Origin of the sequence: Pseudoalteromonas luteoviolacea (assembly GCF_018100925.1) — a bacterium.
GTDB lineage: Bacteria > Pseudomonadota > Gammaproteobacteria > Enterobacterales > Alteromonadaceae > Pseudoalteromonas > Pseudoalteromonas obscura.
This window is the reverse complement of sequence record NZ_JAGJEH010000011.1, coordinates 57,672-115,342: the sequence shown is the minus strand read 5'-3', so window position 1 is coordinate 115,342 and position 57,671 is coordinate 57,672. Positions and strand designations below refer to the sequence as shown.

Below are 57,671 nucleotides of genomic sequence, written 5' to 3'. Positions count from 1 at the left end.
TATATCTCATCAGCTGTTTTGCCTCTCCGACTTAGTTGGATAGGCTTGAACACGAGTTAAGTATAAAGGGACTACCAAAGATGAATTTAACAACAATAACGATGAAAAAGCCGGCTGTAACGGCGGTTTTGATCGCGATTGTCGCTTTAATGGGGATTTTTTCTGTAGTGAAATTGCCCATTCAATTGCTTCCTGATATTGAACGCCCTCAATTATCAATACAAACGGCGTGGCGTACGGCGTCGCCAAAAGAAATGGAATCAGAAATTGTCGTACCAATCGAGCGGGTATTGGAAGGCATGTCTGGGTTAGAAGAGTTGAATGTCAGCACCAGTACCGGGGTTGCCAGAATGAACCTGACTTTCTCCATTGGCACAGACATGCAAAAAGTGATGGTTGATGTGATTGGTCGAATGAATCGACTCGATCCCCTGCCGCGCGATGCAACCCAACCTCAGATCCGACTGGGTGGCGGTGCGCCAGCATTGACATTTTTCTTTCTTCAGTCTTTACCGGGCAACCCTAAACCGATCAGTGAATATCGCGTCTTTATTGATGATGTCATTCGACCCGTATTGATGGCCATTCCGGGTGTAGGTAATGTCGAAGTGCGCAGCGGTGCAGGTAGCGATCAAGAATTACAAATTACCATAGACCCTCATCGCGCCGCTCAGCTGGGTTTGAGCATCCCTGAGTTAGCTCGATTACTCGGCCGTGCAAACGACGTATCGGGTGGGCTTGTCGATCTTGGAAGACGTCAATATACGCTGCGCATGACGGGCCGTTACGATCCCAGTACACTGCCAGATCAAATTATTGATTGGCATGAAGGTCAAGCGATTAAACTCGGTGATATTGCCACAATAGAGGTTGCAGATGGCAGGCGTACCAATCTTGCGGTACAAAATGGTAACCCGGCGATCAGTATTCGAATTGATCGCGAACCCGGCGCAAATGTCCTAACGACACTCAATTTAGTGAAAGCAGCGGTTGATGAGCTTCGCCAAGGTGTTTTAAAAGAAAACCAATTGACCATGGAGCAGTCTTTCGACTCTTCAGTATTTATTTATCGTTCAATCAATTTACTGTCCAGTAACCTTGGGTTTGGCGTGCTATTGTCCATCGGTATTTTATGGCTGTTTTTACGAAAGCTTAGAGCAACCATGATCATTGCAGTGGCGATCCCGTTGTCATTGCTGGCCACTTTCACAGTGCTAAAGCTGATGGACCGCAGTTTTAATGTGATTTCATTGGCAGGCTTAGCATTTGCTGTGGGTATGGTTGTAGATGCATCGATAGTGGTGTTGGAAAATATTATCCGGTTGCGAGAGCAAGGCAAAGACCGTTTTACAGCTGCTGTACAAGGTGCAACGCAAGTATGGCCAGCACTGTTAGCCTCTACAGCTACTACTGTCGCCATATTTATACCTGTGCTGTTCTTAGAAGATGTGGAGGGGCAGCTGTTTGGTGATTTGGCTTTAACCATCGCGATTGCAGTGTGTTTTTCTTTATTGGTTGCGCTGACAATCACGCCGCTGTTGATGAATCGTTACGTCTCAGATAAAGATCTCTCAAGTGCTGACCATTTACACGCGCTGTGGAATCGTATCACTGGTTGGGTTATGAACTTAACGTCTAGCCCGATGCGAAGAGCGATATTAACCGTTGTGTTGATCGGTGTGCCTGCTTCGGTTTCTTGGCTCGCATTACCAAAAATTGACTATTTACCGCCGGTCAAACAAGACAGTGTAGATGCTTTTTTAATGTTCCCACCTGCGACGAATATCACGACGCTAGAGCGAGATGTTGTCAACGTTATGATAGAGCGTTTACAGCCTTATTTAAATGGTGAACGAGAGCCTGCTTTGAAAGACTATTACATCATGGTCTTCCCTGATGGCGGCGGTAATATGGGGGTGATCGGCCAAGATTTATCTCAGGTTAACGAAATTAAATCCTTAATCAGAAATGAGATTTTGGCCGATTTACCTGATTTGGTTGGTTTTCCTAATCAACGGAGCTTGTTTGGCCGATTAGGCGGAAGCCGCAGTGTGCCGATCCATATTCAAATCAAAGACCCACAAGAACTCGATAGAGTTGCGAGGATAGCCACTGACTTAGTAAAAGAAGCAATGCCAAAAGCGAGAGTTCGCGTACATCCAAGAAGGCAAAGTGCAGAGCCAGAAATACGTGTTACGCCTATGGATGCGCGTCTAGCTGAGCAAGGCTGGAACCGCACAGATCTTGGCTTGTTGGTGAGTACGCTCGGTAATGGAGCCTATGTTGGGGAATACTTTGATGGTGAAAAACGACTCGATATTATAGTTAAAACAGCACCTTGGGATAGCCCAGAAAGTTTGGCAGATACCCCTGTGATCACATCGACTGGCAACCTAGTTACGCTCAATCAGCTGGGGAGTGTTGAACGTACTGTGAGCCCGGGCAGGGTGCTGAGAGTGGATGGCCGTAGAACGATCACGTTGGAAGTTATGCCACCACAAGATCAAACGCTTGAAGAAACACTCGACATTTTGCAAGGGCAGGTTGAACCCAGTATCCGTGCAGTACTACCAGAGGATGGCAATATAATCTATGGCGGCAGCGCTGATAACTTGCGTCAGGCAGTGCTGACGCTCGGTCAGAACTTCTTGTTTGCCATTGGCTTGTTATTCTTATTAATGAGTGCGCTATTTCGTTCAGTGAAGGATAGCTTCCTCGTTGTCTTGGCGATGCCTTTGGCTATGGTGGGCGGTATTGTTGCGTTACAAGCTATCAGCTCAATCACTTATCAGTCGCTGGATTTATTAACCATGATTGGGTTTGTGATTTTACTCGGCTTAGTTGTGAACAATGCGATTCTATTGGTGCATCAAACTCGCATGGGAGAGCGCTCAGGGTTGGATCGCCATCAAGCTGTTGAGCGCGCATTGCAGCTACGCTTACGACCTATTTTCATGAGTACGTCTACCAGTATCGTCGGCATGCTGCCTCTACTAGCAATTCCTGGTGATGGCAGTGAAATCTACCGAGGCTTGGCTGCGGTCATTGTTGGTGGCATGACCATTAGTTCGGTCTTTACTTTACTGTTATTGCCTTGCTTGTTGCGTATGGGCAAAGGTTTAGCGCCGGTTACGGATGACGCAAACGATGAACCACGGGCGTCTTTGTCTCAGTCGTGAAGACAGAATTAAAGTTAGCTGTGGATTGGGTTAGGGCCTGATCCCAGTATAAATCAAAGTATTGGATTCAAATTAGGTAAGTAAGTAATGCAGAAGATTTTTAAACATAAAATTTTTGGGCAACAGGCACTGAGCTGCGGGCTGGTGTTATTGATGATGTTATCGACGACATCAGTGCTCGCAAATAATAACGCGAAAGCGAAACCAAAAGGGGTTGCAGTAGATGTGGCAACAGCAAAGTTGCAGGAAGTTGCGCCAGCCACATGGTTGTCTGGGGATTTAATTAGCTTAGTCGATTCAAGGATAGCCACTGAAGTTGCTGGACATCTGTTAAATATTGCTGAGGTAGGGCAGCGCGTTAAAAAAGGTGATGTATTGGCAACACTCAATGATCGCCTATTGCGACTGCGCCTGCGAGATAATTTAACGACTGTAGAGCGACTCAAAGCCCATCTGAGTTACTTGTCGCGTCAAATCACACGAGAGAAAAAGCTAGCAGAGCAAAATAGTACTTCACAGTCAGAGCTAGATAGATTGGAAATGGAGCGAGATATGAGTCGCCAAGATTTAGCGGCTGCAGAGATTCAAGTCGAGCGCACTCGATACTTGGTTGAGCAGTCTCGGATCGTGGCGCCATTTGATGGTGTGGTTGTCGAGCGCTTGGCTCAGCTCGGTGAATACCTTTCCGAAGGGCAAGCGTTATTGCGCTTTGTGAATGTCGATGAAAAGGAAATTACGCTGCGTGCACCGATCCATCTGTACGACAACTTAACTTTAGGAGCACGTGTTCAGTTGCAACCCGCTCAGGCAGAAGCCATGTCAGCGCCTAAATTGGGTGTGATAGAGCGTGTGATCCCTGTTGGTAACACACGCTCACGTATGCTGGAAGTACGGATCAAACCAGATTCACCGGATTGGGTGATTGGTGAAGCGGTTAAAGTCCAGTTGCCAAGTGGTGCAGCTGAAAATCAAGTCACTGTACCGCGAGACGCACTGGTATTGCGACAAAATCAAATTTTTGTTTATACCGTTGATGCCGAAGGAAAAGCACTTCGAGTGCCAGTGAACCTTGGCACCAGCACCGACGACTATATTGTGGTTAAAGGCAATATAAGTGATGGCGATACCGTCATTGTTCGAGGTGCAGAACGGGTTCGCCCAGGGCAATTGGTGCGACCGCTCCTTTAATCGCTAAAAACTGGCACCTCGATGAATGACATCACCTCGAAGTGCCTCTTTAGTGCTTTTGCAAAAGCGCATTTTGGGCCTGTATATACAAGCTAACACATACCGCGAGGCGGCAAGTGTCGTTATTTAAAACTAACCAGAGGAAAGCATATCAACAGAGTCAGTATTGATACAGTTTGACAAAGTAAAAGCGCATTGGTGAATGAGGAAGTGATGCCGCAAAGTAAATGTTGGTAGCGCAGCGTTAGTCAAGATCACACTGGCCGTTAAAGAACTTTTAGAAAATATGCTAGGTCATCAGTGACGATGCACCTAGAGATGAACCCACTAGAACCGGGTTAATTGATGGGCTCGAAAATTAAGCAATAAACTAAAACATCCAAGGATTTTTATTTTTTGAATACAAAGTAACTGGGAATGAGGAACTACTTTTCTTCGTATGAGGTGACCGAGATATTGTGTGACGTCGAGCGAAGTTTAAGTCGAGTTATTTTCAAAAAATATGACAAAAATATAATTATAAAAGGTGGATATTATGAAGGCGATGGTTTTCCCTGGACAGGGATCCCAAGAGGTTGGGATGGGAGGGGAACTGTTTGATGAATTTGTCGATTATGTGCGTGTTGCAGATGATATTTTAGGATATTCAATCAAAGAGTTGTGTTTAGTCGATCCAAACAACGTTTTGTCCAAAACACAGTACACTCAGCCTGCTCTTTATGTGGTGAATGCGTTGCACTACTTAAAGAGCAAGCAAGAGTTGAGCGAAAAAGTCGATTTCTATGCTGGACACAGTTTGGGCGAATATACCGCACTGTTTGCTTCGGGCGCATTTAGCTTTGAAACGGGATTGCGATTAGTAAAAAAACGTGGCGAGTTGATGAGCACGGCGAAGAATGGGGTGATGGCTGCGGTCATTGGTTTGGATAAAGTACAAATCCACGATGTATTAAAAACAAACTCCTTAAATAATATTGATGTCGCTAACTACAATGGTCCAGTGCAAACAATTATATCGGGCCTATTACATGACATTGAATTTGCAAAAAGCGCATTTGAAGCGCGTGGTGCCAAATTTATTAAGTTGCCAGTGAGTGCCGCTTTTCACTCTAGATACATGAAAACTATCGAGGCAGCTTTTGGTCATTACTTGCAGCAATTTACTTTTGGTTCACTCTCAGTGCCCGTTATTTCAAATGTAACGGCCAAACCTTACCAAGCAGATTCCATTGCTGAAAATCTAACTAAGCAAATAAGCAGCCCAGTCCACTGGGTAGATTCTATAAGTTATATCAATGCAACTGACCAATGTGACTTTGAGGAAGTTGGTCCAGGAAATGTGTTGAGCAAACTAATTTCATCCATATCAAATAAAGAGAATAATAAGGAAGTAGCATAATGGATAAAGATATACATATTATTGGCGCCGGTATTTCTGGACTAGGTAGTGCACACTTTTTAAAGAAGAGTGGCTTTTCTTCAACAGTATATGAATCAGAAGGGCAGCCCGGTGGGCGTGCTGGATATGAAAAGCTTGAAGATGGCTACTTTGAGACTGGCGGAAAAAACTTTGCTGAATCCTGGACTCATTTTTTTGAAATTGCCAATGACCTAAAAATGAATGAGCTAGACAAGCAACATCATGCCTTTAATATTATCATGAATGGCGAGCTCAAAACATTTCGCAAAACGATGGGCTTTGCCGAAGTTGTGACCATGATGAAAGATATCGGCATCACGGGAAGCTTGCAGTTCAAACGCATGATCAACTACAAGTTAAAGCATAAACATCAACTCAATTTCGACGAAGGTAAGCTGCTTGAGGTTGAAAAAGAGTACGATCACGCACCTATCACTGAGCACTTCCATGAGAAACTTTGCAAAGGGCCTCTGCGCATGTTCTCGATTATTATGGGTGGTGCCGAACCAGAAGAAACTTATTACTCTAATTTGCTGCATATCATGCCATTTGGTGTGGGTTCTTTACGTACATTTAGCAATACGATTGGAGAGTTCTTTGAAACGCTGGCGTCCAATCACGATGTACAATTAAATACACGCGTTAATAAAGTCCTAATTGAGGACAATAAGATAGCCGGGCTAATGGTGGAAAACCAAGATGGTGAGCAGCGTGTTGATGCGAGTAAAGTATTGGTAACTTTACCACTACACTTATTGCCGAACGTAATTGATCTACCTGAGCATGTAAAAGAAGCGATAAAACTGGTCAGATATTTCCCTGTTGCCCTGATCAATGCAGAATATGAATCTGACATATTTACTGAAGACTGCCAGTCTATTATGTTTGACGACAGTTTCCATATCGGTCACTGTTCAGCGAACCGATCATATAAACTTAACTCAGTTCGTTTTACTATTGCCGGTAAAAAAGGGCGAGAGGCTTTGAAGCTCTCTGATGAAGAGTTAGTCAAACTGGCTGAATCCGAATTCTCGTCAATTCTTCCAATTAAATCTCCAAGAGTTCGCTACCATGTGAAAAGGCATATGGGCGGGTTATGCGCCTATGGTGCCAATCACTCTCAAGCGAAAAAAATCATCTGCGATTATGTTAAGAGCATTGAAGGCTTAGAGATTGCCGGTGACTACTTAGAGGGACACAATATGGGTTCCTGTCTATCAGCAGCTAAAAAAGCGGTGAACAACTTTACTCAGGCCTGACAAATCAGCCAGCTCTTTTCGAGTAGAGTGATCTAATCACACCGGGCACCTTAATCACTGACCATTTTAGTCAAGATTGAGGTGTCATCATGCGCCTTTAATTTAAGGGAAAGTTTAGATGATCCATTAACTTTAAATCTAAAAGGCTGACTTTTTTACTTTTACTCAGATGTGACTATGGAATCTACAGTTTTAAAGTTTGATCGCACGGCCAGAGCACTGCACTGGGTGTCAGCGGTGGTAATTATATGGGCCATGCTGTCAGGTATACTTGTGAGTTTTATACCTTCAACGGCTCAGTCTCAGACGACCTTTTTACAAGACGTAAAACAGGTCATTGCAGACTTTAACGTGTCTTTGACAATGTTATATATCCCATTTTTTATTTGGCGAGTGGCGCATGCGGTACGCACCAAAAAGCCGAGCTACAGTGAAACATTGCCAACTGCACAAGTCAAAGTGGCGCACCTTGCCCACATTTGTATGTACAACCTGATTGCAATACTGCTTGTTTCAGGTGTGTTGATGATGGATAGGCCATTCGGTATGTTTGGTTTGTGGAGTATGGAGCCTATTGTAACGGATAAGACTTGGCTGCTCTTTTATTTTACTATTCATAAGTACAGCAGCTATATATTGTTCGCATTTATTATTATGCACTTAGGTGCCTTGGTAAAACATCAATATTCAGGCAATCGCATCCTGCAACGCATGTGGTGACCGATATTGGTAAAGTTTAATGCATCAAAGCTGCAAAGCCTTGATGTTGGCTACTTTAATGGTGCGAGAGCCCATCTGGTGTGGGGAGGGTCAAGTTTTAAATTGACTCGTGCCCACCCACTTTAATCTGCTCGCCTAAAATGAGCCCAGTACTCTCAACTTCTCAGTACACCTACGTTTGTTGAGGTAACACTATTACTGATTTTAAGATAATGATTAATATGCTTATTTTATAATCAAGTATGTACAGTGCTGTCTTAACGCTCGAGCACTGCGCTTTTTGCCGCAATGTCGAGTTGTAACACTCGACTGTTTAGTTACTACGGCTGTTTATATCTGGCGAGGCAACAACGCTTACCCTTTTGTACATCTTCTTTGTGGACGCTAACCCTAGTTAATTTTCGTCGCCAAAAAGCAGTGAAAACGCATTGTGCAGTATCAAAATTAAAACTATTGACAGTATATTGTATACAAAGTAGTGTGATTAAGAATTAGTCAAAGTTCAAAAAAACATAAAAGGAATCACTTATGAAGCTTAAACTAAACAAACGTCACCTAAAAAGTATGTCTCTTAATGGCAAGTCAGTAGGTATTGAAGCGACACCGCGTGTTGCTGGTGGTGGCCCAAACTCAGCATTTTGTGACACCCGAGACGAGTGCGATGGCACTAGGCTATGTACGGGCGGTCTGTGGACTTGTCGCGATTTTTCAATGAGAGATTGTTAATTTTACCAAGGTGGGCAGCTGGTATGTGATAGCAGCTGCTTTATGTAATGCAGAGTAAAGAAGCGATTTGTGCATTTACACTGTCGTTTTAGTGTGGGTAGAGCGCTATTGAAGCGTGATAAATAGCCCAGCAGTGTTGCAGATGAGCTATTGTGATTTATGTTAATTACAATAGGAGAACTGAGCAGTCCCTCTGGCTCCTTGCTGGCGATAAGTTTTGCATATTCCAGGTACTAAACTGGCCTGTGGCATAGCCATCAATACGAGAAGAAATGTCACACCGTTATTGCCGCGCGCTGCAAGCGGAATATTCGCTTGCATAAAGAAGTTATGAAAACTGTTGTTGTAAAGCAAGTATGCTTTGTTGCGATTCAATTCATCTATTATATCAGCAATTTCCATTTCACAATCACCCACTTTTAGACCTTTTTGCTTCGCTCTGTCAACCAGTGCGACACGCAAAGTATCAAAGAAATACACCCTAGCAGACTCAATCGACTCAAGTGATACTTCTTGCTTAAGATGTTGTTCGTACGCTTGTTGGGCGACTTGGTTGAACATAGAAAATGCCCAAGAAGGCAACTTGAGTTTTAGAAAAGCCTTAACTCCTTCTATTGACTCGAAGACCGTATAGTGACTCTCGAGATTTTCACGAAATTCACTATCACCGCATTTATACATTAATTCAAAGGCCTCAGGTAAAGCGTCAGCACTTTCTGCATAGGTCGGAACAGCTGAAACCCCTAACAATAGAGCTGATAAAAGTTTTTTAGCCACAAATTTTCACTCCTTTTATCAATTTACCTTTGGGCGTCGTTTCATGGCCTTTGAGCGCGCTTTTGGCTCTTTTCCAGCTCATCTCTCAATAGTGACTTTTACTGGTTGATACCGATATAACGTATTTCTTCAAGCCAAGTTTTTGAACTACTAAACGAGTATGAGTTGTTTCGTGGTAGCTAACCGCTTGGTTATTGTTCCAGTGAGTATGACCCGTACCTATAGTGGATTCAATGCCATCGGGTTTATTAATTTTATTTATCGCTGTATTAGTACCTATCCTTGTTGGGCTTTTTCCTTTTGTTAGTGTACTAACACTGCCTCGTTAATTATATCAAGGTGGGCAGTTGGTATGTGATAGCAACTGCGCTTTGTAACTTAAGGTGGGTGTTGCTACTTAAAGCCGTTAATGCTCCAAAGGGACGGTGATGACAAATACATATTGGTATCCCCTAACATTATATCTCTGGGGGAGTAGTGGTTAATTTCAAAAACGATTATACCGTATTCTACACTATAGAAATATGCCCCATAATAGTTGTCATCGGGCTCTATTGGTGGCGATCCGCCAATATTTATAAAATAACCATCATATTGTTCTTTGCCAAACGAAAGCACAGAGCGAGTTATTTCATACTCAGAAGAGAGCTCTTCAATTGTACCGGTTACGTATTTTTTGAGTGGGCCTGGCAGTATGCTTTCATCTGGGATGGCAAGCACAGTTGAAGAAATCATATAGCAGCGTATAAACCCGCTTAACTGACACGGAAAAATGGGAGAAAAAGAGCTTCCCTCGTAATACATTAACTTTTCCAAATCAAAGTGTACCTGTCCACCGTCTATTCTGGTGTAACTCACTATATTAGACGAGTCAGTGACTTTAAAATCATCACATGCAGTTAGCATAAAAGCGATAGATAGAAGAGCAATCAGCTTAACCATGTATAACTTTCTTCCTTTTTTATTGTGATTACAATTGGGTAGATGTACCTCCGTGCTCAAGAATACCTTGATTCGCACATAACTATGTATAGGCAGTGGGAAGCGCTTTCAATACACTTACTGATGTACCCAACAGAGAGATGGCAGGGCTTAAGATCGACACCAAATTAACTTTGCACAATTATCCTACTAAAGAATTCGTTTTGATCTAGTTCGATTTTTCACGCTTAATCTAATCCTATTGAAACAAAGCCAATGTCTTTCAAGTTTGAACACGGTTAGAGCAAATAAAAGCGCACTGGCACCAGCACTTTATTGTTGAGCATTTTTTCGGGTGGTAGCGGCAGAGGTTGCGCGCGCTTCACAACACTTTTTGCTTCTTTGTTGAGCAGTGGATAGCGAGAAGCTTGAACCACTTCGATATCGCGCGCTTGGCCTTGTGCATCTATTGTAAAACGCACCGTCACGGTGGCTTCTTGACGGCGTTTTCTCGCCATTTTTGGGTAGCGTTTTTTCTTTGCTAGGTGGGCAATTAATTCGGCCTGCCAGTTTTGTGTCATTTGCAAAGTGAGTATCTCATCTTGGCCTTGCTGTTGGGCCTGATTTTGCGTGGCCACTGTCTCTGCTTGAATGGATTTGGCTTGACTGGCGACACTTTGCTGTTGCGCCGGTTTTGTTGCAATCAACTCTGGTTTTTCAAGCTGTGGTTGAGGCGCAGGCTTGTGCGGTTCGACCGCCGCAACCTGTTCAGGTTCAGCGGACGGTTGCGGATCTGGCTCTGGTTGAAGTGTTTGTTTGGGCTCAGGAGGTGTGGTTTGCGCAAGCTTCTTAGCTGCGGCAATTTTTCCTTCATGCACTAACCCGATATCACTGGACGTAATTGCTTCAACTTTTGCTTGGGGTGGTGTGTTGGCCGATAGAGCTTGTGTGCTCTGAAGTTCTTGAGATTGACTATGGGTCTTGGCCAACGGCGCCAGCTTGACCACGAAGGGGGCTTTAGGTGGAGCTGGAGGAAGCGGCGTTGAAGGCTGCCAATGCCACAGCGCAACCCCAAGTACAGCTAGGTGTAAAACAATGGCCCAAGTAAATGCGAGTGACCAATCACGGCGAGAAAGCACTTAATTCAGGTCCTCTTCGCCGACCAGTGACACATTGAGATAACCTATGTCTCTGAGCGTATTCAGTAATGACATAAGCGCCCCATAATTAACTTGCTGATCAGCACGGATAAATATGATTTGTTCAAGGTTATTGCCACTGGCGTCATTGAGGACATGAGCGAGCTCTGTCTCGGCAATGGCTTTGTCACCTAAAAAAAGTTGTCGCTCTTTATCTAAAGATAAAATCAGTTGTTTTTGGTCTAGAGCTTGGTGCTCTGCATTGGCACCGGGTAGTTCAAGGGGCACTGACACCGTTGATAAAGGTGCCGCAACCATGAAAATAATCAGTAATACCAACATGACATCGATAAAGGGTGTCATGTTGATTTCATTGTTGAGTGCGAACTCATCTTGCTCGCCGTCATTCATCATCGCCATGCTAACGTAGCTCTAATTGGCGACCAGCGAGCACGAGTAACTGGCTTGATAAGGCATTGAGCTGTTTGCGATAAAGTGCAATATTTCGGGTAAAATGGTTGTACATCAATACCGCGGGGATTGCAGCGACTAAGCCAGCCGCAGTGGCCAATAACGCTTCGGCAATGCCGGGGGCGACAACGGCTAAATTAGTGGTATTGGTGGTGGCAATGCCAACAAAGCTGTTCATTATGCCCCACACCGTACCGAACAAACCGATAAAGGGGGCTGTTGAACCAATGGAAGCCAGCGAACCTGTGCCTTGAGTCAAACCATCCGTGAACTCGTCGACACGGCTCTTCATTCGCTGGAGGGATCTTTCCTTAATTCCTTCAGCTGTGGCATTATTTTTTGCGCCCCAGTCTAATTCAATGAGCACTTCAGTGACTAACTGTGCTTCTAAAACGCTCGGAGTACGCAATTGTTCTAGGTTATTTTTGCTGCGGCTGTTTGCTAGCAACTCGCTGAGCCGGCTGCGTGCCGCTGCAATTTGCTTTTGCTTGGCGATAAAGATCCCCCAGCAAGTCACTGATGCAGCGACCAACATTAACATGACGCTTTTGACCACCCAATCTGCTTGCATAAACATACCGTAAGCGGTGAGGGAGCCGCCAGCGGCCGAGGCCTCAAATGTGAGCAATAGTGCAACACAGGCAGTGGCTTTTTTCATCTTTTGTTCAATCCTGCTTTATCTAAAAACAAACCCTTATGTTTAAAGAACGCGTGAGATTAAAAAAAGCGTAATTAGTTTTTAAATTTTTTTACTTTATGTATCAGCCATCGCATTTGGAATGCGGTCAGTTAATGGTTTTAGCAGATAACTTAACATTGAACGCTCGCCATTTTTGACAAAGGCTTGCACTGGCATCCCAGCTTGTAACACCAAGTTTTCAGTAAGCGCATCTTCACTGACTCGGATAGCTACTTGATAGTAGGGCTGTCCGGTACGTTCGTCGTTCACTGTATCTTGTGCCAAACGCTCAACCTGACCGCGCACTTTTGGTGTGGTGCTGGTATTAAATGCGCTAAATAGCAAGTCGACATCTTGACCAAGGGCGACACTGTCAATCAGATTGCTCGGGATCTTTGCATTGACGATCAGTTGTTGCCCTTTGGGTACAATTTCCATCAGCAGCTGAGATTGAGACACGACGTCACCAAAGGCATCCAAACCAACCACTTGGCCCGCCACGGGAGCGCGAATTTTGCTGTGATCTAGGCTAAATTGTGCAGTGGTCATTTGTTGCTGGAACTCACTGATATTGGATTGATTTTTTGCCCTTTGTTGACTCACCTCTTGGCGGTAATTTTTGCGAGTTTGCTGTAGCTGAGTATCTAGCTCAAGTAGGCGTGCGCGCTGTGACAACAGCTCTGACATGGCATTTGCCGAGTCCGCCCGGATCTCGGCGGCCTGTGCTTTCAATTGGTAAAGCTGCTCTTGTGATTGAAAGCCTTTTTTAACCAGTGCTTGGGTGTCCTTTACCCAGTTGTCATAGACGCCCGCTCTTTGATTGTGGCTCGCAACGACATGCTCTAGGCCAGAGATGCGAGATTGCGTGGTATGTTTGTTGTCTTGCAGTAATTTTAGTTGCGTGTGCAAAGCATCGCGGCGTTGCTCGAATACTTGTTGATTGAGCGCCATGGCCTGGCGTGCTTGGGGTAAATTCACCTTGGTCAATACCGCCGAATATTGGAGGAGGGCTGCATCTGCCAATTCAGCGTTCAGGCGTTCTTTCTCTGCCAGTGCCATATAATATTGGGTTGTGGCAGCCGCCAGCTGACTTTTCGCAATTTTATTATCCAAGATCAGCAAAGGGTCTCCTTGCTCTACCCACTGTCCGTTTTGCACTAATAAGTCCGTGATAACGCCATTTTGCGGTGCCTGAATTTGTTTTTTATGTCCGGATACGACCACTTGGCCTTCGACAACCACGCCTTTATCCAGTGGTGCAAATGCACCCCAGACTAAAAACACGCCCAAACTGAAGGCGATGGTGATCCAGCCAAGACGGATATGTTGACTGCCGGCGATTTCTTGATTTGCCTTCATGTTACGCTGCTCCTCTATGGCCTTGCTGGGCTTTTTGCATGGCACCTAGTACCTGCTGTTTGGGCCCAAAGGCCTGCACATTGCCTTTATTGAGCAACAATATTTTGTCACTCAGGCCTAAAATATTGGCTCTATGAGTAATGAAAATGACACTGCAACCGGACTGCTTGAGTGTTTTGATGGTGTTTGCCAGTGCTGCTTCGCCAGCATCGTCCAAGTTCGAGTTAGCCTCATCGAGGATCACCAGTTTGGGGTTGCCGTACAGCGCCCTCGCCAAACCTATACGCTGTTTTTCGCCGCCAGATAGACCCATGCCTCCTTCACCTAAAATTGTGTTGTAGCCATTGGGTAATTTAAGGATCATCTCATGTACGCCAGCTAACCGCGCAGCATCGATGACAGCCTCGTCATTTATATTGCCAAAGCGGGCAATATTCTCGCTGATACTACCTGCAAACAAGCCGACATCTTGAGGCAAATAACCCAAGTGAGGGCCTAAACTCTGTGTATCCCATTGAAAAATGTCAGCACCATCTAGGCGTACCTTACCCATGTGTGGTGCCCAGATCCCAGTTATCAATCGCGCTATGGATGATTTTCCAGCACCCGAAGGACCCAGTATGGCGAGTACCTCACCTGGCGCTAGCTCAAAACTGATATTGCTGAGCACCGGAGTTTGAGCCATTGGTGGGATCAAGGTGGCATTTTCTACACTTAATTTGCCACTTGGGGCTGGCAGAGCGAGCCCGGCTTTTGGAGCTGGATATTGGTGCAATAGCGCATCTAGACGTTGGCGAGACAGCTTCACACTCTGCCACTGCTTAAATGCACCAACAAGCTGCTCAACTGGAGATAATAAGCGACCAGCCATGATAGAGCCGGCGATCATCATGCCGGCGGTGATTTGGCCATCTACTGCCAACCAAGCTCCGGCGCCTAAAACCACTGATTGCAGTGCGAGGCGCAAAACTTTGCTGGTGGCTGTGAGCACTGAGCTTAAGTTGCTGGCTTCACTTTGGTGGCTGATACCTGCTTGGTGCTGAGTTTGCCATCGTGCCTGTAAATTACCTTGCATCCCCATAGCGTGCGCAACCTCTGCATTATTGATAATACCGCTGGCAAGTCGTGTGGCATTGGCGGTTGCCAAAGATGAGGCCTGTAAGGGCTTTTTAGCCCAGACTTCATTGAGTAGTGCCAATGCGAACAATAGTATGGTGCCGACCAGTGCAATGGCGCCGAGCAATGGGTGAAAGAAAAACAACAGTAGCAGAAAGATTGGTGCCCAAGGTGCATCGAAAAAGGCAAAAATACCTGTGCCGGTCATAAATTGACGGACTTGGTTGAGGTCGTTGATAAGTTGACCTGGATTGGCATTACCTAATTTGAGCTGATGTTGATATACAGCTTCAAAAACCTTGCCGTGCAAATCGTTGTCAAAACTTTCACTGACACCAATCAATACTCGGCTACGTACCCATTCCAGTGCGCCCATTAATAAAAAGAAACCTGCTACCATCATGGATATCATTAATAAGGTGTCTAAATTGGCTGAGCTCAATACTCGGTCGTAAACTTGTAGCATGTAAATTGCGGGAATGAGCATTAACAAGTTGATGACAGCACTAAAGCCTGCGACATGCAGTAAGCTACGCTTTTGCTTACTCAGTGCGGCTTTCAATGCTTCACTTGGCTGAGTTTGGGGGATCATGCGCTATCCCCTTGACGTCGAGCGCGCGCAATCCGCAAAGCGCCCAATAGTGCCAGCCAGCCCCAATTCAGGGCACCGCCATTGCCGTAGTGAACGGTTTCACTCTCTTTGACTTTGGCCTCTGCATTTACGTAGAGCGTAGTGAGTGCACCAATTCGAGCGCCGACGTCAGCATCTCGACAATTGATGGAAAAGGAGTACACGCCGGAGTCTGGAGATATCTTGATACTACCTTGTGGTGCAATATCCCCATCAGGCACCCAGTCGCCGCTCGCGACACCGCCTGTGGCGATACAGTTTGTCGCATTGCTGCTACTCCAAGTCACTTCGGCTTCTTCGCCGAGCTTTAAAGTGCCCGGGGTGATACTGATAGAGACTGAACCTGTTGGCTTCATACCACTGAGATCGACTTCATACACAGTGCCCAAAATGTCATTTTCATACACCCAACCGGCTTGGTTGGTATAGCCACGACCACCATTTATGGTCGTACCATAGAGTCGTCCATTTTCTGCCAGCATCAAACCCGTGGGTGTTTTGCCATCTACGTCTTCACCAGGCCCGCCTTTAAAGGAGTGCACGTGCTCAAAGCCGCTCTCAATGAGCTTGCCATCTTTGAACTTGATATCTGCTAAATTAATACGGTAAATAGTCCCGTCACTTGTCATATTGAGTGCTTGTTCGGGGTATTTTCCACCCTCTCTCACGGAGATTAAGTCGCTCTTATGTACGCCGCCACCCATCGTCGTACCGTACAAGTAGCCACTTTCTGTTATCACCATGGGGCCACGTGGCTGACTACCATCTTCGCCGCTAAAGGTATGCAGTAAGGTAAATTCCGAGCCATCTTTTTTGAGCCTAAATACCGAGCCATGTGGGTTGCTGCCATCGTAATGAGGGTAGTCAGTATGGATCAAGCGCTCACGCTCACCAATTGCGTTATAAAACAGGTAGTCTCCACCGCAAAGACCATTGGCAAATGCAGTCTCTTTGCCACTGTATGTAATGATGCCTTTTGTTTTACAGCTTCCAACCGAGGTTGAACCATATAAGTAGCCTTGTTCATCTTCCACTAAATAAGTTGCGATGCGGCCTTCAGTGGCGTTTGTATCCCACGGTACTTCACCTTGCTGTAAAGTAAACTCGTGCAGTATGGTAAGCGCGTCCACCGGGTTTTCACTGAGCTCAATCGCATAGAGCGCTCCAACGGGAAAATTGTCGTCAATGGATAGGGTATCTAAAAATGGTATGCCTCTTGGGTACCCTATGTAGCCATAAAGTGTGTTGCCACTGAGTAACATACCGCCAGCAGCAGTAAAGTCACTATGCGGGCTATTGTTAAAACGATATAGCTCCAACAAGCTATTGTCGTGTTCTAGGCGCATTAACCTAGAGTAGGTTTTGTGATCTGTATCGATAAACAGCAGGCGACTTTGGTTGTCAAATATGGGATTGACATTAGGTTGCGGGAAGAGTTCTTTATTTTCATTGTTAAAGAGAATGGTTTTATTGCTGCCATCTGAGTGCACGAAAAAAACGTTGCCTTTACTATCAATACTATACAGTCGATCTAATTCTGGGTGCTGTACAAACCCGACCAATCCATTTACATCTTTTGCCAATGCAAAATAATGACCTTCAACCGGTGTTAGTCCCCACATACTTGGTGCTACGACATCGTTGCCGGTGCGGCCCATTAATGAGAGGCCAATCAATTGATCTCGCTCTGCGTTATAAATGGGCGGTGCAAAGGGCTTGCCCGCACTCGGCCAACCTTCAGGCCCTGTATAGTGAAGGGACGTGAGGTAATTAACGCTGACATGATCAATTGCAGTGGTAGCAAGGCTAGAGAAAGGTAGTGATAACAAAAAGATACAGAGTTTTTTCATAGTTGGCTCAATAAATGACAGATAGCACTGCAGCTGTGCTGCAGTGCTCTAAGGTTAAGCGACTAGGTCGAAGTCAACTGGGGTAGACACACCAACAGTGCCTGTTGGGCCTAAGTCAACACCATTTGTAGAAAGTACATTCATCAAGTAGCTGAAGTCTGAGTCTTTCATGCCATCAACAATGTTGTGTGTCGTGTTGTCACCAGCGTTGCGGCCAATTACGCCACCATTTGCATCGAAGCCTGCGTTTAGACCAACCGTGTCTAGACCATCGAAGCTCACAAGCTCTTCAGTGAAGCTGTATTCACCGTTTGCGTTTTGAGTTAGACCGCGGCCGAATGAGATAGACGCGATTTCACCGTACATTGTGTGTGAAGGGCCTGCGAAGAATGTGTAGTCAATGTAAGAACCATCAGCAGCTTGAATGATAAATCCTAGGCTTTCAGCACCCACTTGGCCTTCTTGCGCATACTGTGTACCAGAGAAAGTACCGAACATACCCCAGAAGCCTAGGTCTACAGTTGGGTTTGGATTCTCAGCACCAGCAAAGCTACCAATGTTTTCGTTGTAGTCAGTGTTCGTGAAAAAACGAGACGCATCAGTGAAGAAGTCGTTTAGGCTAGGGAAGTCGTAGCTAACGCTGTAAGTTACTTGTATAGACATGATAAATCCTTAATAGTTAATTGTTTTATAATATTGACCTAGCGGTCGTGTTGAGACATATCGGCTGCGCGCCAATCCGATATGTCCGTTGTTATTGGCAAGGGCATGCCCTTGCAATTCAAATTCTTTTGGCTTATCTGGCTTTGCGGAATCGTCTGCCCATTACCAAGCCCAAAATCAGCATTAGCCCGCCAAATGCACCACTGCTGCCTTTGTCTTCTTGAGGTTCCTGCGCAGGCGTTTCACTCGTATCAGGTGTTGGCTCAGGTTCAGGCTCAGGCTCAGGTTCAGGCTCAGGCTCAGGCTCAGGCTCAGGCTCAGGCTCAGGCTCAGGCTCAGGCTCAGGCTCAGGTTCTGGTTCAGGTTCAGGCTCAGGCTCAGGTTCAGGCTCAGGTTCAGGCTCAGGTTCTGGCTCAGCATTGACTACCAGTTCAAGTGTGCGAACAAAGGCTTTTTGATCCGTATCCAGGCAAGTGAGGACGTAAGATTTGTCACCTTTCGACTCTGGCTCAATAGTTTCTTGACCTGTTGCATCCTTTTCACCTGCCCAATCACCGCTGGCGGTACAGCTACTGAGGTTAGTGGATTGCCAGTTTAGCTCCAGACTTTCACCCAGTTCGAGCTGCTCTGTTTCAGTGGTAAAACTGAGGCCGTGTTGAGTGACAGAAAATTGAAAAACACCACCCGAGTCAGTGGTATTGTTGCCATTGGTTACGCCATATATGGTTTGTGAGCCATCGAGTAAGGTACCAACAGATAGGCCCATAGGTGCGATTGAATCTTTACCAGCAAAGTGCAGCACGACTTCATAAGCGTCTTTAGCTCTGTCTACATCACTGGCATCTTCACTTAGATTGATGCGATAGAGCGTACCGGACTCCCCATCACGGCCACCGCTTGAAGTAGTGCCGTAAATGTTGCCATCGGCGGCCAACACCAGGGGACCTGCTGGTTTATCACCATCTTGGCTATCTTCTTGTGTCGCAAAGGTGTGTAGAACAGTGAATCCATTGTCATTGCTTTTGTGCATGCGCCAGATGGTTTTTTGTGACGTACCGTAAATCCAGTCGCCATGTTCAACGAGTCCGTTGGTTGCCAGCACATGATCGTCAATCAGTCCGTGAGTCTCATCATCAAAGCTCTTGAGTACAGTGACTTCTGTGCTGCCATCTGTTTCGACATTGGCTAAGTTCACTTTAAATAAAGTACCGCTGGCAAAGTTATCACCTTCTAAGCCGTCATTGCTGCCCGCGCCTGCGGAGTCTGCTGATTTATGCGCAAGGCCGTAAATGGCATTGTCAGTTGCACTAAAAATCAAAGCGGCGGGTGATTGTCCTTTGGTGAAAACGTATAGGTCGCCAGCTGCTTGTTTGTATTCATCGCGGCTGAAATCGACCAGCGTTGCAAGTTCACCTGCGCTGCTGAGTCTTAGCAGTGCATAAAAGTCATCGCTGCGATCTGAGGCTGCGAAGTACACGTTGTCATTTGAATCTACTGTGAGTAAGCCATGTATTTCAAATTTACCGCCATTGATACCTGACAGATCAAGGTCCGCCAGTGCATCTTGCATTTCTTCGCCTTCGCTCCACTTAAATAAACTGGTTTTAGCGCCACCGTAAGCCATGCCTTGACCGTCGATAACAACATTTGTACCAAACGCTGTGATCTCGGTATTCAGTGAGTTGGCTTGCGTGTTGTAGTCAGTTAGCGCACCTTCAGTTAACTGGGGCGTAAAATAATAAATACCGGACTGTCTGATTGAGGCAAAATCGCTACCGCCACCAGAGAGAAAAGTGCCGACAAGCTTGCCGCTGACCGGATGTAGTACGGGCGGTTTTGCAGGCAACATACCCTTATCACCACCAAACATGATGGTTTGTGGTGTGCCAAACACATGTAATTGCTGCAGGTTGATCTCAGCGGCGCTTGCCAAGTTTGCGCTAACTAACGCGCTACTGATAAGTGCCAACTTAAAAGCTTTTCGCATGTTTATACCCTTGTCTTTAATTAAAATTTTGCTGTTATTCTTGCGATGACGCTGCGCCCCGGCGCAATCCAGTAAGAGGTGCCATTTGCTTCGGCATAATTGAGGTCCTTGAGGTTATCAATCGACATACGCAGCTGAATATTTGGTGAGTACTGGTAGTCCAGCCACACGTCGTAAACTTCCCAATCCACGACCTTTTCATAAGCTTTTCCACCGCGGCCATCGTTGTCTTCAAAGCGCATTCTTGCGCCAACCTTTAGGCTGTCATCAAACAGCTTCAATCCAAGTGTGATGGCGCCACTGTGTTTCGGAGGTGGAATGTAAAGCAGTCCGCCAGACTCAGTTTTACCTAAGTTTGTTGCGGGGAAACCGACCTGACTGCCGAGTGGGAACGGGTTGTAGTCACCTAGACCGGGATCGAAATTCATCTTGGTATAGTTGAGCTCTGCAAATATCACTTTAGATTGATAATCAGCTTGCAGCTCTATGCCTTCAAAGCGGATTTCATCTTGTAAATTGACATAGCTGCGAATGCCACTTTTGTCACTGACAGAGGTTGGGCTCATCACCATTCCCTGAATAATGAAGTTGTCTACGGTGTTTTCGAACCAACCTGTTTTAATAAACAGATCATGCTCTTTGGCCAGCTGAGTAAACTCAAAATTCATTCCTACTTCATTGTTAAGAGACTCTTCGGCTTGTAAGCCGGGATTTGGGTAGAAAGGAAATTGGTTACCCACATGCATCCCGAATAACAAGGTTTCGGTGATCGAGGGAGGGCGCACACCTTTGGCAGAACTGACATAGGCTTGAATCTCATCATTAAAGCGGTACGCAAAACGCAAGTTAGGCGAGACAAAATCGTCGTGGCGCGCCACGGCAAAATTAGTGTAGATCAGCGTCTTGCTTGGAGTGACGCCGGGTGGGTTGAGAATAGACCCCGAGTTGATCTCACCCTCTCCCTCGAGTGAGAAGTGCTCGTATCTGACGCCTGCTTCAATAGACAGATGCTCACCATATTGCCACTCGGTCTGGAAGAATGCACTGCTCACTGCGCGGCTTCCCCCCGGAGTTGCCCCAGTGAACCAAGTTGGGTCACCGGTTCCCGGCGTTTGCTGGATCGCTTGAGGCTGGGTCCAGTCTCTAAAGTATTCCATGCCAGTATTGAGCATGAGCAGAGAGTCTGCTTCACTCAGCCAGTCGTGTTCTAAGCTAAAGAATGAAATATTTTCGAGCACCAGGCCAAAGGTATTGGTTTCGTATTGCAGCTCAAACTCCCCGTAAGGGTTAATCGAGTCTCCCAGCTCAAACTGATGTTGGCGCATTTGAGTTCGGTTGTAGTAAATGCTTGAACTTAAGTCAAAATAATCTGAGTTAGGGTTCCAGAAATAATCTACTTTAATGGTGTCATTACTGAGTTTGCTGGTGGCACTAGGTTGCTCGGTTTCTCCTGTGGTGGAGCCCTCGTTAAAGTTGGCAGAGAAACCTACATAACTTAGTTTTATGGCGTGTTGTTCATTGATTTTATAATTGGCTTTGAGCAAAGAGGACCATTGATCTTGCTCGGTAAAAGAGCTGAGCGCATCAAAGTAATTGTCATTGCCGGCATTACCACCGTGCTGACCAGGCTCAAACCTTCCGACGTGTTTGCGCCCAACCGCTGCGACCAGCTCAAGATCCTTTCCCAAGCGTACTCCTGAGGCGAGTAAGCCTTGCATATGGTATGCGTTGCTGCCTGTTGCGAGCGCAACTTTGCTGCCGTGGTCTTTTCCTTCAAGTGCGAGATCAGCAAATTCCAGCGTGTTGAAATTGACTACGCCCCCAATGGCACCTGCGCCGCCAGCGTGGCCGACGGGACCTTTTGCAATGTCGACACTGGAAAGCAGCTGGGGATCGAGGTAGACGGTACCATTGGCGCCGTGTCCGCTGCGCTGAAAATTCTGTCTTGCACCATCGATCATCACATTGACTCGGCCAAAGTCTTGAATACCTCGTACATTGACCGCGACTCCGGGTTCTTGACGTGTTTGCGATGTTGTCACTCCGGGCACATTGTAGAAAATGTCAGAGGTATCTCGTGGTGCTACACGGGCGAGTTGATCTTGGCTTAATTTGGTGTCTGAAGAAGCGGACTGATAGATCTCTTTATGGGTATTATTACTGGCATATACTTCAAGAGTATCGAGCATGACCGCGTGTTCTAGGTTGCTTGATAACGCTCGAATGACATAGCTACCATTGCTGGTTTTTTCAGCGTATAAACCTGTGCCTGCGAGCAGCTGCTCAAAGCCATCACTCAGTACAAACGCGCCTTTTAACCCAGTAGTTTGGGCACTGCCGATCTGGTTAGGATCAAATTGCAGCAGTACGCCTGTTTGCAGTGCCAGGGTATTGAGTGCCTCAGCTAAGCTGCCTTTGGGAATATCAAGTTGGTGTGCCTGTTGTGCCAAAGCTGCGCTTGGTAGAGCAAGTCCAGTACACAATAAAGCAGTATAAATTGAGCGAGTAGCACTGTCGCCTATCATAAATAGTTCTCATTATTATTTAGAGCTACTTATAGGACGGGGCAGTAAAAAAAAACAGTACCCAAAAACTCAAAAAAACTAAAAAACTTTTACCACCTCTTGAAAAGTCATTTTATTTCAATGAGATAACTTGAAGGTAATTTGCAATCGACCTGTGCTTAATGGCTGGATCTGACGCCAACATTTTCAGTGCTAAGTCAACATCGTCAGTAGGGTACACACCTGAAACTCGGATCTGGCTGAGCTCCGAATGCTGGTATACAAATACACCCGGATAGTAGGATTCTAGTGATTCAAGCAGCTCAGTCAGACTGATATCATTTGCAACTAGCCTATTGTTCAACCAAGCCAGTCTGATATCAGGGTTTGTTTGATAAGGTCCTGTTAGGTATCTGTCTGCAACTTCCATGGCTTGGCCCTGTTGCCCAATCACACATCTATGTTGTGGTAAATAACACAGCTCTACCTTAGATTCGCTCACTACGACAAAGGTGTCTTGCCCTTTGGTTTTCACCGAGAAGCTGGTGCCTAAAGCTGTTGCACTGGTGTTATGAGTTGCCACCACCAGTGGCCATGAAGGGTTAGTTATTGCCTCAACGTGTATTTCGCCTTTGAATAATCGAATCAACCTAGTGTCTGCATTGTATTCAATATCTACTTGCGTTTCGGCATTCAACGTCAATACGCTGCCATCTTGCAGTTGTATGGTTTGTGTTTGGCCTTTTAGGGTGTAGTGATCTGCTGTGACGCCACTTAGCCCTAAATGATTTAGCAATAGCCCAAACCCTGCAAACAAAGTAACGCTAAGGAAGGTTTTGGCGAGACTTACCGATCTGGGTTTATCTTTGTCTAGTACATTATTGAGTACCCGAACATTCAGGCCTGTATCTTCAGGGGTATCAAACTCACCCCAAAGCGCTTGTAATTCTGCGTACGCTTTTTGATTGTCTGGATGTAAGTTCAGCCACTGATGATGGGCTTGAATATCTTCGTCGGCGGGCGAATCTGAGTGGAGTAGAGCACACCAGTCTGCAGCCTGCTTGAGTTTATGTTGATAGCTGGTTTGATTCGCCGACATGGGTTTCTCTATGTGTTGATTATTCCATCAGTTGACTGTGGCAATGTAGCAATGTTTGCGCGATGTACTTTTGCACCATACTTTCAGAAACATTGAGCTGCGCAGCAATCTCTTTGTATTTCATGCCATCTAAACGTGCCATTAAAAAGGCGCGTCGTGGTTTGTCTGCCAGACCCTCTAATAAACGTGATAGCGCTTCTAATCTTTGCATGGTTTCTAACACCGTTTCACATGAAGGCGCCTGCTCTTGCTGCATTTCGGTTTGCGCTTCAATATAGGCTTGCTCAATACGCTTGCGCCTCGCCTTATCTATGATCAAGCGATTGGCGATGGTTGCTAAGTATGCTCTTGGCTCTTTGACTTCAAGCAGATCTGTAGAGGAAGTCAGGGCCCTAATAAAGGTGTCCTGAGATAAATCCTGTGCATCGTGATGACAATGTAGTTTTAGCTTGTTTTGTAAAAATCTAACTAACCAAAATTGGTTATCACGAATAAAAAGGTCCATGCCAGCGGAATTCGACACCTTTGTTCCTTACCATAGTGCATAAATAGGAATAATTATCATTAACGGTATCATTAATAAGATGGTGTAGCAAGTCTATTATTCTACGAATAAAACATTGCTCGATGCAGATAACAGGGATTTTTCTAGTTCATAATTATCATAATTTTCAGTTTGAGAGGGCAATATGAGAGCTGCTTACTTAGCTTTGGTTTGGAATAGGTGTACCACTTCAAACGCCTTATATTCTTTGACTTCCCCGCTTTTTAAGTGGTTATTGAGTACCACCAGATCCGTGTTATGTTTCGCATCAGAGTAGGTCCATAGGCTTGTATCATGAGCAAAAGTTTAGCTACTTGTAAACTGGTTAAAAAAAGTGTTCTGAAAACGCCGCGCAAACGAACTAGATGTTGAGCGGTGTTGCGTGATTTGCATCTATCCATTTGTATTTTAATACTTAATTTTAGTCATCTAGAAGGTTGGCAAGGTGATTCATAAAATGGCAAGGCGAGTACAAAGGCAGATTACGAGCAGCGATATTCAATGTGATATGCACAAGTAAGTTTGCTTCAATCGCTCCACACTGTGTTAAAGAATATGTAAATACGCCCGACTCTGAGCGAAGTGCTAGCTGAAAAATATCAAGCGGTTGACATTTTATATTCCGACGAAGTTATCACTATATGCGCTAAATTATTGTTTTTAGTCATTGTATTTAAAGTACTTTTTAAGTTTAAATGTTGACTTTACTAAGGTTTTTTATGGCGATAACCCCCCATTTTTCTGCACGACACTTTGATTTTCAGCTTGTTATAAAAATGTTGGTGTTAATGGCGCAAAATACACAGATTCAATTACACTAAATAAAACGTGTTTGTTTTCCTAGCCGGTAAACGCGTACCGACTTTTTGACGTAAAGTCATTTACCACAAACTGCGCGAGAATAAAAAAGGAAATTGCTTTGCATATAGATGTAGAAAGTACAGGGAAGCGATTTAAGCTGTCTTTTATCGTGGTGTCTATCTGTGTCCTACTGAGTATGTTGGCATCTCTTTGGGTCTGGCAGCTTGCCGATAACCAAGAAAAACACCTCATTAAATTAACCGCGATTGCCAAGAGCGAATTGATTGAGCATCAATTTATCAATTCGATGCCTGCCATCATCAGTGCGCTGGAGCGCATGCGCAATCGCTGGGTGGCACGAGAAGGGCCGCCTTTTGAAGAGTGGCGATTGGATGCACAGGATTATGTCAATGATCATGCTGGGCTGCGTGCCGTCGAATGGGTGAACAGCGAGTATGTTGTTAAATGGGTTGTGCCACTGCAAGGCAATGAGTCGGCAGTTGATCTCGACTTGTCATTCGAGAAAAACAGGTTAAAGGCCCTAGAGCGAGCAAAGGTCTCGAAAAACTTTTCACTGTCTAAGCCGGTCCAGCTTGTTCAAGGCGGTAAAGGCTTTTTAGCGTATTTTCCGATTTATATTCGCGGTAGATTTGACGGGTTTATTTTAGGTGTGTTTGACATATCCCAATTGGTAGATAGCCTGCTTCCGCATGAATTTATCAATGACTACAACATTGAAGTACTGTCAGAAGGCAGCGTGATGTTTAGTAAAGTAGAGGCGGGTATGCAGTACGATGAGTCTACTGGTTTTAGTCATTCATTTGCACTGCATGGCGTCAACTGGGAGTTATTGCTGTGGCCTAAGCAAAGCCGTGTTTCGGTTGATGACTCTGATATTCACTATATTGCCCTGCTCAATGGGTTGTTTGTTTCTTTCCTGGCAGGTATCGCCTCTTTTTATTTAATCAAATCTCGCATGTCTGAGCGGATCATTAGTGCACAAGATGCTGAGTACAAAGCAACGCTCGACAACGCCATTGATGGCATCATCACCATAGATGCAAATGGTGTGATAAAGAGTATCAACAACTCGGCAGTGCGTATGTTTGGGTACGAAAAAGAAGAGAGTGTTGGTAAGAATATAAACTTCTTTATGCCTGAACCATATAAAAGTGAGCATGATCAATATCTGATTAATTATCTAACAACGGGTGAAAAGAAAATCATAGGCACTGGGCGGCAGGTGAAAGGTTTGCGAAAAAATGGCCAAATCTTCCCATTGGATCTGGGGGTTACCGGGTTTAGTGTTGCAGGTGAGCAGTTTTTTTGTGGGGTAGTGAGAGATATTTCCAAGCAAGTTGAGATGGACCAAGAGCGAGAGCAATTGATTGAGCGTTTGACCAAGTCCAACGAAGAGTTAGACAACTTTGCTTATATTGCCTCTCATGATTTAAAAGAGCCGTTACGAGCAATACAGAATCACGCTGGATTTTTAAAAGAGGACTATGAGACTGAGCTGGGCGAAGATGGTGTATATAAATTGGACCGTTTGGTATACCTAGGCTCTAAAATGGAGCAGCTTATTTCTAATCTGATGTATTTCTCAAGATTGGGCCGTGAGGAGCAAAGCAGCAAGCAGGTCAATATGGATGAAGCGCTCAGTCATGTGCTTGAACGCCTAAAAGAGTCGCTGCAAGAATATAACGTCGAGGTGCTCACAGAAGCCTTACCCAATGTGGTTGGTAACCAAACGCGATTAGAAGAGCTGTTATACAACCTAATAACGAATGGGTACAAATACAACTTATCGGAACGTAAATCTATTCGTGTGAATTATGATTTAGAGCGGCATGCATTTTGTGTCAGAGATAATGGTATTGGCATTGATGCACACTTTAAAACCGAAGTCTTCAGAATATTTAAGCGCCTAAATAGCAATAAAAAGTTTGGCGAGGGCACGGGATCTGGCTTGACCTTTGCGAAAAAAATTGTTGAACAACACAAGGGTAAAATTTGGTTTGAGTCGGAGCTTGGAAAAGGAACAAGTTTCTATTTTACATTGAAGGAAAGTGAAGTCGAAAATGAATGATAATAAATTGATTCTGATTGTAGAAGATAGCGATGACGATTATTACGCGACTAATCGGGCATTTAAAAAAGACGGTAACCTATCAAATCCAATTGTACGATGTGAAGACGGTCAAGAAGCGCTGAATTACCTCAGTCAAGAGTGGACACCGTCGCATCCAAAGCCGGCTATGATACTGTTGGATCTTAACCTACCGGGGCTGGATGGCCGTCTCGTGTTAAAAGAAATAAAAAATACTCGGCGCCTTGCAAACATCCCCATTGTGGTTTTGACAACCTCAGATGATGAAAAGGATATTGAGGAGTGTTATGACCTTGGGGCCAATACCTATATTCAAAAGCCAGTTAAACTGGAGTCATTATTTGATGCTGTACAAAAACTTAAAGACTATTGGTTTCAGATTGCGATTTTACCAAAAGGAGACTAACTCCATAACGGTGATAGTTTTTGGACGAAATCATATTAGGCTGGTTGGGTACTCGCCTGCACGGTAGATGCTGCCTAGCCTATTGTTTTGGCATGTCGGGGGCATGGTGCTTCTTGTGTACTTGTATCAAGAGCCAAAATCAATCGCATTGAAACAGCTGAATTTCAAGAGTAAGTCAATATAGTGCACTGAGAAAGACTTGGTGTAATGACCCCCTACTTAATATCCCAGCGGACAAATAGGTTTGTTCGAAGGTGGTTTCTGGCCGCTACACTCTACTTTTCTACATCATTTATTGTTCAATCTCTTTACTAAACGCTGTTTTTCTTAGCTTTTGGATATGTGAGCGATAAGTGAGTGGATGCCTTTTAATAAAATTCGAAGATTTTTCCGCATGAAGCAAATTATATTTATGACAATTAAGTTTGTAAGTCACTATCAAAAATAAAATAAATATTTACCAGCAATACTGATTGGCGAGGGAAGAGATGAAAAACAATGCAGTAAGAAGAAAAATAAAGGTGAATAACCTAATGGAAGAGGTACAGCATAACTTACGTCGAGTTCGCAAAAAGAACAAGCTGACTCAAAGTCAACTTGGTGCAAAGCTCGATGTTGATCAAGCGACTATTAGTAATTTTGAAACTGGCAGAACGATTATGACCATGGCGCAGCTATACGAAATGTATCTAATATTTGGTGATGATTTTGCCTGTCCTTATATCAGCTATACAGGCAGTGATGGTAGCCAAAAAGCAGGCTAGTGATGCGTTGATACCCTATATCTGAGAGGTGCTACGTAAAACCGCCATTTTCTTTGGTGGACCAGTGATGTGCTAGGCGCTTTAAAATAGTGTCTGTTGTATCAAAAACAATGTCCATGTGCGGATCGTGTTCTGATCACTGTATACAAGTTTGGAGTTTGTTCACCTACTTGGTTGGGGTCAATAGAAATTACGGCACCTTTTCATCTGCCAATGTGTATCGATCTGTGGCCTTTCTGGTTGGTAGCTAAAATGCGCCGCTGTTATGGTGGAAAGTCCAAAGGCCAGAGCCGTGCGTAAATACAGCGTAGTGTGTATGACCTACTAATTTCTGAATTCGAATGCGACAATCGACACTTTAGGGTAGAACAATAATGAGAGGCGGTTTTATAGGTTATCGTTGAAGAGATACTTCAGAGTGCTTGAGCAATAGAGACGTTACTTGTCATCTTTGAATCGATGGGAGTCGTCGCTTTCATTGATTTCGTCACTGATACTTTTGATCTGATTTAAAAGCGCTTTTGCATCAACTTTACAATAAAACAACCATTTAAAAAAATGCCCTGTTCTAGGTTCACCTACACCTAATTCGTAATTGCTGACCGTTTCTCTGGTTATATTGAGTTTATCGGCCATCTGCTTTTGCGTCAGTCCTGCTTTTTTTCTCATCGCTTTAAGGTCATTACCACTTATCACATCATTATTCCTTTCCAAAAATTAAAGGTATTACTTTGACAGAGTTTATGTGGGCTTAAATCTTTAGCATGCATTGCGAAAATGAGTGCTTGGAATCATCTTTATATCAATAGTTATGGTAATAAATTTACCCAAGGTGGATACTTTAATTGGGCTTTGCCAACTTTTTTCCTCTGCAATGCTCAAAATTAATTGTGTAATAAATGGTGTCAGGTCGTCGCGCATAAACTTCGTAAAACTTTCAGGTTGTTGATTCTTAAGGTTATAAAAATGATATAGGAAAAAGCCTCTATTGTGATTTCGTAAGCAATTATGTCAATGAGTGACAGGCTATCCCGTGTGGTTGTAAAAACAAACGAGAAGCGCTGCAAACTCATTGAATGATAGTTGAGGACGCGAACTAGATTTGATCAGATGTATTTTTATCTAGTGCCTGCTGTATTGCTTCCAGCATAGGCTGTGCCAGTCGCTCACTATAACCTGCTTGTGCGTAGCTGATCTGGCCATTTTTTTCCATGACTAAAGTATAGGGCAGGCCGGGTTTCTTAAATCTGTTGTAGAGCGCATCTCTTTTATCAAAAACAAACTCAATTTGCAGCCCTCGCTGTTCAAATTGTCGAAGCAGGCTTTTGTATGTGCGTCGGGTTTGCCCGAGCTTTCCCTCTTCTTTTGTATTGACAACAACTACTCGAATACGCTCATTTGTGAGCTTACGCTGAAGTCCCTCAAGTAGTGGAAGCAGCTGCTTACAGTATACACACCATGAGGCCCAAAAGGTCACAATCGTGGGCGTGGTGGTACTGCGAAACACCGGCTCACCTAGTTTATTTTGACCGATAACCTGATCGGCAGCAAAATGTGTGATGTTCGCGTTTGCCGAGGTAGTAAAACACAATACAAATAATAACATCAGGTATCTTTTCATGCAGTAGGTCCTGTAGGAGAGGTGGGTAATAGCGCAGTTTTAACGCCGTGAATATTCTAAAACGCGATTTTTTTACTATGATAACAGTGATTGCGTAATTGTACCTAATTTAGGTTATGTATGGTGAGTGCATAAGGAAACTGAATCTATATCACTTTGCTCTTTGGCTTTATATTTGAATCTAGGGTGAAGTAGTTTACTGGCTTGAGTAGTAACGGCAAAGAAAGGCGCTGGTACAAATGAGGTTGTTGGTGCCGACATCCCAAGGCGTGGTGCCAATTTAATTGCGCTCCTTACTCGGCGTATGCGATATCGCTGTACTAAAGAGTGATAGACCAACAGCCCAACAAAATTACCGCAACCACACTCAGTAACACATTGCCCTGTTTTTGGCGTATTAAATTGGGTTGGTCGGTTGTGTTATGCGGTTTAGTAAACAAGTAATTACAGATAAATGCGAAAAGAACTGCGAGGGCAATTTGCAACCAGCCAAATGACAGCAAGTAACCAGATATCAGCAAGCTTGCCAGCATACCTGTAGCTGCAAAATATTTCGCTTTTTTAGGCACTACTTTGTGCTGTTGCCAGTTACTTAGCGTCACACCAAATTTGGGATGTGTGAGCAACCAATATTCGAGGCGTTTAGATGACTTGGAGAAGCACCACAGTGACATAATTAAAAATACCGTAGTTGGCATGATTGGCAGTAAAGCGCCAATCACAGCCAATCCGAGCGACACAATACCACCGGCAAAATAACCATACTTCAACATATTACGTTGTACATTAAGCGACATGGGTACTCGGAGAATGGGTGTAACTTATCTCTACCAGCGCATTGGCAAATTTAAATGCAGCCTGTGCACCAGCTAACATCGCTTGCTCTTGATCTTCACTGAGCTCTACCTTTTCAATGCTTTGCATAAACTGCCTCCAATGTGAGCCTCTGCCGACCTCTGATCCAGCTAGAAAGCGTGCACCATATTTATCACTTAGACCTAGCTTTTCAGCCTCTTTGGCTAAAATAGCCGCGCCAAGTTTTGAGCCTTCAATGACATATAACCAGCCCAAACTTTCATAATGAGAGGCGTTGAGCTTGCTCAGCATATGTATAGCAGCTGGCTGTGGCATATTTAAATCTTGAAAGTCAGCAAGCAGTTGAGCACTGCGATCTCTGGCTTGCAGATCTGGGATAATGGTTGCTAATTGAGCATCTTGATACAGTGCAGCAACGTGTTTCATTAAGTGGTATTGGTAGCACAAAAATTGACCATAATTGGCTTTGTTGTCAAACGGCGACTGCGCCATGATCTTTTTGTCGAGTTGGTCGTGAACACTGGATGTTGACGTTCTAAGTTTACTCATTCTCGGGTAGTTAGATGATTTTAAGCTGCTCATAATTTTCTAATTTAATTGGTCATATAAATAAGAACGTATGAGCGATAAAAACCCTTACCATACACTTTATGATTGTTTTCAAGTTATTGTTATTAAGATTCTTTTTATTTTTAGATAACGAGTGAGCGGCACTGGTCATGTTTTGTTAGGCGCGTTGGCAAGGGTATCTATGGGTGGTGCACTGCGATTATTAACCGAGCTTCGAAATAATAAAAATGCTCGATTTTTAAACACATATCAAACCAATAGCAATACTTTACGATCAATCATCAGCCAAAACCTAGCCATTTCAAATGAAAGTCTCTATATCTCAATTGGGAACATTATTGTAAATAACATGTAAAGGAAAGCGCGATGAAAAAGCGATATTTAAGTGCCCTCACAGTGTGCTTAGGACTAGCCGCCAGTCATGCTGATGCGGCAAGTTGTGCAGATACCAATGTCTATCCGAATTGGCCACAGTCTGATTGGCAGGGTCAGCCGAGCCATGCAAATACTGGCGACAAACTTGTCCACAACAATATATTGTATCAAGCCAAATGGTGGACCAGTGCGGAGCCTGGAACCAGTTCGGCATGGCGGTATTTAGGCCGTTGTGATGATGCAACACAGATCACGCCAGTTGAAAAATACGGTCGTTTAAAGGTGTGTGGTACGGGACTGTGCAGCGAATCAAACCAGCGTGTGCAGCTTCGTGGCATGAGCAGTCACGGTCTGCAGTGGCATGGATTAGGTAAATGTTTAACTGAAAAAAGTTTGGATGTATTAGCGTTTGACTGGCAAGCTGATATTTTGCGTTTGAGCTTGTATGTACAAGAAGGCGGGTATGAAACAGATCCGGTTGGCTTTACTAACCAAATGCACCAACTCATTGAAATGGCAAGCCAGCGTGGGTTATATGTGTTGGTTGACTGGCACCAGCTTGATCCGGGCGACCCAAACTACAATGTTGAAGGGGCAAAAAAGTTTTTCACCGATATTGTGACCAAGCACAAACACCGCAATAACCTGATCTATGATATTGCCAACGAACCAAATGGCGTTCCTTGGTCAGCGGTACGCCACTATGCTGAGCAGGTTATTCCTGTGATCCGTGCGATTCAACCTAATGCTCTGATCATGGTCGGAACTCACGGTTGGTCTACGTTTGGTGCATCAATGGCAGATGGCGATTTACAAGATGTGATCAACGACCCAGTTCCATTCGACAATATTATGTACACCTTCCACTTTTATGCTGCTGCACACACCGAATATCATCGCAATATGCTGGATAAAGCTTCAGATATTTTTCCCGTATTTGTCAGCGAGTTTGGTACTCAGCACTACACTGGTGGCGGCGCAAATGACTTTGTCAGTTCACAAAAGTACATAGACTTGATGGCACGAAAAAAAATCAGCTGGACCAATTGGAATTATTCAGACGATCCGCTGAGTGGGGCTGCTTGGCAAGTGGGCAGCTGTGCGGCGCAAGACTTTTCAGACGCTCAATTGAAAGAAGCGGGTGCTTGGATAAAAGCGAAAATACAAGAGGGACGTTAGTCGTCAGCACATTGCTAATCAAACAGTAAAAGAGAGCAATTGCTCTCTTTTTTATTTAATTTTTTGGAATAAGTACAAGGCGGCTTAAATGTCGCTAGCTTATTCATAGTACTGACTTATTTGTTTTTTTACCTTTGTTGGGGAAGTTTAGCCATGCAAATTAACTTTAATATTTTCAAAAAGATGGGGTTTTGAATAAATAATTTGCAACAAAGTGAGCTGTACTATAGTTTACTTCGTAAAAAAAATGTTTAAGAAAAAATAGTGGTGAAGTGATGTTACAAGCAATTGCTCGATTTGTATCTAGCCATATGACAACAGTTGTATTACTTCCATGTTTACTCTTAGGCGCAGTGATTTTTTATGATGTATCAATGTCAGCGAAACGGATGAACGACGCGTATGATGCAGAGTACAATGCGTTTTTGAGTCATATGGTGTTGAGTGTGATCCATGAAACACAAAAAGAACGAGGGGCCTCTGCTGGGTTTATTGGTTCCAAAGGCACAAAGTTTAAGGACAAGTTACGCCAGCAACGCAGTCAAACAGACAAGCTGATTGCCAAGTTAGCGGAAGAAAAACAACACTGGCAATTGATGCCTGAAATGGCTAAAGAGTTGGCTGAATTTGAAAGTAAGTTCCGCCAGTTATCTCAGATCCGTAGTCGTGTAGACACCTTATCCATCCCGCTTTCAGAAGCGCTGAAATATTACACGGATATCAACCTCAAAGCGCTGCATATGGTGATCACAGCCTCGCGATTGAGCAATGACCACACCATCGCCACCGAGTTGGTTGCGATTTATAACTTTTCAAGTGCCAAAGAGTCGGCTGGTATCGAACGGGCGGTGCTGTCAAATGTGCTGAGTCGCGACAGCTTTACACCTGCGTTAAAAACCAAGCATGTGGCCTTGATGACCAAGCAAGATGTGTATTTAGAAGAAGCGCTTGAAGCGTCGCCTCCAATCATGAAAAGAATTTTGCAGCAAGCACTGAGTGACAATGCCTTTCAAGAAGTTGCACGCTATCGCAGTGCGGTTGAAAACAAAAATGCCAATTTTGGCTTGGACGCAGAGGCGTGGTTTAAAGCGGCCACGGAGCGGATCAATGTGTTAAAAGAGTCCGAAGAAGAGGCGCTTACATTGGTTGACAAGACCGCGATAAAGATCCAACAGCACGCTGTTTTGGTGTTGGTGATTGAGTTGATTATTTTAATGGTTGGATTGGTGATCACCGCGTCACTGTTCTTTGCCATTCGTTTGCGTCGCCGACAGTCAGCAAAAATCGCTGAGGGTATCGATATTGCAATGCTGCATAAAAACTTAGGTCATGAAATTGGTGTAATTTCAAAAGATGACTTAGGGAAATCGGCAAACAACATCAATAAACTCACGCGACAGTTTGAAGACGATTTAGTCGAGTTTGCGAAAGTGTCTTCTAACATCGCTAACGCCTCGCAAGAAACGGCGGCGGCGATCCAGCAAAGCCAAGAGAATTTAATTAGTCAGCAGTCAGGGATCCAAACCATTGCCTCTGCCTCAGAGCAAATGAGCGCCAATATTCAAGTCATTGCAAACTCCATGAATGAAAACGCTGTAGCGGCTAAAACAGTGACGCAAGAATCTCTTCAAGGACAGCAAGTTGTGGCGGATGCGGTGCAGGTGATACAGCAGGCATCCGACGATATGGCACAGTCTGCCAAAACAGTTGATGCACTGAATGAGCGTGTTGGTAGTATCTCATCTATGGTTGAAATGATAAAAAGCATTGCTGAGCAAACTAACTTGCTGGCGCTAAATGCGGCTATTGAGGCCGCCCGAGCCGGGGAGCAAGGTCGTGGGTTTGCTGTGGTCGCCGATGAAGTCCGCAGCTTGGCGAGCCGTACGCAAAAATCAACAGAAGAGATATCAGCCTTGGTGACTGAGTTGCAATCCAGCTCTTCAGAGGCTTCTAATGTGATCACGAAAGGCAAAGAAAATGCCTTAGAAGCGGCAGAGCGGGCAGAAGAAATCAAACGCGCACTCGAGCAAATTGTAGAGCAAGCGCAGCAGGTTGAGTTAGTGACCGAGTCGGTATCGAGTAATACGCAGCAGCAAAGTAATGCGATTGATGAAGTGAGTAAAAACATCAATGGGATTTTCCAAAAAGCAACGGAAAATGTCAGCGGCGCAGAGCAAATCAATGTTGCTGCCATTGATATTGCCGAGGCTGCAAAAGTGATGGATAAGCTGATCGCAGAATATACGGTAAGCCAATCAGTCCGATAATGAAATTGGTGGGTATATAGGGGCACATTATACCCACCTGTCGTATATCTAATTGATCCCAGACAATTGCACGGTCGTATCATGCTGTAAAACAGCAAATATGAACACGTATGCAGCACACCCTAAACCCTAGGAAGCTACTAAACAGTAAGTGGACATCGGTCAGTCCTACTCACAAAGAGAAGCATTTTATTGTCACGTCGGTCGAATTTGACGAGCAGGGACGTGTGATTGAATGTCTTATTGAAGCGCTGATGACCCAGCGTGAAGTTGCTATAAACTGGCGCGAGTTAAAAGATCCTAAAATGTGGAAAATAGGATGGCAATAATCTTAAACCATTATTGATTACCCTCTATTTGATGTTGTTTCCGATAATCGCTAGGGGTCAGTGTAGTGTGTTTTTTAAAGGCGGTATAAAATGCCGACTTGGAATTAAAACCAACCTCCATGGCAACAGTGAGGATAGCGTCTTGCTCCTGCGCGAGAAGCTGTTTCGCAGCGTCGACACGGTGTTGATTGACGAAGTCGAAGAAACGCATTCCGAGTGTCTCATTGAGCGTTTGCGAAATATAGTGGCTGGGTGTATGAATGTGCTTGGCAAGTTTAGGTAAGGATAAATTTGCATCTAGGTAGCATTTATCTACCACCATAGCGTGTTCTAATTTGGTGACTATTTGAGAAGCGCGCTGATGGTCCAGTGCACTGCGTTGGTACTTCACTTGTTCTGAGGAAGTTGGATCAGACACAAATTCATGGCTATCTGCTAGCTCATAACATTCAGTGAAACCTGGTTTTTGTCTTAGTCCCCACAAAGCGAGACTATATACAAGGAGCAGGAGCATCATTGCATAAAGATGTTGGTCAAATTGGATTGGGCTAAAAAGATTGTCTAAAAATAAGTCTAGAGCAATAAACAACCATACCCCGCCAACCGAGATTAACAGCCAGATCAACCAACGTAATTCCTTTTGTTCTGTCGACGCAAAAACATCTTTCAGCTGCTCGTGATAGTGATGCAGCCTGTTGATGAGTTTGTAAAAATACCAGGCTGATTGCACTATCCAGCCCAATACACAGCCAAAAGTCACAATCAATAAGCCGTAAATAACGCTGCGAAGCAGTATTGGGGCTTGCTCTACGAGTGTCAGGTTATCATTTACTAAAATGGCGTAGCGATATGGCTCTGGTATTATCAGCGCTACCAGTGCGACCAGACAGCCAAATCCGCTTGGCGCAAAGTGCTTTATATCGCGTTTTTGAAATGACCAAGGTGTTTGATTGGTTAGTCCTATGCTGTATAGCCATAAACTGGGTGCAACAAGTAGTAATGCGGGTAGACAGAAGATTAAGTGCAATACTTGAAAGCTAACTGGCAATAATGTTTTGCTAATGGGCAACGCGGTAATGAAGCCGATAGCGAGTAAACACACAGCTAAAGGCCGGTAAACTTGCCTGTTCCGAGCACGCAATAAAAGCTGATGAGCGCTGATCACTATTACGCTAAGGGTGGCAATTTGGAGTGCAAACAGGCTTTGTGACTCGGCTATCATATGCATTGCAAGGTTCTTTATAGAACGGTCTCTAAAATTAAAGTTAGTAGTTAAAACAACATATTAAAATTAACTGTTAGGTTGAAATAACCCCATAAAAGTTCTCGCCAATCAGCGCGGACGACACTTTTTTAGTCATCTTACATAATCAACTCACACATCACCAATGAAATAAGTGAGCAAGCAATGACGCAAAAAAACCAACAAACACCATTCAATTGGCCAGTTGTCAGTGGTTTACTTCTGATCACGGCTATCCCAGGCATACCAGCTATCATTATTGTGGCCCTTGTATTATTGGGAGCGGGAACTGTGGCTGGGATATCGAATACCATTAACCCTCAATACTTTTCGACACCTGCCGCGATTTTAACACACGGTTTTGCTGGCGCTGTGTTCTTTTTAACCATGCCTTGGCAGTTTTCACCACGTATTCGTTTGCACTATCCAAAATGGCACAAATTCGCGGGGCGTTTCGCTGCTTTATCAGGATGTGTCATGGCTCTCTCTGGTATCTGGATGCATTTAGTATTGACTCCCAATGACTTGGGCGCGCGATTTATTGCTTTAGTTATTATGAGCGTGGCGATTGTGGGGGCGTTTGGTATCGCCATTTGGTCCGTATTAAATGGGCAAATAGTAGCGCACACAAAGTGGATGATGCGTGCTGTTGCTATTTGCTTAGCAGCCATCACCCCGTTATTGTTTGGTGCGATTTTACAAGTGCTCTTGGGTAGTTGGCAGGAAACTTTTAAAGGGGTTTTTGGATTTTACCACGACTATGACCGGCTAATTGCAATGGCGATAAATTTGATACTGGTTGAGTGGCTGGACAAGAGACGGGTAAAGGTTCTAGATGAGAGTAAAGAGGGTGTGGTAAGTGAATCTGCTGGATCGATGTGACTGTGAGTGGTTGTGTAGCATTGGTGACAAGCCATAGTAGCGGTAATTATCAATAATTTTTTGAAACTAATTTATCTTTAATGGCTATTATCAAGTTTAATCGGTGGTATTAAAGTAGCAGCTTCATTCTCAGCCAATGTGCATAGGAAAGAATATGAGCAAAACGATTTTGATAACAGGGTCAACTGATGGGATTGGATTAGCGACCGCCAATACGTTACTTGAGCAAGGGCATCACGTGCTATTACACGGACGTAACTCTAAAAAGCTGAACACAGTATATGGTGATCTTGTTGCACGCTTTGGTAAAGATAAAGTAGGGCAATATTGTGCTGACCTTTCTGTGATGACACAGGTGAACGTGCTAGCGCAAGCCGTGAGCGAGGAGTGTCCGAAGCTAGATGTATTGATTAATAATGCCGGGGTGTTTCATGTTGACAACACTGTGACTAGTGAAGGGTTTGATATGCGATTTATGGTCAACACCATTGCACCTTATATCTTGATGCAGGGGTTACGCAGTGCGCTGGGTGCAAGTGGGCGGGTTATTAACTTGTCATCAGCTGCTCAATCACCTTTTGAGGCCCAAGAGTTGCTCACGCCTAGCCGTTTAACTGCTGGCGCCGTTTATGCCAAAAGCAAACTGGCTTTGACCATGTGGTCAATGCAGATTGGCGCTCAGTGGAAAGAATCGGGACCAAGTGTTATTGCAGTTAATCCCAAGTCATTTTTAGGCAGTAAAATGGTGCAAGAGGCATATGGAATGCAGGGTAGTAGCGTGCTACTTGGCGCTGACATTTTGCTTGAAGCTGCGCTATCTGAGCGCTTTGCTCAGGCTTCTGGACGCTACTTTGACAATGATGTTGGTCAGTTTCGTGATCCGCATGTCAGCGCGTCGACGTCGGGTTTGATGGCTCAATTGATGGAGGTTTTGACGCAGCTGGAAGCACAGCTTCAAAGATCCTAATCCCAATAGGGGACATCGCCGATATAGGCTTTTAGATAGTCGATAAACACTCGTACTTTGGGGGCCAGTAGCCGGGAGCTCGGATAGACGGCCCACAGTGCAGTATCATTGATAAGTGGTTGGTCTTTGAGTACTTGAACCAGTTTTCCCTCTTGAAGTGCTTGATAAGCACACCACATTGAACACAATGTGATCCCCATGCCACGCATACATGCGTCTCGAATTGCTTCGCCATTATCAATGTGGAGTTTGCTCGCAGGTTTAAATTTTATAGTCCCTTGGTTGTTGGCAAACACCCAATGCTCTATCCCGGTGAGGTTGATAATAGGGTGAGTTTTTAACTCGTCGATGTTCGCAGGGATACCGTGTTGCTCAATGTAATCAGGCGAAGCGCACAAAATACGTGTATCACTGGCCAATTTACGTGCGACTAAGGTGGAGTCGCTTAACGCAGCATTGCGAATAGCCACATCAAATCCACCTTCAACCATATCAACTATGCTGTCGCTCAGTCGCAAATCAATATGAAGCTCGGGGTAGAGCTGGGTGAATTCAACTAATGCAGGCACAATATGCATTCTACCAAATGAAGCGGGGGCCGTGACGCGCAACGTACCCTGAGGGGTATGGCTGCCTGCACCAATAGCTGCTCTGGCACTTTCTACACTATCCAGTACCGACTCAGCATGGGGTAAAAAGGCAAACCCCTCCTCAGTTAACGACACTTTACGCGTGGTACGATAGAGTAACTGTGTTCCCAGTGTTTCTTCAAGTTTATTGATATGGGCACTGGCAACCGCTGCTGAGAGTCCCAATTCTTTGCCTGCAAGGCTTATATTGTGTGTTGCTGCGATGCGCGTGAACAACTTTAGGTGAGCAATATTCATTATCAACCAAATCTTAAAACTGATTGTATTAGTAGCTGTATTATCAAAATTATAGTTAAAAAATATACTAAATGCATTCATTGAACGAGGGTTTAGCTATGAAAGCGATGGTAATTAATGCATTTGGTGATACAGAGGTTTTTACACAAGCGGAGGCAGCACTACCGAATGTCAGTGTAGGGCATGTGCGTATTAAAGTGATGGCGAGCAGTGTCAATACGGTTGACACTATGATTAGAGAAATGGGTCCGGCATTGCCTCTGTCTCCGGCGCTACCAGCCATTTTGGGGATGGATTTTGCTGGCATCGTGGATGAAGTTGGTGAGGAAGTAGAAGGCTTTAAAGTGGGTGATGAGGTGTATGGTTGTGCTGGCGGGCTGGCTGACTTACCCGGCGCACTTGCAGAATATATGGTGGCTGATGCAAATCTCATTGCACATAAACCAAAGTCCCTCAGTATGCGAGAGGCAGCGGCACTGCCGTTAGTTGGGATCACTGCGTATGAAGGTTTGGTGCGCGCAGGCGTTGGTCAAAATCAACAAGTCTTGGTGCATGGTGGAGCGGGTGGTGTTGGTCACGTTGCTATACAGTTGGCCACGCATTTTGGTGCTGAAGTTTATGCAACCGGCTCAAAACCAGCACAATTACGTTTGATCGAACAGCTTGGCGCGACGCCAATTAATTATCAGACGGAATCGGTTGCCGACTATGTAGCGACGCATACGCACGGGGCTGGATTCGATCTTGTCTACGACTCCGTGGGTGGGGCGAATTTATTGAACTCTTTTGAAGCAGCGGGGCTAAATGGCCAGATAGCAACTACTGTGTCACTGGCAGAAATTGATATGTCAGTTGCACACTTTAAAGGCTTGTCACTGCATGTTGTATTTATGCTGATCCCCATGCTTCATAATGTGCAACGCAGCGACCATGGTCAAATCTTAGCGAGTATGGCGAACATCGTAGATAGTGGAAAACTACAGCCTGTGTTGGATGACTCGGACTTTAACTTCGATGAAATCGGCAGTGCGCATGCGCGTTTAAGCAGTGGGCAGGCAATGGGGAAAGTGGTGGTCAGTAATCGTTGGTAAGTAAAAAATATCTCCGCCATTGTATCAACTAAAATAGGTGCAGTTTTAACAATGTACCGCTATGATAAATTTATGTGTCTAAGCGTATGAGTTGTCGGTGTCTTTTTATCTTCTTTCGTTACTGCTGATGTTTGCACTGTTCGGCGTTGCATCAACGTATTTACTGCGATTTATGTACTGCTATTGGGTTAAAAAACGCCTGATATTGTCTTATTTGGGACGGGCGGGGTTATGTGTCGTATTGGTGATTCCACTAGTGGCACTCAATTATTTTTTAGTGGGATAGACAGTGATGATCACATCACTGTCTACTCGATTATTTCAACACAATAGATTGGCAGGTACTGCTAATGCATAGCGCTTGAACTGGTAATACTGGCTCGCATATTTCGCTGGCAATCTTATCTTTATTTTGTGATTGCTCTGCCAGTGTGACCATTTTAGCGGCGCGCTCTACCTCTTCTTCATTTACATTGCGTGATGAATAAACTAAATATCGGCTTGGTCCACCACAGGTAAGCCGCTCGCCTACTGCGATAACTTTACATTGAAAGCTGGCATCACACCCTTTATCTGCGATGATCTCTTCCAATGAGCCATTTGACTTCGCTTGAGCAGATTGTGGCTCTGAATAGGTGGCTTCACAGCCGGCTAAAAAAATCAGTGACAGACCACATAATGTGCCGAGGTTCCACTTCATCGATAGTCCCTAGTTGGTGATTTGTTCGTACCTTCTAGTTTAACACAAGTATTTTCAACACATTGGGTTGATGGCTGACGTAAATGCTCACAAATACTGATCATGCCATGCTTGGCGTTGTACTGTGCTTCACTGTCGGTGAGTTTTTTCGCCAGTTCATAGACTTTGCTCTGATCGGCGGTTTTACTTGAAAACAACAGGTAACTTGAAGGGCCACCACATGCTCTGCTGCCAACTGGAATGGCTATGCACTGACTGTTGCTGTCACAGCTTTTGTCTTTGGTAATAAAATTAAGGTAAGCGTGTTGGTTTTTGATCCCAGCTTCTGACACTTCGTCTTCATCGTAGTGTGCAATTGGCTCCATGGTGGTGATCATTTTTGCTGGTGCCGGCTTACTGGTCCCCTTGTCATGGCGAGTCGCTGATTTGGTTTGCAGCTGAGCTGGTTTCATTGGCTTTTTACTGGGCTTTTCCTGTTGTTGAGATGCCTCAGGTTGTGCTTGTTGTGATTGCGTTGGCGCTGAGCCAGCCTTTGTTGTGGAACATCCTGAAATAATGACTAGGCTAGCAAGTGTTAGCTTTAATGCGTTCATAATCTATCCTGTTTTTTTTTAACAGTGTGCCGTGCTTTGTAATGAGATACAAGAGCTAGCACGCTAGGGTTAAGCAACAAATTGAGTGAAAACTGACCCAATTTAGTGGGCCATGACTCGCCTGTATAGAGGCTGAATAGCCACAGGCGAGTGAATATTGCTAACCCTATATAAGACTAGAGCGCATTTAAATTATAAGCCACCCTCGGTGAGCTTTTGCGGGTCAAGCAAAGTTTTTAGCTGCGCTTCGCTTAAGTCTGTGTGCTCTGCCGCTACTTCTATGATTGGACGACCTTCTTTGTAGGCAAGTTTGGCAATTGCGGCAGCTTTTTCATAGCCGATCACCGGATTGAGAGCCGTTACTAAAATAGGATTGCGTGACAGTGCACGCTGAATGTTTTCTTCATTGACCTTGAATGTAGCGATTGCTTTATCTGCGATAAGGCGAGAAATGTTCGCGAGTAGCTCAATGCTTTGCAAGATGTTGTATGCAATCACAGGTAACATGACATTGAGTTCGAAGTTACCAGATTGACCGCCAACGGTGATAGTCGCATCGTTGCCAATTACTTGTGCACTCACCATGGCTGCAGCTTCAGGGATCACTGGATTGACTTTACCAGGCATGATTGAAGAACCTGGTTGAAGTGCTTGTAGCTCAATTTCTGCTAAACCAGCTAGCGGGCCTGAGTTCATCCAACGCAAGTCATTGGCGATTTTCATATTGGCGACCGCCAAGGTTTTTAGTTGACCAGACAAGGCAACAATGGCGTCTTGTGAACCAATATTGTAGAAAAAATTTGGGCTTGGATTGAAACGAATACCAACGTTGCTACTCAGGTAGGTATTGAATGACGATGCAAATTGTTTATCTGCGTTGACGCCAGTTCCTACAGCTGTACCGCCTTGACCTAACTGATAAACTTTTTCCAAAGAAGTTAAGATGCCTTCGTAGGCTGAGTCAATTTGCTGTTGCCAGCTGCTCAGGGTTTGTGCAAAGGTAACTGGCATTGCATCCATAAGGTGTGTGCGGCCCGTTTTCACGTGGTGACCAATTTCTTTGCTCTTTCTTTCAATGGTCTGTGACAAGTGCTTCAATGCTGGCAGTAATTCATAGACTGCCGATGTCGCACTGCTCACATGAATCGCGGTTGGAATCACATCATTTGAGCTTTGGCCCATGTTTACATCATCATTTGGGTGGATTTGCAAACCACTTTGTTGGCTAGCTAAGGTCGCGATGACCTCATTGGCGTTCATGTTAGAGCTGGTCCCTGAACCAGTTTGAAATACATCGACTGGAAACTGATCTAGGTGGTCACCATCGATGATTTGTTGGCATGCATTAGCGATGGCTTTGGCTTTATTCTGATCAAGGTGGCCGAGCTCCGCATTGGCTTCTGCCGCTGCTTGTTTAATGTAAGCAAGTGCGCGGACAAAACTGGTTGGCATGGTTAAGTCACTGACTGGAAAGTTGTTGACTGCGCGTTGAGTTTGCGCTTGATACAGTGCTGTTTCAGGTACTTCTAAAGTGCCCATGCTATCAGATGCGGTACGATAAGTTGTCATGCTGACTCCTAGTTAAAAGGATTAAATTCGTGACTTATGATCCTAGCTTCTCGCTCTAAACGATAAAAAGAGGTCATCGAGCGGTGTTGTGTTTTATAGAAACGCTTTAATGCTAGAAGGGGTTTATGAAGTTGCTCGAAACATTGTTGGCGATAGCTTTGATGGACTAACGGATCAGCAATGTGATTTAGCAATTCAAAAAAGACACGTCGTAAATAGAGTTCTTGTAATAACACGCATGGCTTTTTCTCATACCACTTAGCCAGCTTAAATCCATCGTCAATAAATTTGGCCACGTGCACAGGGGCATCTAAATAGGGGCGTTGGCATTGTGTATCTAAGCGGGGTTGAAACTGACATAGAACTTGAGGTGTAACCATGACGTATTATATTTTAGTGTAACGATAATTATTATCATTACACTAAAATAGGAGATTAGCAACCCTTATGCGGATTGTAGGTCGAGCCAGTATGTTAGTTATATCCCAAGATAAATTGTTCAGTTGTCTGCTCTTTTTCCTGCTCTTTACTGCTCAGCAAGTCTGCGACTTCTTGTTGGTAAGTTTGCTTTGACTCAGTGTTAACGGGCTCTGGAATATGACCTAAGCTTTGATTGGGCATATGCGTCACTTTTGAATATTTCATATTTATATCTCCATACAGGGTATTTGAACGGGTACACTAGGTACTTATAGTCAATACCAATGTTTTTTGCATACCATATACCAGAGTTTTTTTATCCATATGAATCAGTGAAGTAAATAGACATCACGATATGGTCGTTGCAAAATGCAAAGCATAATGCGCTATTTCGGCGCAGGTTCGATCTAAATAGGTGCAATATGACAAAACCTTTTTCTCAGGCATGTGAAAATAATAAAGATCCAATTCTAGCGTTGTTGGCCCCATTCATTAGCAATATCAGCTCTGTATTGGAAGTGGGGTCTGGCACAGGTCAGCACGCGGTACACTTTGCCCAAGCATTGCCTGAAGTTGTATGGCAAACGTCTGATTTAGCATGTAATCATGCCGGTATTACGCAGTGGTGTGACGAGGCGCAATTAGACAATCTGCGGCGACCAATAACGTTGGATTTAACGCAGCATTGGCCTGTTGAGCAGGTACCTGCGATCTATACTGCGAATACCTTTCATATTGTTTCACCTCAGTTGGTGGTACGCTTTTTCGAAGGAGTAAAGCGTCATCTCTCTCCGCACGGCAAGGTTGTAGTCTATGGTCCATTCAATTATCAAGGTCAGTATACATCTGTGAGCAATGCGGAGTTTGATGCATTTTTAAAATCCCGAGACCCCAACAGTGGGATCAGAGATATCGAGTGGATTGTTGATTTGGCACAGGCTGCTGGGCTAGAGCTAGAGGCAGATCATGCGATGCCTGCCAATAACCGTTTATTGTGTTTTATAGGGCAATAATGCTTTACACTGCAGCGCATAGTGTGCAATTTGCGAGCGCTCTGTATTGATAAAGTTGTCAATTGCTTGATTAAACAAGGGGTGGCAAATAGTGTGATATGAGTGGGTTAAGACAGGTTCAAAGCCCCTCAGTAGCTTGTGTTCACCCTGAGCGCCAGCGTCGAAACGCGCGAGCTTGTGGCTGATGGCGTAGTCTATTCCCTGATAGTAACACAGCTCAAAATGTAAGTGCTCACTATGCTCAAGTGCACCCCAATATCTTCCGTATAAAGTGTCTTCATCCTGTAAATATAAACTGGCAGCAACAAAGTTACGAATATCAGCTTGAGTATCCTTTCGATATGCACAACACAGCTTTATCTGCTCAGGTATCGCTGTGAATAAGAGGTCAAAAAATGCCCGTGTTAAATAACCATTGTGTCCAGAGCGTTTGCGATATGTGTGGCAGTAACATTGGTAAAACAGGTCGATAATTTCTTTATTGATGCTCGATTTATCTAACCAGACAATAGTGAGTTGAGATTGGGTTATCTTGTCGCGCTCTTTTTTAATCATCTTGCGTTTTCGCGCTTTCATTGTCGCCAAAAACGCATCGAAGTCGGCATATTGCTGGTTGTGCCAGTGAAATTGCACCCCGTGTCGTTCAAGTAATCGGGTATTAGACCAATCTTCAGCTGCTGAAGGGAAGTTAACATGCCACCCGGACCAGTCGTGTTGTACCGTCGCTTCATTCAATGCCGATTGAATATATTGATACAAAGACTCAGTTGGTGTTTTACACAATAACCTAGTACCCACGACCGGTGTAAAAGGGACGCCACAGAGCCATTTGGGGTAGTATTCAAGTTGATGGCGCTCGTAGGCTTCGGCCCATGCCCAGTCAAAGACATACTCACCATAGGAATGACTTTTTATATAGCCGGGCAAAATAGCAAAGGGTTGGCTGTTACCTTGCTGGTAGATCACGAGATGGTATGGTTGCCAACCTGTCTGCTTAGAGACACTGCCACTGCTTTCTAGTGCGCCAAGCCAAGCATAACTGGTAAACAAGCTACGGCCTGCGAGCCGTTGCCAATCGCATTGGGCAACTTCACTAATCCTAGAAATAAATTGATGATTAAATTGTTCAGTTGACATGGGCGTTTAAGAACTCAATAAGTTGATCAGTCATACCTGTGTAGTCAGGGTTAAATGTAACGCGCGCAAAAGGTTGATAGGCTGCTCTATTGCGCTCGTGGTGTTCACCATAGGTGATGTTGTCAGCTGACTTACACGCACGATAGGCTTGTGCGTCTTCAAAGTAGCTACCACAATGGCGGTAGGCACCATGCAAGCCGTAGTAGGGGTGCTCTTTTGGAATAAGTAAACCGATATGCGACATGTCAACGACCCCATCTAATTTGCTGATCTGTGTTGTTTTGATGGTATCAGGCACAGCCACAGGCTGTTCGGCATATAGCCTCAACGCCATCGGTGCACTATGTTGTTTAGCCCAGCGCGTTAACAAGCGCATGGTTGCTTGGCTGTCTATAGTCGCATCGACTTGGCTCATTATGGTTAAGATGGGTAGATCTGTCGGGACTGGTGTTTGCATCATATCAACCATCACATCATGAACAAGTGCGGCAGCTGCCAGCGGGAATGATTCATACTTGGCAAAATCAAGATCTGCATCTTTATCAAGCCAATCCATAAAGGGCAGCCAATCAACCCACTGCGCTAATCCACTGTTTTTGTTATGGGACTCTGTCGCCGGGGCTATCAGGACCAGCGCTTTGAGATTAGCTGGCGTATATTTGGCGATATCCAGCGTAGCCAAAGCCGCACCGGTAGAAAAGCCCATGACTGCAAACTGGTCAAAGTCTGTGCTTGTACGTTCGATGGCATAGCGTACGTGCTGTTGCCAATCCTGATATTGAACACGGCGTAAATCATCGGCAGCAGTACCGTGACCTGGCAACAGTAAGGTTCTGACATTAAAGCCTTGTTGATACAAGTCTTGTGCGATTGAACTAAAAATATAAGGGGAGTCGGTTAAGCCATGGATCAGTAAGATGGCTTTGTTTTGATTGGCGTGCAGTAGCTGATAAGGAGCGATGTGGTCAATTACTCGGCGTATTTTAGCCGTATTTTGTGCAACAACTGGCAGTGGGCAAGGCTGGTTTGCTCTTTTGTTACGGGCTGCGATCAAGGTGTTTGTTGCCTGAATATACTCGCTATACTGCATCTTTTTATTCAGTGTAAGCACTGCTGAACCAATTTGATTCGCGTAGCGATATTCACCAGTCGTCATGCCAGTTAGGTATTGTTGATGGTTTTTAGGCAGTGTAGTGCAATCTTGTGCGACGGCACCGATTGCACACAGTGCCGAGATTAAGCCGATGAATTTTTTGAGCATGTTTTTGCGTAGTGGGCCAGACATGCCCCTAGCTTATCGCGATCAAGCGGTTTTGCAAGGTGGCTATTAAAGCCAATAGCCAGCGCATACGCTTTATCTTCAGGCATGACATCGGCGGTCAACGCGACAATAGGGAGTGTTTGCTGATCGAATTGTTGCCGTAATGTGGTCGTTGCTTGATAACCGTCTAATACAGGCATTTGGCAATCCATCAAAATTAAATCAAACGACTGTTGTTGAGCAAGTGCTACAGCTTGTTGACCATTATCAACCAGTTGATAAGAGATGTCAAAAGAGTCAAGCATTGACTTAATCACGATCTGATTCACAGGGTTATCTTCGGCGACCAATATAGACAGTGTTGCGATGTTTGTTTCATCGAAATCAGGTAATTGATTGCTATGGGCTTCACCAAAAGGGCAGCGCAGTGAAAAGTGAAATTGGCTACCCACATCAAGTTGACTTTCAACGGATAAATTGCCACCCATCATGTCACTTAATTCTTTGCAAATTGCCAGCCCTAAACCGGTTCCACCAAAGCGCCGCGATGTAGAGTCATCCGCTTGAACAAATGGCGCAAAGATATGGGCTAGATGTGTGGCGTCAATACCGATGCCTGAATCAGAAATAATAAATTGCACGCGATAATCGGATTGACTCTCGGTTACTTCACAGTGCAGGCCAACTTGACCTGAATCAGTAAATTTAATGGCATTACTGCAAAGGTTTATCAGAATTTGCTCAATTCTAAGTTCGTCACCTTTGAGCCAGACAGCATGCTCAACATTGCTGTGCAGTCGCCATTGTAGGTTTTTCTCTTTTGCACTCGTAGCGAATAAACTGTCTACGCGAGTGAGCAACTGTTGGAGGTCGAAGTCACGTCGCTCTAAGTGCAGCTTGTTCGACTCAATCTTGGTGATATCGAGAATATCATTGACCAAGCCGAGTAGAGTTTTGGCTGCCATATCAATATTCGTGACATATTTTTTCAAGGTATCTACAGATTGTGTGGTATTGGCCAGTGACGCGAAGCCAATAACAGCATTGAGTGGGGTTCTAATTTCATGACTCATATTGGCGAGAAAACGGCTTTTCGCGTGATTCGCTTTTTGCGCATCTTGCAATGCAACATTGAGCGACTCGGTCCGTGCCGCAACCAAATGGTTAAGGGCTATATTTTGATAGTTATAAAGCAGCACAATAAAGGTGATTAATGCGCATATACTGAGTTGTATCGTTAGCAGCCAAATGGTTTGCTGGTGGTTTAAGTTGCTGATGTAACTATCTTTAATGGCTAAGGTTAAGCGCCAAGTTTGACCCGCAAAATGAATTTGGGTGTTGTAGTGCGTATCTGCGTTATAGGGCTTTTGCGCAAGATCATAGTTGCTGAAAAAAGGCGTTTCACTGTTGCCGTCATAAAATGCGAGGTCGTAATTATTTCCCAGTGTCGTTTTTAATACAGAAGTTAGCAAAACATCCGTTTGTACAACGCCAATTGCATAGCCGACAATATCTGCATTAATGGTTTGCGGTGTCGTTGCATTTTGACGAAATACCGGTGAAAAGAGCACATAGGCAGGTTTCGCAGGGTGAGTTTGTACCAATTTGACCACGTTTGTTGCTCTTGGCTGCAAAATGATTTCTGGATCTTCCAATGCTGCTTTGCGGTTGGCTCTGGAGTATATATTAAAGCCTAAGGAAGCAAAGTTTTCAGCTTGAGGCGAGACATATTTCACGACCACCATGGGGTCCCTTTGATTCAAAGGCAAGCCGTGCAATTTTACTTCGTTGCGATAAAGAACGTTGAGCTCGGATTGTAAATCGTTCGCGTGGGATTGCGCGATGCGCTGTCCCCAAGAAACCGCAAACAAAAATGGATAACGTGCCCTTTGTTGCTCAGCGATTTGCATAAATTTGGTTTGGTCGAATTGAGGCAAAGACTGCAATTTAGCAGCAACACCTTGCACTGCCAACATGCTCAGGTTTACATGGCGCAATACGACATTTTCAATGATATTCACTTCGCGTTGTGCTTCTCTTTGTGCCGCTTTAAGGTTACCTTGATTGTAGAGGTATGTGGTGGCAGTCACAGAGAGCAAGAGTATTGAGCAAGTAGCCAAGATAATACGTTTGTGTTGATAATTACGCGGCTCAAATACAGTTAAATTGAGCAGCATAAGCAACAGAGGTGTAAATATTAAAATACCTAAACTATCGCCTAGCCACCAAGCAATGACATTTTGCCAATGCTGCGAAAACGCATACAGCGGGTTGAAGAGGCTGAGCGCCAGCATACCGATATTGGCGGATGCAACATTGGCGATGATACCCACCAACAAAACATAGTAAGCGATGTTCTTTCTAGAGCGCATCAATAGCGGATCACCTAACCAGAAGCGCATCAAATATCCACCTATCAACCCCTGTACTACAGCGCCAGTGGCGACCATCGAAACCTGCAAAATATCACTGTAACTATGGATATGGGGTTTTAATCCGAAGTAGGTAGTCCAGTTAAACAAAACTGAGGCGATGAAAATCGCCGGTGCAAAACGCCAGCCCCATAAGTAGCTGCCGACTAAAGCTATACCAGCTGGCAACCAAATCGGTAGTACCTGATCTTGAAATGCGATTAGGGTAAATAGTTTTCCAAAACCAAAATAGCCTAACGCCAAGCCAATATAGGCAAGGAGATGGTGAATTGGCGAGCGGAATTGAATGTGCATAGATTACATGCCTACTGGACTCATAAAGGGACTCCGCGTTTATTAAAGGTCTGCTTTAATACTATGGTTGATTCGACAGCCGCAATAAACTCTAAAGACGCAAGGCTGTGTTTAACAAAATGCTCATAACTTGGTAAGTCTTCAGCGATAATTTCTAGCAAGTAATCGTGACTGCCTGATACCACAGAGCAACTCCTGACTTGTCTCAGTGCGTCGACATGATTTTCGAAGCTTTCTGCAGCTTGAACCGAGTTTTTGGTCAAGCGAATAAATGCATATACTAAAACAGAGTAACCAACAGCTGGAGGTGAAATATCGGCATGATACCCCAAAATAACACCGTCTTGCTGAAGTTTTTTAACTCGGCGCAAACAGGGGGTATCGGACAAGCTTGCTTGCTCTGCAAGTGCAGCGTTACTCAGCCGTGCATTTTGCTGTAAAGCACTGAGTAATATTCTATCTTTGTTATCAATATCGGCCATATTAGTTAATTCTGCTACTTTTCATTATTAAAAGTCGGTATTCCACTATTTGAGTGTAATGATTAATAAATAATTGGCAAATATCTCTGCCGATGTTTTGTTAGCCTGACAATGATGCATTTTTCAGGATTTTTACAATGACACAGCGAACACAAGAATTTGACCTCTGGATAAGAAATGAGTTTGTCATGCTCAACGATAAATTAGAGGCAATCTATCGTGAACAAGCTGATCCGGCCAACGTCGAAGGGGTCGGTGATGAGATAAAGCAGCAATTATTGTTGCAGGGGCAGCACTTTATTGAGGCGTTACTCGCTGAGGGTAATACCGATGAGGGGTTCGATAATGCGTTTGACTTACTCGGTAATGTTGGCTTGTATATGGCAGCATGTCGTCGACATGAGTTGACTGAGCCAAGTAGAGAGCGACATTCTCCATTAAAGGCTGCTTCTGCACTAGCAATGCATATTGGTTCATCAATAGGTGTAACGCCTAGGTTTGCAACTGCGCATTTAACAACACACAATACTGCAATTAATGGGACGTATAAGCGCTTTACCAGCGATCCGGCTGAAAAGCTGTTTATAGACTACAACACACGTGGGATTTTAGCCTACAAGCGGGCCGCAGAAGCGCTATTAAAAGTTCAGCCTCTGGGTATTTCACACCCAATGGCGCCAGTCTTGTTAGAGGAAGTTAAACGCGCACTGGTCGATGTTATCAATTCGAACCAAGCACTGTTTAAGCAATTGGATACCGAGTCTTTCTTTTATGTTGTCAGGCCTTATTACAAACCATACCGAGTTGGCAAAGAAGTTTATCGTGGAGCCAATGCCGGGGATTTTGCCGGGATCAACGTGATTGATATGATGCTGGGTCTATGTCAGGCGAATGATGTCGATTATGCTCAGATCCTCGTTGAAAAGCTGTTGTACATGATGCCGGAAGATCAGGCTACTTTGAAAGAGTGTATGCGATTACCCAACTTATTGGATGCTTTTTTAGCGGCACAGGCACAGTGCAAGGAGCCTTGGTATCAAGCGGCGTTAAAAGTATTTTTACAAGCGTGCAAATTACATGGTGATACGGCAATTCAGCATCATAATCAATTAGTTGAAAAATATATTTGCGGTCCAGCGAAAGCGCTGGCTAACCAGCATTTAGACAAAGTTACTGCCAGTGGGCCACCATTACAGGTATTGCTGGCCCAGCTTGAAACGCTGAGAGACAAGCGGGCTGGTGCAAAGCGCACAGATCTTGATACCCGCTATGATGATTTACAAGCCCTGCGTAAAACCTTAGTGTCGAGTGAGGTGCCAGATGCAAGCTGATCACTTTTTTATGCCGCAGGGAACATACTTGTTGAGTCATTCGGTCGGGCGTATGCTAAAGAGTGCACCTGAACACTTTCACAGTCAGTTTATGCAGCCGTGGCAGGTGCAGAATCGTGAGCCCTGGGCACAGTGGCTAGATGGCATTATGCAATTTAACCAAGCACTGGCCAAACTGCTCAATGGTCACGCCGACAATTTTTGTCCACAAACAAACTTGTCGAGTGGCTTGACCAAGTGGTTAATGAGTATGCCGTCGCTGCGCGGTCGTCGCATTCGAGTCTTACTCAGTGAAGATGATTTTCCAAGTATGGGGTTTGTTTTACAGCAGGCACTTGAAGATGTTGAGTTGTGCTTTATTCCTGCTGGCGAAGATGTGAGTGCAATGTCGACTTGGCAGTCGCATTTAACGGCACATTTCGATTTGGTTTTTGTCAGTCACGTTTACTCAAATACGGGACATCAAGCTCCTGTTGCTGAGATCGTATCACTGGCAAAACAGCACCAATGTAAGGTGATTGTCGATATTGCACAATCTGCGGGGATTTTGGCAATAGATTTAGCTGCGTGGCAGGCCGATTGTGTGCTGGGCTCATGTGTTAAGTGGCTGTGTGGGGGACCTGGAGCTGGTTTTCTATGGGTCTCTCCGGCGTCACTGGCTGACTCCGCCCCAAAAGATGTCGGGTGGTTTTCTCATCAAGATCCGTTTGAATTTGATATTCATCATTTTGCCGCTCACGACACCGCATTACGTTTTTGGGGTGGGACGCCTTCGGTCGCTCCTTACGTGATGGCTGCACATAGCATTGATACATTGTGTCAATTTGGCATTGAAAATATTCGTCATCACAACTTAGCTTTACTAGAGCGTATTTGGCAAGCACTGCCACCTGAGTGTATTTCATCGCCGCAGTTTGAAAAGCGCTGCTCTGGTACCGCGATTGTTAATGTGCCTGATGATATGCAAGAGTGTTTACATCAGTTATCTCAGCAAGGCATCGCGGTGGATACACGTCGTTATGGGCTGCGTATATCACCGCATGTGTACAACGACAAAACGGACATTGAACGTTTCATCGCTGTCATTAAATCCGTTATTTAGGTGGCAAAGATTGGTGAAGGCCAAGGGCTTTTTTGGTCTTCGCTTTGACTGAGCGCCAATGTGTGACAGGTATCTGGGGCGCAAGTTGATCTAAGCGATCAAAGTCAATATCAGTAAATGGGATCTCACCTTGGTGTGCCAAAATGATCGATGCCGGTTTCAGCTTACGGATCCTTTGTAGTGATCTGCGATAACGATTGGGGTAAAAAATTGGGTAGGGCGGTATAAACTGGCCTCTGACTTTAACAAAAAGATCGGCTACGTAAAGTCGCTGCGTAGTCTCGTGGTATATAGAAAGATCTCTGTCTGTGTGGCCTTGTGTGTATATAGCTTGCCATTCATTAAAGTCAGGTAGTCGCTCTTGATCTGCTAAATAGTAGTCTGCATCTAATTTTCTCGAATACCAAAGATTCTTTCGTGCTTTCTTTTTTCTTCCGGCAACCCACAATGCCAGAATCATATCGGACCAATGCATTAAAATGCCATCGAGTCCGCTATACCAGTGACCAGCTACTTTGGCAGTTGCTATTTTTGCGCCACTGCGGGTTCTGAGCAAGTGTGCCCCTCCTGCATGATCTGGGTGCATATGCGTCACAATAATGAGTTTGAGATCGGTGATCGGGCGCGACAACTCCTTGCAAATAAAATGACAGACAATATCAACATCTGCGCGTGTACATCCGTCGAGTAACAATAACTTGTCGGGGTACTCGACTAAGTAAATTTGTTGAATGTACCCTTCGATAAAATGAATTTGCATGGGTGATTAAAGTTTAAAAAGACATGACTATATTCTTAACACATCTGACCAGTTTGTGAAGTGAAAAAGTATTCAATGCGAAATTAAGGGGTGGGGGCTTAAAAGAAGTTGAATGTAAATTTCAGACATAAAAAAACCGTCCAATGGACGGTTTCTTTACAAGATAATGGCGGAGGGGGAGGGATTCGAACCCTCGATAGGGCTACAAACCCTATACTCCCTTAGCAGGGGAGCGCCTTCAGCCACTCGGCCACCTCTCCGGCGCAAAACTTTAAAAATGGCGGAGAGATAGGGATTTGAACCCTAGATACGCTATTAACGTATGCCGGTTTTCAAGACCGGTGCTTTCAACCACTCAGCCATCTCTCCATGGGCACAGATAATACTTATCGAATTGGGTGCTGTAAATAGTTTTTTAATCGTTTGCTGAAAAAATAGTCAAAAAAGCGAAGTTATTGAATTGTTTGCCTGAAATTTATACTTTTTGATAGGGTGTGTTTAAAATGTAGACGGGAAAAACAGTTGATGGCCGCACTGAACTGGCCATCAAGCGTACATGAGTACAGATTTACTTATGCATAACCACGGCACTAAGATTCAGTGATCGCCCGATTTTACTTAACCAAGCCATCCACTGAATTTGTGGTTTTTGTGCAATAGTGTGGATTGGTTCATGGGTGGTTTGCGTGTTGCTGCACGCAGCAGCTGAATTAAGCATATCGTACTCCAAATAATTGACTGTCGGTTAATTTGCTTGGTTATTTTGCATTCAAGGCGATTAAAATTAAAACGATAAAAATTACCTGTGACACATTAGAAAAACTAATGATTATTTTTTTTGCTGTGCTTTTTATATAATCTAATGAATATTTATTCAATGGTTTATTGTCGCCTTTACTGTATCTTGTGATTTATATTTGTTCTGTTGAATAGTTATTCAGATAAAAATATTTGGGGGTTTTAAGTTGTTGGTGGTGTACAACCCGCAGAGCGGAAAAAAAATGTTGGCACATAAGGCGTGGTTAGAAAAAAACGCGATTGAGCGCCAGATCAAATTACAATGGTATGCAACATGTGGCTGTTTTGAGCGTGATTTAGCGCAGCTAATGTGTTTAATAAAACAGCAGCACCAAGTGACGGTCTTGGGTGGTGATGGCACGTTAAACCTAGCCATCAACGCTATGTTATGTGTAAAAGAAAGTGTTTTGGTTGATGCAAAAAAGAGTGTGGCTTTATTACCTTGCGGAACGGGTAATGATTTCGCGCGACAATTTGGCTATTCAATGGAGCAGTGGCGCGCTGCCGTTTTTGCTGATACCACTTGTCGTGTAGATGTAGGTCAAGTAGACCGGCGGTATTTTATCAACATGGCGGGTGTTGGCTTTAGCGCTGAAGTGGTGTCCGCGATGGCCGGGAAAAAGCGTTTTGGCGCGCTTAGCTATACATTTACAGGAATAGCCAAGTTATTTTTTTACAAGGGGGTCACTGTTTCAGTCGACGGTGTTGAGCAGCGCGTTTTGATGAGCCTATTTGCCAATGGTCGTCATTTTGCCGCGGGATTAACACCGGCGCCATCGGCTGAGGTGAGCGATGGACAGCTGCAGATGGTTACTATTCCGAATGTTGCTTGGCACAAACGTTTGCTGAGTTTTGCGCTGATGTTATTTGGTTTGCATACCAAATTATCGTGGGTAAAGGTGCACAGTGGAAGTAGTTTCAAAATAACTTCTTCAAACATATGTGTTGAAGCCGATGGGGATTTAATCGCAACAACGCCAGCGTTGGTAAAGTGCAATGCGGCGTCACTGCGATTAAAGGTGCCTAGTTTGAATGGGCCTGTTTAGTTTGCAACACAGAGCTGTACTTGTTGAGTAGTTTCTTGGGGGCAAGCACGAGTAAATTGCCTGCGCAAATAAGACCAAAGCCAATAAAAGTATTGACCTGCCAAGTAAAGCCTTCAAAAAGCGTGCTGAGTACTACTGCCACAATCGGAAATAATACGATGATATAGCTGGCGCGCTCTGGACCAATATTTTTTAGTAGAGAAAAGTAACATGCAAACGCAATCACAGTGCCAAAAACAGAAAGGTAAAGCAGAGAGAGCCAGTAACTGGTGTCGGCCTGTGCCACAAATGACAGTGGGCTGAAAGCAATATATGCGCCAAGCAGCACACTGCTGTACAGCATGCCCCAAGCGTTGCCCTCTAATACGCCAATGGCACGATTTGAGTTGCGGATACTGACCATATTTCCCAATGATGCGACAAAGGTTCCTGCCAGTGCCAATGCTAGGCCAACCAAGGTATTCGAAGATAAATCGGCAGTCCCTAATTCATCCCAAAACAAACTGACGATCCCAGCTACACCCAAAGCCGCGCCAATATAGCTTTTAAAGGCAATTGGTTTGGCAAAAAATAGGCGAGTATTGATCATGTTTAAGATCAGCATAAAGGAGAAGGCGATAGATGCCATCGCTGAGGATAAACTGCCTTGTGCCCAGTAAAGAAGTAGGTAATTGAGCCCAAAGTTACCTATGGCCAAAAGTATGAAAAAACCGTGATCAACGAGCTTAAACCGCATGGGAAGCTGTCGCCAAACAACAAAGCCCCACATACAAAGTGCGGAAATAGCAAAGCGATAAAAGAGTGATACAACTTCGTTGACTTGACCTAGCTGGAATTCAATGGCCAGCCAAGTTGAGCCCCAAATAAGAACGGTAATGATATATAACAGCCAATCTCTCATTGTTGGTCCTGGTGTAATTGGATTATTGCGACAAGGAGCAGTTTACTCGGATAATCTGTGTATAATAGATACAGAAAAAGTCATTTTTAACCTATACAGATTGATGGTGGAGTAATCGCGTGCAAAGCAGTCAATTCCTTTATCAACAAGTCATTGAAGTGATCAATGACATGATCTCTCAGCAAGTGCTCAAGCCAGGAGATAAACTTCCTTCGTTGCGAAAGCTCGCGCAGCAACTGTCAGTCAGTATCCCGACAGTTAAACAAGCCTATTATCATCTTGAAGGGCAAGGGAGAATCTATTCGAAGGAAAAGTCCGGCTACTTTTTATTTAACGGTGAGCAAAATACCTTGCCAAGGCGCTGCAAGTTGCCCATTAACCCGACTCAGGTCAACAAGCAGTCTTTAATTGAGCAGGTATATGAAGGGATACACGCGCCACACGAGGCGAAATTTGGCATTGCTAACCCGGTGACAGCGATGGGAGATGAAGCTATATTGGCAAAAATGATGCGCAGCGCCTTAAAACAAGCAGGTGAGCAACTGCTGCAGTATGGCGCTATGGATGGGCTTTTGAAGTTAAAGCAACAGATAGTGCAACGTTATTTGCACATGGGATTATCTGTAGTCGCTGATGATATTGTTATCACTAATGGTGCCCAAGAAGCACTGGCGATTGCGTTGCAGTGCGTGACGCAACCCGGAGACGTCGTTGCAATTGAGTCTCCTGGCTATTTTGGCATCATAGAACTAATTGAAAACCTTGGACTACAAGCAATTGAAATTCCAGTGTGTCCTGATGATGGATTATGGCTGGAAGATTTAGCACATGCGCTGACCAAGCACGACGTAAAAGCATGCGTGTGCTCAACGAGCATTAATAATCCGATTGGTAGCTTTATGCCGGACAGCCGCCGTCAAAGCTTGTTACAAATGTTGGTTGAAAATAACGTCACGCTCATCGAGGATGATGTATATGGCGATTTGTATTTTACCAAGCACCGTGGCAAGCCTGCTCAGTATTACGCTCAACCGGGGCAAGTGATCACCTGTGACTCATTTTCTAAAACAGCGGCCCCGAGTTATCGAGTTGGGTGGATGTTGGCACCAGGACATGCCGCCAGAGCACGTCGATATAAACGGGCGCTGAGCTGCTCTTCATCGCTGATCAATCAATGGGTATTGGCCGAGTATTTAGCTTCGGGCGCTTATGATCGCCATCTCAAAAAGTTGCGACTGCGGTTACAGGAAAACAAACAAAAAATGCTGGCCTGTATTCGCAGTGCTTTTCCA

Annotated in this window: 51 protein-coding genes and 2 tRNA genes (1 of these 53 only partly in view); 20 read left to right on the top strand and 33 right to left on the bottom strand. The window is 44.6% G+C overall.

Annotation, left to right across the window (positions count from 1 at the left end):
* The first annotated feature begins 80 nt into the window (after positions 1-80).
* The 6 genes from J8M00_RS21930 to J8M00_RS21905 all read left to right on the top strand — a co-directional run bounded on the left by J8M00_RS21930 (position 81) and on the right by J8M00_RS21905 (position 8,492).
* Positions 81-3,179, top strand: a complete 3,099-nt coding sequence (locus J8M00_RS21930; protein WP_211012600.1) for an efflux RND transporter permease subunit — start codon at positions 81-83, stop codon at positions 3,177-3,179.
* A gap of 87 nt (positions 3,180-3,266) precedes the next feature.
* Positions 3,267-4,367: an efflux RND transporter periplasmic adaptor subunit gene (locus J8M00_RS21925; protein ID WP_211012599.1), complete on the top strand. Its 1,101-nt coding sequence runs from the start codon at positions 3,267-3,269 to the stop codon at positions 4,365-4,367.
* Between the two features lie 535 nt (positions 4,368-4,902).
* Positions 4,903-5,766: an ACP S-malonyltransferase gene (fabD, locus tag J8M00_RS21920; RefSeq protein WP_211012598.1), complete on the top strand. Its 864-nt coding sequence runs from the start codon at positions 4,903-4,905 to the stop codon at positions 5,764-5,766.
* Positions 5,766-7,046: a protoporphyrinogen/coproporphyrinogen oxidase gene (locus J8M00_RS21915; RefSeq protein WP_211012597.1), complete on the top strand. Its 1,281-nt coding sequence runs from the start codon at positions 5,766-5,768 to the stop codon at positions 7,044-7,046. Before fabD ends, J8M00_RS21915 begins: the two co-directional genes overlap by 1 nt.
* Before the next feature lie 177 nt (positions 7,047-7,223).
* A complete protein-coding gene (locus J8M00_RS21910; protein ID WP_211012596.1) occupies positions 7,224-7,766 on the top strand; it encodes a cytochrome b/b6 domain-containing protein in 543 nt (180 codons plus the stop codon).
* Positions 7,767-8,294: 528 nt separating this feature from the next.
* Positions 8,295-8,492, top strand: coding sequence for a hypothetical protein (locus tag J8M00_RS21905; RefSeq protein WP_023398982.1), 198 nt, complete (start codon positions 8,295-8,297; stop codon positions 8,490-8,492).
* A gap of 162 nt (positions 8,493-8,654) precedes the next feature.
* Here the strand turns inward: J8M00_RS21905 and J8M00_RS21900 are convergent, their stop codons facing one another.
* The 13 genes from J8M00_RS21900 to J8M00_RS21840 all read right to left on the bottom strand — a co-directional run bounded on the left by J8M00_RS21900 (position 8,655) and on the right by J8M00_RS21840 (position 24,211).
* A complete protein-coding gene (locus J8M00_RS21900; RefSeq protein WP_211012595.1) occupies positions 8,655-9,269 on the bottom strand; it encodes a hypothetical protein in 615 nt (204 codons plus the stop codon).
* A gap of 393 nt (positions 9,270-9,662) precedes the next feature.
* Positions 9,663-10,211, bottom strand: a complete 549-nt coding sequence (locus J8M00_RS21895) for a hypothetical protein (RefSeq protein ID WP_211012594.1) — start codon at positions 10,209-10,211, stop codon at positions 9,663-9,665.
* 278 nt (positions 10,212-10,489) lie between these two features.
* Positions 10,490-11,329 (bottom strand): energy transducer TonB, encoded by an 840-nt coding sequence (locus J8M00_RS28640; protein ID WP_211012593.1) that lies wholly within the window; start codon positions 11,327-11,329, stop codon positions 10,490-10,492.
* Positions 11,330-11,749, bottom strand: coding sequence for a biopolymer transporter ExbD (locus J8M00_RS21885; protein ID WP_023398984.1), 420 nt, complete (start codon positions 11,747-11,749; stop codon positions 11,330-11,332).
* 1 nt (position 11,750) lies between these two features.
* The gene (exbB, locus tag J8M00_RS21880) at positions 11,751-12,458 is read right to left on the bottom strand and encodes a tonB-system energizer ExbB (RefSeq protein WP_247687509.1); all 708 of its coding nucleotides are present in this window, start codon (positions 12,456-12,458) and stop codon (positions 11,751-11,753) included.
* Positions 12,459-12,554: 96 nt separating this feature from the next.
* The gene (locus J8M00_RS21875; RefSeq protein ID WP_211012592.1) at positions 12,555-13,838 is read right to left on the bottom strand and encodes an HlyD family type I secretion periplasmic adaptor subunit; all 1,284 of its coding nucleotides are present in this window, start codon (positions 13,836-13,838) and stop codon (positions 12,555-12,557) included.
* Position 13,839: 1 nt separating this feature from the next.
* Positions 13,840-15,546: a type I secretion system permease/ATPase gene (locus J8M00_RS21870; protein ID WP_211012591.1), complete on the bottom strand. Its 1,707-nt coding sequence runs from the start codon at positions 15,544-15,546 to the stop codon at positions 13,840-13,842.
* Positions 15,543-17,435 (bottom strand): choice-of-anchor tandem repeat GloVer-containing protein, encoded by a 1,893-nt coding sequence (locus J8M00_RS21865; protein WP_211012590.1) that lies wholly within the window; start codon positions 17,433-17,435, stop codon positions 15,543-15,545. The genes J8M00_RS21870 and J8M00_RS21865 overlap by 4 nt, the downstream gene beginning before the upstream one ends.
* Positions 17,436-17,489: 54 nt before the next feature.
* Positions 17,490-18,098 carry a heme acquisition protein HasA gene (locus tag J8M00_RS21860; protein WP_211012589.1) on the bottom strand — a complete coding sequence of 203 codons (609 nt, stop codon included), beginning with the start codon at positions 18,096-18,098 and terminating at the stop codon, positions 17,490-17,492.
* A gap of 133 nt (positions 18,099-18,231) precedes the next feature.
* Positions 18,232-20,085 carry a procyclic acidic repetitive family protein gene (locus J8M00_RS21855; protein WP_211012588.1) on the bottom strand — a complete coding sequence of 618 codons (1,854 nt, stop codon included), beginning with the start codon at positions 20,083-20,085 and terminating at the stop codon, positions 18,232-18,234.
* 20 nt (positions 20,086-20,105) lie between these two features.
* Positions 20,106-22,610, bottom strand: a complete 2,505-nt coding sequence (locus tag J8M00_RS21850; protein ID WP_211012587.1) for a TonB-dependent receptor — start codon at positions 22,608-22,610, stop codon at positions 20,106-20,108.
* Between the two features lie 112 nt (positions 22,611-22,722).
* The gene (locus J8M00_RS21845) at positions 22,723-23,688 is read right to left on the bottom strand and encodes a FecR family protein (protein WP_211012586.1); all 966 of its coding nucleotides are present in this window, start codon (positions 23,686-23,688) and stop codon (positions 22,723-22,725) included.
* Positions 23,689-23,707: 19 nt separating this feature from the next.
* Entirely contained in the window at positions 23,708-24,211 is a 504-nt protein-coding gene (locus tag J8M00_RS21840) for a sigma-70 family RNA polymerase sigma factor (RefSeq protein WP_211012585.1), read from the bottom strand.
* 940 nt (positions 24,212-25,151) lie between these two features.
* Here J8M00_RS21840 and J8M00_RS21835 point away from each other — a divergent pair.
* The 3 genes from J8M00_RS21835 (at position 25,152) to J8M00_RS21825 (ending at position 28,313) form a co-directional block, all read left to right on the top strand.
* Positions 25,152-27,122 carry a PAS domain S-box protein gene (locus tag J8M00_RS21835; protein WP_211012584.1) on the top strand — a complete coding sequence of 657 codons (1,971 nt, stop codon included), beginning with the start codon at positions 25,152-25,154 and terminating at the stop codon, positions 27,120-27,122.
* Positions 27,115-27,549, top strand: a complete 435-nt coding sequence (locus tag J8M00_RS21830; RefSeq protein WP_211012583.1) for a response regulator — start codon at positions 27,115-27,117, stop codon at positions 27,547-27,549. Before J8M00_RS21835 ends, J8M00_RS21830 begins: the two co-directional genes overlap by 8 nt.
* A gap of 488 nt (positions 27,550-28,037) precedes the next feature.
* Entirely contained in the window at positions 28,038-28,313 is a 276-nt protein-coding gene (locus J8M00_RS21825; RefSeq protein WP_211012582.1) for a helix-turn-helix transcriptional regulator, read from the top strand.
* 438 nt (positions 28,314-28,751) lie between these two features.
* Here the strand turns inward: J8M00_RS21825 and J8M00_RS21820 are convergent, their stop codons facing one another.
* From J8M00_RS21820 to J8M00_RS21805, 4 genes are all read right to left on the bottom strand, one after another.
* Complete coding sequence (locus tag J8M00_RS21820; RefSeq protein WP_211012581.1) at positions 28,752-29,009, bottom strand: helix-turn-helix domain-containing protein; 258 nt, start codon at positions 29,007-29,009, stop codon at positions 28,752-28,754.
* Between the two features lie 400 nt (positions 29,010-29,409).
* Complete coding sequence (locus tag J8M00_RS21815) at positions 29,410-29,934, bottom strand: TlpA disulfide reductase family protein (RefSeq protein WP_211012580.1); 525 nt, start codon at positions 29,932-29,934, stop codon at positions 29,410-29,412.
* 320 nt (positions 29,935-30,254) lie between these two features.
* Entirely contained in the window at positions 30,255-30,731 is a 477-nt protein-coding gene (locus tag J8M00_RS21810) for a YbaN family protein (protein WP_211012579.1), read from the bottom strand.
* A complete protein-coding gene (locus tag J8M00_RS21805; RefSeq protein ID WP_211012578.1) occupies positions 30,721-31,332 on the bottom strand; it encodes a biliverdin-producing heme oxygenase in 612 nt (203 codons plus the stop codon). The genes J8M00_RS21810 and J8M00_RS21805 overlap by 11 nt, the downstream gene beginning before the upstream one ends.
* 354 nt (positions 31,333-31,686) lie before the next feature.
* Here J8M00_RS21805 and J8M00_RS21800 point away from each other — a divergent pair, with 354 nt between their 5' ends.
* The 3 genes from J8M00_RS21800 (at position 31,687) to J8M00_RS21790 (ending at position 35,470) form a co-directional block, all read left to right on the top strand.
* On the top strand, positions 31,687-32,874 hold the full coding sequence (locus tag J8M00_RS21800) for a cellulase family glycosylhydrolase (RefSeq protein ID WP_211012577.1): 1,188 nt from the start codon (positions 31,687-31,689) through the stop codon (positions 32,872-32,874).
* A 275-nt stretch (positions 32,875-33,149) separates the two neighbouring features.
* Positions 33,150-35,141, top strand: a complete 1,992-nt coding sequence (locus tag J8M00_RS21795) for a methyl-accepting chemotaxis protein (protein WP_211012576.1) — start codon at positions 33,150-33,152, stop codon at positions 35,139-35,141.
* A 110-nt stretch (positions 35,142-35,251) separates the two neighbouring features.
* Positions 35,252-35,470, top strand: coding sequence for a TIGR02450 family Trp-rich protein (locus tag J8M00_RS21790; RefSeq protein WP_211012575.1), 219 nt, complete (start codon positions 35,252-35,254; stop codon positions 35,468-35,470).
* 10 nt (positions 35,471-35,480) lie between these two features.
* On the opposite strand, the gene J8M00_RS21785 is transcribed toward J8M00_RS21790, so the two are convergent.
* Positions 35,481-36,698, bottom strand: coding sequence for a helix-turn-helix domain-containing protein (locus J8M00_RS21785; RefSeq protein WP_211012574.1), 1,218 nt, complete (start codon positions 36,696-36,698; stop codon positions 35,481-35,483).
* 180 nt (positions 36,699-36,878) lie between these two features.
* Between J8M00_RS21785 and J8M00_RS21780 the strand changes: the two genes are divergently transcribed.
* Both J8M00_RS21780 and J8M00_RS21775 read left to right on the top strand, forming a co-directional pair.
* Entirely contained in the window at positions 36,879-37,595 is a 717-nt protein-coding gene (locus tag J8M00_RS21780) for a DUF2306 domain-containing protein (protein WP_211012573.1), read from the top strand.
* A 154-nt stretch (positions 37,596-37,749) separates the two neighbouring features.
* On the top strand, positions 37,750-38,562 hold the full coding sequence (locus tag J8M00_RS21775) for an SDR family NAD(P)-dependent oxidoreductase (RefSeq protein ID WP_211012572.1): 813 nt from the start codon (positions 37,750-37,752) through the stop codon (positions 38,560-38,562).
* On the opposite strand, the gene J8M00_RS21770 is transcribed toward J8M00_RS21775, so the two are convergent.
* A complete protein-coding gene (locus J8M00_RS21770; RefSeq protein ID WP_211012571.1) occupies positions 38,559-39,449 on the bottom strand; it encodes a LysR family transcriptional regulator in 891 nt (296 codons plus the stop codon). The two genes, J8M00_RS21775 and J8M00_RS21770, sit on opposite strands and share 4 nt — an antisense overlap.
* 98 nt (positions 39,450-39,547) lie before the next feature.
* Between J8M00_RS21770 and J8M00_RS21765 the strand changes: the two genes are divergently transcribed.
* Positions 39,548-40,540, top strand: a complete 993-nt coding sequence (locus J8M00_RS21765; protein ID WP_211012570.1) for a zinc-dependent alcohol dehydrogenase family protein — start codon at positions 39,548-39,550, stop codon at positions 40,538-40,540.
* Positions 40,541-40,856: 316 nt separating this feature from the next.
* On the opposite strand, the gene J8M00_RS21760 is transcribed toward J8M00_RS21765, so the two are convergent.
* From J8M00_RS21760 to J8M00_RS21740, 5 genes are all read right to left on the bottom strand, one after another.
* On the bottom strand, positions 40,857-41,240 hold the full coding sequence (locus tag J8M00_RS21760; protein ID WP_211012569.1) for a hypothetical protein: 384 nt from the start codon (positions 41,238-41,240) through the stop codon (positions 40,857-40,859).
* Complete coding sequence (locus tag J8M00_RS21755) at positions 41,237-41,833, bottom strand: hypothetical protein (RefSeq protein WP_247687508.1); 597 nt, start codon at positions 41,831-41,833, stop codon at positions 41,237-41,239. The genes J8M00_RS21760 and J8M00_RS21755 overlap by 4 nt, the downstream gene beginning before the upstream one ends.
* 192 nt (positions 41,834-42,025) lie before the next feature.
* On the bottom strand, positions 42,026-43,402 hold the full coding sequence (locus J8M00_RS21750; protein ID WP_023399011.1) for a class II fumarate hydratase: 1,377 nt from the start codon (positions 43,400-43,402) through the stop codon (positions 42,026-42,028).
* Positions 43,403-43,410: 8 nt separating this feature from the next.
* Positions 43,411-43,782: a hypothetical protein gene (locus tag J8M00_RS21745; RefSeq protein WP_023399012.1), complete on the bottom strand. Its 372-nt coding sequence runs from the start codon at positions 43,780-43,782 to the stop codon at positions 43,411-43,413.
* Positions 43,783-43,876: 94 nt separating this feature from the next.
* Positions 43,877-44,047 carry a hypothetical protein gene (locus tag J8M00_RS21740; RefSeq protein WP_211012568.1) on the bottom strand — a complete coding sequence of 57 codons (171 nt, stop codon included), beginning with the start codon at positions 44,045-44,047 and terminating at the stop codon, positions 43,877-43,879.
* Between the two features lie 197 nt (positions 44,048-44,244).
* Between J8M00_RS21740 and J8M00_RS21735 the strand changes: the two genes are divergently transcribed.
* Positions 44,245-44,835, top strand: a complete 591-nt coding sequence (locus J8M00_RS21735; RefSeq protein ID WP_211012567.1) for a DUF938 domain-containing protein — start codon at positions 44,245-44,247, stop codon at positions 44,833-44,835.
* Here J8M00_RS21735 and J8M00_RS21730 read toward each other — a convergent pair.
* From J8M00_RS21730 to J8M00_RS21715, 4 genes are read right to left on the bottom strand one after another with little or no spacing between them, the layout of a single operon-like run.
* Positions 44,812-45,972 carry a GNAT family N-acetyltransferase gene (locus J8M00_RS21730; RefSeq protein WP_211012566.1) on the bottom strand — a complete coding sequence of 387 codons (1,161 nt, stop codon included), beginning with the start codon at positions 45,970-45,972 and terminating at the stop codon, positions 44,812-44,814. The two genes, J8M00_RS21735 and J8M00_RS21730, sit on opposite strands and share 24 nt — an antisense overlap.
* Positions 45,962-47,257: an alpha/beta hydrolase gene (locus J8M00_RS21725; protein WP_211012565.1), complete on the bottom strand. Its 1,296-nt coding sequence runs from the start codon at positions 47,255-47,257 to the stop codon at positions 45,962-45,964. The genes J8M00_RS21730 and J8M00_RS21725 overlap by 11 nt, the downstream gene beginning before the upstream one ends.
* Positions 47,209-49,959, bottom strand: coding sequence for an ATP-binding protein (locus J8M00_RS21720; RefSeq protein ID WP_211012564.1), 2,751 nt, complete (start codon positions 49,957-49,959; stop codon positions 47,209-47,211). The genes J8M00_RS21725 and J8M00_RS21720 overlap by 49 nt, the downstream gene beginning before the upstream one ends.
* Positions 49,960-49,979: 20 nt before the next feature.
* On the bottom strand, positions 49,980-50,441 hold the full coding sequence (locus tag J8M00_RS21715; RefSeq protein WP_211012563.1) for an Lrp/AsnC family transcriptional regulator: 462 nt from the start codon (positions 50,439-50,441) through the stop codon (positions 49,980-49,982).
* Between the two features lie 137 nt (positions 50,442-50,578).
* Between J8M00_RS21715 and J8M00_RS21710 the strand changes: the two genes are divergently transcribed.
* Both J8M00_RS21710 and J8M00_RS21705 read left to right on the top strand, forming a co-directional pair.
* Complete coding sequence (locus J8M00_RS21710) at positions 50,579-51,772, top strand: PrnB family protein (protein ID WP_211012562.1); 1,194 nt, start codon at positions 50,579-50,581, stop codon at positions 51,770-51,772.
* Complete coding sequence (locus J8M00_RS21705) at positions 51,762-52,874, top strand: aminotransferase class V-fold PLP-dependent enzyme (RefSeq protein ID WP_211012561.1); 1,113 nt, start codon at positions 51,762-51,764, stop codon at positions 52,872-52,874. Before J8M00_RS21710 ends, J8M00_RS21705 begins: the two co-directional genes overlap by 11 nt.
* Here the strand turns inward: J8M00_RS21705 and J8M00_RS21700 are convergent.
* The 4 genes from J8M00_RS21700 to J8M00_RS21685 form a co-directional block, all read right to left on the bottom strand.
* A complete protein-coding gene (locus J8M00_RS21700; RefSeq protein ID WP_211012560.1) occupies positions 52,867-53,634 on the bottom strand; it encodes an MBL fold metallo-hydrolase in 768 nt (255 codons plus the stop codon). The genes J8M00_RS21705 and J8M00_RS21700 overlap by 8 nt on opposite strands.
* Before the next feature lie 167 nt (positions 53,635-53,801).
* A tRNA-Ser gene (locus J8M00_RS21695) sits at positions 53,802-53,894 on the bottom strand.
* 18 nt (positions 53,895-53,912) lie between these two features.
* Positions 53,913-54,003: transfer RNA gene (locus J8M00_RS21690), tRNA-Ser, on the bottom strand.
* A 199-nt stretch (positions 54,004-54,202) separates the two neighbouring features.
* Positions 54,203-54,352 carry a hypothetical protein gene (locus tag J8M00_RS21685; protein ID WP_211012559.1) on the bottom strand — a complete coding sequence of 50 codons (150 nt, stop codon included), beginning with the start codon at positions 54,350-54,352 and terminating at the stop codon, positions 54,203-54,205.
* A 253-nt stretch (positions 54,353-54,605) separates the two neighbouring features.
* Between J8M00_RS21685 and J8M00_RS21680 the strand changes: the two genes are divergently transcribed.
* On the top strand, positions 54,606-55,478 hold the full coding sequence (locus J8M00_RS21680; protein ID WP_348772564.1) for a diacylglycerol/lipid kinase family protein: 873 nt from the start codon (positions 54,606-54,608) through the stop codon (positions 55,476-55,478).
* On the opposite strand, the gene J8M00_RS21675 is transcribed toward J8M00_RS21680, so the two are convergent.
* Complete coding sequence (locus J8M00_RS21675; protein ID WP_211012557.1) at positions 55,456-56,379, bottom strand: DMT family transporter; 924 nt, start codon at positions 56,377-56,379, stop codon at positions 55,456-55,458. The genes J8M00_RS21680 and J8M00_RS21675 overlap by 23 nt on opposite strands.
* Before the next feature lie 119 nt (positions 56,380-56,498).
* On the opposite strand from J8M00_RS21675, the gene J8M00_RS21670 reads away from it, so the two are divergent.
* Positions 56,499-57,671, top strand: the 5' portion of a protein-coding gene (locus J8M00_RS21670; protein WP_432652288.1) for a PLP-dependent aminotransferase family protein. Its footprint extends 264 nt past the window's final position; only the first 1,173 of its 1,437 coding nucleotides appear in the window; its start codon is at positions 56,499-56,501; the stop codon falls past the right edge of the window.

Coding starts and splice junctions, on each gene's coding strand:
- J8M00_RS21930 (WP_211012600.1), top strand. CDS start 81: ATGAATTTAACAACAATAACGATGAAAAAGCCGGCTGTAACGGCGGTT.
- J8M00_RS21925 (WP_211012599.1), top strand. CDS start 3,267: ATGCAGAAGATTTTTAAACATAAAATTTTTGGGCAACAGGCACTGAGC.
- fabD (WP_211012598.1), top strand. CDS start 4,903: ATGAAGGCGATGGTTTTCCCTGGACAGGGATCCCAAGAGGTTGGGATG.
- J8M00_RS21915 (WP_211012597.1), top strand. CDS start 5,766: ATGGATAAAGATATACATATTATTGGCGCCGGTATTTCTGGACTAGGT.
- J8M00_RS21910 (WP_211012596.1), top strand. CDS start 7,224: ATGGAATCTACAGTTTTAAAGTTTGATCGCACGGCCAGAGCACTGCAC.
- J8M00_RS21905 (WP_023398982.1), top strand. CDS start 8,295: ATGAAGCTTAAACTAAACAAACGTCACCTAAAAAGTATGTCTCTTAAT.
- J8M00_RS21895 (WP_211012594.1), bottom strand. CDS start 10,211: ATGGTTAAGCTGATTGCTCTTCTATCTATCGCTTTTATGCTAACTGCA.
- J8M00_RS21885 (WP_023398984.1), bottom strand. CDS start 11,749: ATGGCGATGATGAATGACGGCGAGCAAGATGAGTTCGCACTCAACAAT.
- exbB (WP_247687509.1), bottom strand. CDS start 12,458: ATGAAAAAAGCCACTGCCTGTGTTGCACTATTGCTCACATTTGAGGCC.
- J8M00_RS21875 (WP_211012592.1), bottom strand. CDS start 13,838: ATGAAGGCAAATCAAGAAATCGCCGGCAGTCAACATATCCGTCTTGGC.
- J8M00_RS21870 (WP_211012591.1), bottom strand. CDS start 15,546: ATGATCCCCCAAACTCAGCCAAGTGAAGCATTGAAAGCCGCACTGAGT.
- J8M00_RS21865 (WP_211012590.1), bottom strand. CDS start 17,435: ATGAAAAAACTCTGTATCTTTTTGTTATCACTACCTTTCTCTAGCCTT.
- J8M00_RS21860 (WP_211012589.1), bottom strand. CDS start 18,098: ATGTCTATACAAGTAACTTACAGCGTTAGCTACGACTTCCCTAGCCTA.
- J8M00_RS21855 (WP_211012588.1), bottom strand. CDS start 20,085: ATGCGAAAAGCTTTTAAGTTGGCACTTATCAGTAGCGCGTTAGTTAGC.
- J8M00_RS21850 (WP_211012587.1), bottom strand. CDS start 22,610: ATGATAGGCGACAGTGCTACTCGCTCAATTTATACTGCTTTATTGTGT.
- J8M00_RS21845 (WP_211012586.1), bottom strand. CDS start 23,688: ATGTCGGCGAATCAAACCAGCTATCAACATAAACTCAAGCAGGCTGCA.
- J8M00_RS21830 (WP_211012583.1), top strand. CDS start 27,115: ATGAATGATAATAAATTGATTCTGATTGTAGAAGATAGCGATGACGAT.
- J8M00_RS21825 (WP_211012582.1), top strand. CDS start 28,038: ATGAAAAACAATGCAGTAAGAAGAAAAATAAAGGTGAATAACCTAATG.
- J8M00_RS21815 (WP_211012580.1), bottom strand. CDS start 29,934: ATGAAAAGATACCTGATGTTATTATTTGTATTGTGTTTTACTACCTCG.
- J8M00_RS21810 (WP_211012579.1), bottom strand. CDS start 30,731: ATGTCGCTTAATGTACAACGTAATATGTTGAAGTATGGTTATTTTGCC.
- J8M00_RS21805 (WP_211012578.1), bottom strand. CDS start 31,332: ATGAGCAGCTTAAAATCATCTAACTACCCGAGAATGAGTAAACTTAGA.
- J8M00_RS21800 (WP_211012577.1), top strand. CDS start 31,687: ATGAAAAAGCGATATTTAAGTGCCCTCACAGTGTGCTTAGGACTAGCC.
- J8M00_RS21795 (WP_211012576.1), top strand. CDS start 33,150: ATGTTACAAGCAATTGCTCGATTTGTATCTAGCCATATGACAACAGTT.
- J8M00_RS21790 (WP_211012575.1), top strand. CDS start 35,252: ATGCAGCACACCCTAAACCCTAGGAAGCTACTAAACAGTAAGTGGACA.
- J8M00_RS21785 (WP_211012574.1), bottom strand. CDS start 36,698: ATGCATATGATAGCCGAGTCACAAAGCCTGTTTGCACTCCAAATTGCC.
- J8M00_RS21780 (WP_211012573.1), top strand. CDS start 36,879: ATGACGCAAAAAAACCAACAAACACCATTCAATTGGCCAGTTGTCAGT.
- J8M00_RS21775 (WP_211012572.1), top strand. CDS start 37,750: ATGAGCAAAACGATTTTGATAACAGGGTCAACTGATGGGATTGGATTA.
- J8M00_RS21770 (WP_211012571.1), bottom strand. CDS start 39,449: ATGAATATTGCTCACCTAAAGTTGTTCACGCGCATCGCAGCAACACAC.
- J8M00_RS21765 (WP_211012570.1), top strand. CDS start 39,548: ATGAAAGCGATGGTAATTAATGCATTTGGTGATACAGAGGTTTTTACA.
- J8M00_RS21760 (WP_211012569.1), bottom strand. CDS start 41,240: ATGAAGTGGAACCTCGGCACATTATGTGGTCTGTCACTGATTTTTTTA.
- J8M00_RS21755 (WP_247687508.1), bottom strand. CDS start 41,833: ATGAACGCATTAAAGCTAACACTTGCTAGCCTAGTCATTATTTCAGGA.
- J8M00_RS21750 (WP_023399011.1), bottom strand. CDS start 43,402: ATGACAACTTATCGTACCGCATCTGATAGCATGGGCACTTTAGAAGTA.
- J8M00_RS21745 (WP_023399012.1), bottom strand. CDS start 43,782: ATGGTTACACCTCAAGTTCTATGTCAGTTTCAACCCCGCTTAGATACA.
- J8M00_RS21740 (WP_211012568.1), bottom strand. CDS start 44,047: ATGAAATATTCAAAAGTGACGCATATGCCCAATCAAAGCTTAGGTCAT.
- J8M00_RS21735 (WP_211012567.1), top strand. CDS start 44,245: ATGACAAAACCTTTTTCTCAGGCATGTGAAAATAATAAAGATCCAATT.
- J8M00_RS21730 (WP_211012566.1), bottom strand. CDS start 45,972: ATGTCAACTGAACAATTTAATCATCAATTTATTTCTAGGATTAGTGAA.
- J8M00_RS21725 (WP_211012565.1), bottom strand. CDS start 47,257: ATGTCTGGCCCACTACGCAAAAACATGCTCAAAAAATTCATCGGCTTA.
- J8M00_RS21720 (WP_211012564.1), bottom strand. CDS start 49,959: ATGCACATTCAATTCCGCTCGCCAATTCACCATCTCCTTGCCTATATT.
- J8M00_RS21715 (WP_211012563.1), bottom strand. CDS start 50,441: ATGGCCGATATTGATAACAAAGATAGAATATTACTCAGTGCTTTACAG.
- J8M00_RS21710 (WP_211012562.1), top strand. CDS start 50,579: ATGACACAGCGAACACAAGAATTTGACCTCTGGATAAGAAATGAGTTT.
- J8M00_RS21705 (WP_211012561.1), top strand. CDS start 51,762: ATGCAAGCTGATCACTTTTTTATGCCGCAGGGAACATACTTGTTGAGT.
- J8M00_RS21700 (WP_211012560.1), bottom strand. CDS start 53,634: ATGCAAATTCATTTTATCGAAGGGTACATTCAACAAATTTACTTAGTC.
- J8M00_RS21685 (WP_211012559.1), bottom strand. CDS start 54,352: ATGCTTAATTCAGCTGCTGCGTGCAGCAACACGCAAACCACCCATGAA.
- J8M00_RS21675 (WP_211012557.1), bottom strand. CDS start 56,379: ATGAGAGATTGGCTGTTATATATCATTACCGTTCTTATTTGGGGCTCA.